This is a genomic window from Microcoleus sp. B3-A4, from assembly GCF_036705385.1.
Classification (GTDB): Bacteria; Cyanobacteriota; Cyanobacteriia; order Cyanobacteriales; family Microcoleaceae; genus Microcoleus.
Window position 1 is genome coordinate 1 of the sequence record NZ_JAUBUI010000036.1, and the last position, 57,671, is coordinate 57,671.

The 57,671-nt window shown below is 46.2% G+C and carries 47 protein-coding genes and 2 tRNA genes (1 of these 49 running past the window's edge); 34 read left to right on the top strand and 15 right to left on the bottom strand.

Going from position 1 to position 57,671, the window contains the following annotated elements:
- The 4 genes from QUB33_RS15875 to QUB33_RS15890 all read left to right on the top strand — a co-directional run.
- A partial coding sequence (locus tag QUB33_RS15875; RefSeq protein WP_333351546.1) for a hypothetical protein occupies positions 1-524 on the top strand: 524 nt, incomplete at its 5' end.
- Positions 525-965: 441 nt separating this feature from the next.
- The gene (locus tag QUB33_RS15880; protein ID WP_333351547.1) at positions 966-1,571 is read left to right on the top strand and encodes a DUF1517 domain-containing protein; all 606 of its coding nucleotides are present in this window, start codon (positions 966-968) and stop codon (positions 1,569-1,571) included.
- 245 nt (positions 1,572-1,816) lie between these two features.
- On the top strand, positions 1,817-2,701 hold the full coding sequence (locus QUB33_RS15885) for a hypothetical protein (RefSeq protein ID WP_333351548.1): 885 nt from the start codon (positions 1,817-1,819) through the stop codon (positions 2,699-2,701).
- Between the two features lie 182 nt (positions 2,702-2,883).
- Entirely contained in the window at positions 2,884-3,903 is a 1,020-nt protein-coding gene (locus QUB33_RS15890; RefSeq protein WP_333351549.1) for an S-layer homology domain-containing protein, read from the top strand.
- 95 nt (positions 3,904-3,998) lie between these two features.
- Here QUB33_RS15890 and QUB33_RS15895 read toward each other — a convergent pair whose 3' ends face one another.
- Positions 3,999-5,582, bottom strand: a complete 1,584-nt coding sequence (locus tag QUB33_RS15895; RefSeq protein ID WP_333351550.1) for a peptidoglycan-binding protein — start codon at positions 5,580-5,582, stop codon at positions 3,999-4,001.
- 134 nt (positions 5,583-5,716) lie between these two features.
- Between QUB33_RS15895 and alr the strand changes: the two genes are divergently transcribed.
- The 4 genes from alr to QUB33_RS15915 all read left to right on the top strand — a co-directional run bounded on the left by alr (position 5,717) and on the right by QUB33_RS15915 (position 9,424).
- Positions 5,717-6,919: an alanine racemase gene (alr, locus tag QUB33_RS15900; RefSeq protein ID WP_333351551.1), complete on the top strand. Its 1,203-nt coding sequence runs from the start codon at positions 5,717-5,719 to the stop codon at positions 6,917-6,919.
- 212 nt (positions 6,920-7,131) lie between these two features.
- The gene (locus QUB33_RS15905) at positions 7,132-8,007 is read left to right on the top strand and encodes a mechanosensitive ion channel family protein (RefSeq protein ID WP_333351552.1); all 876 of its coding nucleotides are present in this window, start codon (positions 7,132-7,134) and stop codon (positions 8,005-8,007) included.
- A gap of 47 nt (positions 8,008-8,054) precedes the next feature.
- Entirely contained in the window at positions 8,055-9,182 is a 1,128-nt protein-coding gene (locus tag QUB33_RS15910; RefSeq protein WP_333351553.1) for a patatin-like phospholipase family protein, read from the top strand.
- A 153-nt stretch (positions 9,183-9,335) separates the two neighbouring features.
- Positions 9,336-9,424 (top strand) — tRNA-Ser (locus QUB33_RS15915).
- A gap of 121 nt (positions 9,425-9,545) precedes the next feature.
- Here QUB33_RS15915 and QUB33_RS15920 read toward each other — a convergent pair.
- Both QUB33_RS15920 and QUB33_RS15925 read right to left on the bottom strand, forming a co-directional pair.
- The gene (locus QUB33_RS15920; RefSeq protein ID WP_333351554.1) at positions 9,546-11,309 is read right to left on the bottom strand and encodes a macro domain-containing protein; all 1,764 of its coding nucleotides are present in this window, start codon (positions 11,307-11,309) and stop codon (positions 9,546-9,548) included.
- Positions 11,310-11,528: 219 nt separating this feature from the next.
- On the bottom strand, positions 11,529-12,467 hold the full coding sequence (locus tag QUB33_RS15925) for a serine hydrolase (protein ID WP_333351555.1): 939 nt from the start codon (positions 12,465-12,467) through the stop codon (positions 11,529-11,531).
- Positions 12,468-12,562: 95 nt separating this feature from the next.
- Between QUB33_RS15925 and QUB33_RS15930 the strand changes: the two genes are divergently transcribed.
- Both QUB33_RS15930 and QUB33_RS15935 read left to right on the top strand, forming a co-directional pair.
- Complete coding sequence (locus tag QUB33_RS15930) at positions 12,563-13,294, top strand: C40 family peptidase (protein ID WP_333351556.1); 732 nt, start codon at positions 12,563-12,565, stop codon at positions 13,292-13,294.
- Between the two features lie 76 nt (positions 13,295-13,370).
- Complete coding sequence (locus QUB33_RS15935) at positions 13,371-14,393, top strand: glycosyltransferase family 2 protein (RefSeq protein WP_445299528.1); 1,023 nt, start codon at positions 13,371-13,373, stop codon at positions 14,391-14,393.
- Between the two features lie 133 nt (positions 14,394-14,526).
- Here the strand turns inward: QUB33_RS15935 and QUB33_RS15940 are convergent, their stop codons facing one another.
- Positions 14,527-15,699, bottom strand: a complete 1,173-nt coding sequence (locus tag QUB33_RS15940) for an IscS subfamily cysteine desulfurase (protein WP_333351557.1) — start codon at positions 15,697-15,699, stop codon at positions 14,527-14,529.
- A gap of 96 nt (positions 15,700-15,795) precedes the next feature.
- Between QUB33_RS15940 and QUB33_RS15945 the strand changes: the two genes are divergently transcribed.
- The 10 genes from QUB33_RS15945 (at position 15,796) to cheB (ending at position 32,219) form a co-directional block, all read left to right on the top strand.
- Positions 15,796-16,464: a hypothetical protein gene (locus tag QUB33_RS15945; protein WP_333351558.1), complete on the top strand. Its 669-nt coding sequence runs from the start codon at positions 15,796-15,798 to the stop codon at positions 16,462-16,464.
- Positions 16,465-16,655: 191 nt separating this feature from the next.
- Positions 16,656-17,978, top strand: coding sequence for a four-carbon acid sugar kinase family protein (locus tag QUB33_RS15950; RefSeq protein ID WP_333351559.1), 1,323 nt, complete (start codon positions 16,656-16,658; stop codon positions 17,976-17,978).
- A gap of 426 nt (positions 17,979-18,404) precedes the next feature.
- Positions 18,405-19,556 carry a circadian clock protein LdpA gene (ldpA, locus tag QUB33_RS15955; protein WP_333351560.1) on the top strand — a complete coding sequence of 384 codons (1,152 nt, stop codon included), beginning with the start codon at positions 18,405-18,407 and terminating at the stop codon, positions 19,554-19,556.
- A gap of 145 nt (positions 19,557-19,701) precedes the next feature.
- Positions 19,702-21,468, top strand: coding sequence for a R3H domain-containing nucleic acid-binding protein (locus QUB33_RS15960; protein WP_333351584.1), 1,767 nt, complete (start codon positions 19,702-19,704; stop codon positions 21,466-21,468).
- A 497-nt stretch (positions 21,469-21,965) separates the two neighbouring features.
- Positions 21,966-23,525 carry a CheR family methyltransferase gene (locus QUB33_RS15965; protein ID WP_333351561.1) on the top strand — a complete coding sequence of 520 codons (1,560 nt, stop codon included), beginning with the start codon at positions 21,966-21,968 and terminating at the stop codon, positions 23,523-23,525.
- 3 nt (positions 23,526-23,528) lie between these two features.
- On the top strand, positions 23,529-24,659 hold the full coding sequence (locus tag QUB33_RS15970) for a chemotaxis protein CheW (RefSeq protein WP_333351562.1): 1,131 nt from the start codon (positions 23,529-23,531) through the stop codon (positions 24,657-24,659).
- Positions 24,660-24,912: 253 nt separating this feature from the next.
- Entirely contained in the window at positions 24,913-26,379 is a 1,467-nt protein-coding gene (locus tag QUB33_RS15975; protein ID WP_333351563.1) for a methyl-accepting chemotaxis protein, read from the top strand.
- Positions 26,380-26,507: 128 nt separating this feature from the next.
- The gene (locus QUB33_RS15980) at positions 26,508-28,220 is read left to right on the top strand and encodes a methyl-accepting chemotaxis protein (protein ID WP_333351564.1); all 1,713 of its coding nucleotides are present in this window, start codon (positions 26,508-26,510) and stop codon (positions 28,218-28,220) included.
- Between the two features lie 167 nt (positions 28,221-28,387).
- Positions 28,388-30,883, top strand: a complete 2,496-nt coding sequence (locus QUB33_RS15985; RefSeq protein ID WP_333351565.1) for a hybrid sensor histidine kinase/response regulator — start codon at positions 28,388-28,390, stop codon at positions 30,881-30,883.
- A 250-nt stretch (positions 30,884-31,133) separates the two neighbouring features.
- Positions 31,134-32,219 carry a chemotaxis-specific protein-glutamate methyltransferase CheB gene (gene cheB, locus QUB33_RS15990; RefSeq protein WP_333351566.1) on the top strand — a complete coding sequence of 362 codons (1,086 nt, stop codon included), beginning with the start codon at positions 31,134-31,136 and terminating at the stop codon, positions 32,217-32,219.
- A gap of 148 nt (positions 32,220-32,367) precedes the next feature.
- Here the strand turns inward: cheB and QUB33_RS15995 are convergent, their stop codons facing one another.
- Entirely contained in the window at positions 32,368-32,754 is a 387-nt protein-coding gene (locus QUB33_RS15995; RefSeq protein WP_006631154.1) for a response regulator, read from the bottom strand.
- 776 nt (positions 32,755-33,530) lie between these two features.
- On the opposite strand from QUB33_RS15995, the gene QUB33_RS16000 reads away from it, so the two are divergent.
- Positions 33,531-36,305 (top strand): GAF domain-containing protein, encoded by a 2,775-nt coding sequence (locus QUB33_RS16000; protein ID WP_333351567.1) that lies wholly within the window; start codon positions 33,531-33,533, stop codon positions 36,303-36,305.
- A 101-nt stretch (positions 36,306-36,406) separates the two neighbouring features.
- Positions 36,407-36,478 (top strand) — tRNA-Gln (locus QUB33_RS16005).
- Positions 36,479-36,747: 269 nt separating this feature from the next.
- Here the strand turns inward: QUB33_RS16005 and QUB33_RS16010 are convergent.
- Positions 36,748-37,923, bottom strand: coding sequence for a serine hydrolase (locus tag QUB33_RS16010; RefSeq protein WP_333351568.1), 1,176 nt, complete (start codon positions 37,921-37,923; stop codon positions 36,748-36,750).
- A gap of 506 nt (positions 37,924-38,429) precedes the next feature.
- Here QUB33_RS16010 and QUB33_RS16015 point away from each other — a divergent pair.
- Positions 38,430-39,536, top strand: a complete 1,107-nt coding sequence (locus tag QUB33_RS16015; RefSeq protein ID WP_333351569.1) for an N-acetylmuramoyl-L-alanine amidase-like domain-containing protein — start codon at positions 38,430-38,432, stop codon at positions 39,534-39,536.
- 141 nt (positions 39,537-39,677) lie between these two features.
- Here the strand turns inward: QUB33_RS16015 and QUB33_RS16020 are convergent, their stop codons facing one another.
- Positions 39,678-41,132: a D-alanyl-D-alanine carboxypeptidase gene (locus QUB33_RS16020; protein WP_445299529.1), complete on the bottom strand. Its 1,455-nt coding sequence runs from the start codon at positions 41,130-41,132 to the stop codon at positions 39,678-39,680.
- 575 nt (positions 41,133-41,707) lie between these two features.
- Positions 41,708-42,043, bottom strand: a complete 336-nt coding sequence (locus QUB33_RS16025) for a ribbon-helix-helix domain-containing protein (RefSeq protein WP_039886507.1) — start codon at positions 42,041-42,043, stop codon at positions 41,708-41,710.
- A 93-nt stretch (positions 42,044-42,136) separates the two neighbouring features.
- Between QUB33_RS16025 and QUB33_RS16030 the strand changes: the two genes are divergently transcribed.
- From QUB33_RS16030 to QUB33_RS16040, 3 genes are all read left to right on the top strand, one after another.
- Entirely contained in the window at positions 42,137-42,391 is a 255-nt protein-coding gene (locus tag QUB33_RS16030) for a hypothetical protein (protein WP_333351570.1), read from the top strand.
- Between the two features lie 219 nt (positions 42,392-42,610).
- Complete coding sequence (locus QUB33_RS16035) at positions 42,611-43,126, top strand: HNH endonuclease (RefSeq protein WP_190660760.1); 516 nt, start codon at positions 42,611-42,613, stop codon at positions 43,124-43,126.
- Positions 43,127-43,394: 268 nt separating this feature from the next.
- Entirely contained in the window at positions 43,395-43,793 is a 399-nt protein-coding gene (locus QUB33_RS16040; protein WP_333351571.1) for an alr0857 family protein, read from the top strand.
- A 169-nt stretch (positions 43,794-43,962) separates the two neighbouring features.
- Here QUB33_RS16040 and QUB33_RS16045 read toward each other — a convergent pair whose 3' ends face one another.
- From QUB33_RS16045 to QUB33_RS16055, 3 genes are all read right to left on the bottom strand, one after another.
- On the bottom strand, positions 43,963-46,083 hold the full coding sequence (locus QUB33_RS16045) for a ShlB/FhaC/HecB family hemolysin secretion/activation protein (RefSeq protein WP_333351572.1): 2,121 nt from the start codon (positions 46,081-46,083) through the stop codon (positions 43,963-43,965).
- A gap of 78 nt (positions 46,084-46,161) precedes the next feature.
- Positions 46,162-46,350, bottom strand: a complete 189-nt coding sequence (locus QUB33_RS16050; RefSeq protein ID WP_333351573.1) for a hypothetical protein — start codon at positions 46,348-46,350, stop codon at positions 46,162-46,164.
- Positions 46,351-46,504: 154 nt separating this feature from the next.
- The gene (locus QUB33_RS16055; RefSeq protein ID WP_333351574.1) at positions 46,505-47,374 is read right to left on the bottom strand and encodes a DUF928 domain-containing protein; all 870 of its coding nucleotides are present in this window, start codon (positions 47,372-47,374) and stop codon (positions 46,505-46,507) included.
- Between the two features lie 423 nt (positions 47,375-47,797).
- Here QUB33_RS16055 and QUB33_RS16060 point away from each other — a divergent pair, with 423 nt between their 5' ends.
- Together QUB33_RS16060 and QUB33_RS16065 are read left to right on the top strand one after the other, a co-directional pair.
- The gene (locus tag QUB33_RS16060) at positions 47,798-49,489 is read left to right on the top strand and encodes a transglutaminase domain-containing protein (protein WP_333351575.1); all 1,692 of its coding nucleotides are present in this window, start codon (positions 47,798-47,800) and stop codon (positions 49,487-49,489) included.
- Between the two features lie 108 nt (positions 49,490-49,597).
- Entirely contained in the window at positions 49,598-49,738 is a 141-nt protein-coding gene (locus tag QUB33_RS16065; protein WP_190660773.1) for a hypothetical protein, read from the top strand.
- Positions 49,739-50,173: 435 nt separating this feature from the next.
- On the opposite strand, the gene QUB33_RS16070 is transcribed toward QUB33_RS16065, so the two are convergent.
- Positions 50,174-51,160: an aldo/keto reductase gene (locus QUB33_RS16070; protein WP_333351576.1), complete on the bottom strand. Its 987-nt coding sequence runs from the start codon at positions 51,158-51,160 to the stop codon at positions 50,174-50,176.
- Positions 51,161-51,303: 143 nt separating this feature from the next.
- Positions 51,304-52,197: an alpha/beta fold hydrolase gene (locus QUB33_RS16075; protein WP_333185461.1), complete on the bottom strand. Its 894-nt coding sequence runs from the start codon at positions 52,195-52,197 to the stop codon at positions 51,304-51,306.
- Between the two features lie 103 nt (positions 52,198-52,300).
- On the opposite strand from QUB33_RS16075, the gene QUB33_RS16080 reads away from it, so the two are divergent.
- Together QUB33_RS16080 and QUB33_RS16085 are read left to right on the top strand one after the other, a co-directional pair.
- Complete coding sequence (locus QUB33_RS16080) at positions 52,301-52,477, top strand: hypothetical protein (protein WP_333351577.1); 177 nt, start codon at positions 52,301-52,303, stop codon at positions 52,475-52,477.
- Positions 52,478-52,894: 417 nt separating this feature from the next.
- Positions 52,895-53,371, top strand: a complete 477-nt coding sequence (locus tag QUB33_RS16085; RefSeq protein WP_333351578.1) for an anti-sigma regulatory factor — start codon at positions 52,895-52,897, stop codon at positions 53,369-53,371.
- 264 nt (positions 53,372-53,635) lie between these two features.
- Here QUB33_RS16085 and QUB33_RS16090 read toward each other — a convergent pair whose 3' ends face one another.
- A complete protein-coding gene (locus QUB33_RS16090) occupies positions 53,636-53,911 on the bottom strand; it encodes a DUF6439 family protein (RefSeq protein WP_006631172.1) in 276 nt (91 codons plus the stop codon).
- Positions 53,912-54,029: 118 nt separating this feature from the next.
- Between QUB33_RS16090 and QUB33_RS16095 the strand changes: the two genes are divergently transcribed.
- The 4 genes from QUB33_RS16095 (at position 54,030) to QUB33_RS16110 (ending at position 57,586) form a co-directional block, all read left to right on the top strand.
- Positions 54,030-54,395: a DUF2203 domain-containing protein gene (locus QUB33_RS16095; protein WP_333314790.1), complete on the top strand. Its 366-nt coding sequence runs from the start codon at positions 54,030-54,032 to the stop codon at positions 54,393-54,395.
- A gap of 351 nt (positions 54,396-54,746) precedes the next feature.
- Entirely contained in the window at positions 54,747-55,781 is a 1,035-nt protein-coding gene (locus QUB33_RS16100; protein WP_333351579.1) for an RRXRR domain-containing protein, read from the top strand.
- Positions 55,782-55,827: 46 nt separating this feature from the next.
- Positions 55,828-57,219, top strand: coding sequence for an asparagine--tRNA ligase (asnS, locus tag QUB33_RS16105; protein WP_333351580.1), 1,392 nt, complete (start codon positions 55,828-55,830; stop codon positions 57,217-57,219).
- A 124-nt stretch (positions 57,220-57,343) separates the two neighbouring features.
- Positions 57,344-57,586 carry a hypothetical protein gene (locus QUB33_RS16110; RefSeq protein ID WP_333351581.1) on the top strand — a complete coding sequence of 81 codons (243 nt, stop codon included), beginning with the start codon at positions 57,344-57,346 and terminating at the stop codon, positions 57,584-57,586.
- A 20-nt stretch (positions 57,587-57,606) separates the two neighbouring features.
- On the opposite strand, the gene QUB33_RS16115 is transcribed toward QUB33_RS16110, so the two are convergent.
- Positions 57,607-57,671: part of a transposase coding region (locus QUB33_RS16115; RefSeq protein WP_333351582.1), annotated on the bottom strand (this coding region is incomplete at its 5' end). Its footprint extends 518 nt past the window's final position; the window shows 65 of its 583 annotated nt.

Sequence of the window (57,671 nt, forward strand, 5' to 3'; positions counted from 1 at the left end):
ATCGCGCCCCTGAACATCCTGTCAATTTAATTCTCATCGAAAGACTCAATCCCATGTCAAACGGTCAGCCGTTTCCATCCTTGTGGTTGGCTTGGGTGGGAAAACGAACTCTACCTTTAGAAATAGTTTGGTTTAAGTATTTACGACGTTTTGGAGTGGATCATTGGTATCGGTTTGCCAAGCAAAGATTACATTGGACATTGCCTAACCTGAGAACTCCCTCTCAATGTGAGCGGTGGAGTGATTTAATGCCCTTGATGAGTTGGCAACTCTGGCTGGCTAGGGATTTAGTTAAAGAAAATCGACTGCCTTGGCAATCTGCTACGATCGATTTAACTCCTGGACGTGTTGCCCAATCAATGTTATCGATTTTAGTTGACATTGGTACTCCGACGAAACTACCTAAACCGAGGGGAAAATCTCCTGGTTGGGAAACAGGAAAGGTACGGATATCGGCACCACGATATCCCACTGTCAAAAAACGAGTCTCTCGACGCAAAAAGTCCTCAAGATTAGTTGTTTAATCTCCTCTATTTGGAATTGTTGAGCAATAACTTGCCCGGTTTTGAAAGGCAGGTACTTTTAGATGCGATCGTTTTTTAGTCTAAACTCCAGTTATTAAAAGTCGCTGCTCTTTGTCAGGACAAGGCTGTGCCGTTTTCCTACTGTAGACCTCTTGCAAAAATCCTTTTCCTCAATTGATGGGACGGGCAAGATGCCCATCCCACAAGAGTTATTTTTTCTTGTGGGATGGGCATCTTGCCCGTCCTAATTATTTTTGCAAGAGGTCTTGTATTTGAGGCGATTGAAAACTGCTATAAAATTAGATGACTCAAAGCGAAACAGTACCGGCAGAGGCGATCGCTAAAAATACTCTTCAGATCAATCTGAGGGTAGACGGCAAGAGTTCAAATCCCCTGCTATGGTGGAAAATATAGCCCTACAGATTACAACTCTAGGTTATTATGAATGCTTGGCGCGATCGATTCAATCAATTTACAGGTAAAACTAGATTGGCAGTTTGCCGGGTGTTCGTTCACCTAACAGGCGAAGAAGTTGCACCGCTGTTAGGAGTTCTCAACCGCACCGCCAGACAAGCAATTGATGCCGATGGCGACATAGCAGTTTTAGGAGAAGGTCTTGTAGAAATTTGCAATCACCTGTTGCAGTACGACAACTACTGGCAAGCAGCAGCCAATGAAGGTGATGTTTTTTGGAATGAAGGCGAAGCCGGCGATTATGTGGATGAACTTTTCACTGATTCAGCCGAGCGCTATCTCAGCGAGCCTCAATACAGTACATCTGTTTACGATCAAAAATCCCCCTTGTCTTTGCCGATAACTAGAAATATTGTAGTGATGCTGACAGTTGCGTATGAAGGCGAAGTTCCTGCCCTAGAAACTGACCTCGCTGACATCAGCACGCTGAAAGTCGGTTTAAAAGCCCTGATTAATTTACATTACCAAGAAAGGCTCCGAGCTGTGCAAGTTCACTTTTCTCCCGCACAGTTGGGAGACGAACTTAGCAACGACCAAGTGTTGGTCAATTTCCCCGAACTTATTCCCATTTAAGGAAGGAAGAAGGAAGAGGGAGAAATTACCAATTAATTACTATTTACCAATTACTACCGCAGATTCCCTGTATATGTAGTACACACAGTTTTCTAGGAAGGAAGGTGCTTTGCTAGCAACAATCTGCAAGTTTTATCCAAAATATTGCAGCGATGCACGCTAGAGATTAACACCACACAATATAGCTGCTACTGTACTTGTTAAAGATGGAATCGGGTCTATTTATTCATTACCAATTACTATTTATGATGCTGCGAAAACTGACAATTTATTTAATGGCATTAACTTTTTTGTGGACGGCAACTGGCTGCGGTTCTCCTCGCACACAAACTTCTACAAATCCTGCTGGAAATCCGAATATTAACACAGTGCGTCCTGCACCAAATAATAATAACTTGCGTGAAGGTCAATATCCTGTACAGCAAGCTACCTACGACGATGCGGATGGCGAATACAGTTTAATGTTGCTGAATACTCCCCCGGGCAGTCCCCCAGTTTACCGCACTACGGATTTGCAAATGGCTCGCTTAACTAATGAAGAAATATCGGCAGGCAAGAAAAGTTATCTAAATGTGGATAACAATCAAGCGGTTTTGCATTTGACAGAAGATTTTAAAATTGAGTACGTTCACAACGTTACCGAAACTGTTCCGAATCCTCAAACAGGTCAGCCCCAAACCGTAGTAGTGAGACAGCAATCAGGCTTCTGGGCGCCGTTTGCGGGGGCTATAGCCGGTCAGGCGATCGGCAGTTTGTTATTTAGACCGCAATATTATATGCCGCCAGTCTATCAACCGGGGATTATGAGAGGATATGGCGGGTATGGTAATACTTACGGCCAAGCTGTTCAGCAGTATCAAACTCGGTATCGAACTCCGCCTCCGGTGGTGAGAAACCGTCAAGTTTTAAGGACAACCGGGCGTTTGCGATCGCCCACCTATAACCAGCCAGTAAGACCCTCAGCACGCCCAAATGGCAATCGATCGACCGGTTCGGGTTACGGTGGCAGCACTTTGAGGCGATCGCCGCAGCAGCGTCAAAATCAATACAAGCGGCAGCCGAGTTTTGGTAGCGGCAGAAATTCTCGTCCACCGAGTCGGACTCGCTCTTTCGGGAGTAGAAGGCGCTGAGTTGAAGATTGCAAAAATCAGCAACTGAGATCGGTAAAAGTGGATTTTATCAATCCTCCCGATGCCACCCAGGCGCAGGTATAGAGAGTGAAAACTTTGGAATAATTGATTTAGCCTTCTCTGTTTCCCCCAGACCCAAAAAATATGTGATTTAATTTCTACATTGATATGTAGGTGACAATATGTCTTCTTCACAACCCCCGTCAGGGGAAAGAAACCCTCTAGGATTGGATGAATTGATTGCTATCTTGGTTGCCTTCGGCACGATGGGAGCAATTTTATTTTGGGTAACAGGTAAAAATCCCGATCGATTGAATGCCAGAAATTGGCAATTTCCAGCCGTTTTTTCTCAACCTGCTGTTACGCCCGCGAGTCCGGGAATATTAACGCCCGAATCGCCAAGTTCTGATGTGCGCTCGCCCGCTAAAACGCTCCTTCCCTCAGAACCGGATGCCGCACCTGTGGGACCTTTAGGGCGGGTTTTACCGCAAAATCCTCCGGTGGGTGTAATCGTTGTTCCTCCCAAGCCAATTGCGCGATCGACCCCCGCTCCAGCAATTACCAAACCGAAAGCTGATAAACCCAAAGTTGGGCCCGTTAGATTCTCCGATGTTCCGGACAAATATTGGGCGCGTCCGTTCATTGTAGCTTTAGTCGATCGGAAAATTTTTGCTGAACCCACCGACAGCAAATTTCACCCCGACGAACCGATGACGCGAGCCGAACTAGCGCGCTTAATTCAGCGAATGTCCGACGACAAAGAGCCGATCCGAAAACCAATTGATTTTAAAGACGTAAAAGACAAGAGCCCTGTCGCTCCTGCGATCGACCACACCGTCAAAACTGGATATCTTAAAGGATACCCAAACAATGAGTTCCGTCCCGAAAAACAGATTCCGCGTGTCGAAGTCATCGCAGCTTTAGCGAGCGGTTTGAGCCTGAAACCATCCACAAAAGCAACCAAAACTTTACAAGTTTATACAGACAGGGCAAAAGTGCCGAAATGGGCAGTTAACAAAGTAGCATCAGCCACAGAAGCTGGCATTGTTGTCAACCACCCGAAGCGCACACTTTTGCAGCCTAATAGAACAGCAACTCGAGCTGAGGTAGCAGCCATGGTTTACCAAGCTATGGCCAAAAAAGGCAAAGTACCTGCTAAGTCTTCAGAGTATGTTGTGAAGCCTTTAAAGTTGCCCAAATAATATTTTAGGGGCGTTGCTCCTAGCCCGCCCCACAATAACATTTAATCGTTATTGTTTGTAGTCAGGACTTAAGCCTTCACTACGAAGCAGCTAAATTAATCTTGAAACACCATAATACTGCCCGAATAGCAAGCTACCCAAACCTGATTAGTTTCCGGATCGTAAGTAATCCCGATCGGGCTTGAATTAACCTTCACTGTTTGCAGCACTTTCATATCGCTTGTCCTAACTTTGCTAACAGTATTCGAGAAATAGTTGACCACATAAAGCAGTTTTCCCTGATCGGAGATTGTCATGCTGCGAGGGGCTTTTCCTGTCGAAACTTTGTCCACCACTTTACCGGTTTTTAGGTCAATTTTTGCCACATTTCCTTCACCATTTAAAGTGGCATAAAGATACTTTCCGTTGGGATCGATCGTCAAATGACGCGGCGCATTGCCAATATTCCTCAGCCATTCTACCGAAAAGTCGATGAGATTCACTTTCGCAATATCGGAAGAACCCATGATGGCAACATAGGCATTTTTTGAGTCGGGAGTAACAACAATACCCCGAGGATATGCACCCAGTTTCACCCGCTCTATTTCGAGATTTTTATTGATATCAACCACGCTCAAATCCCAACTGCACCAATTGCTAGCGAGCGCGAAGCGATTGTCAGGCGAAACAGCATTGAATTTCGGAACTGCACCTACAGGAATTACCTTTTCTATTGTCAAAGTTTGGGTATTGATGCGGTACAGAAAACTTTGGTCGTGTTTTGCCGCTGGAGAACACCTGTCCGTTCCCGGATTTCTAAACCCGGAACCGTACATTTTGTAGTTGGAGACGTAGGCATATTTGCCATCGGTTGAAAAAGCCGCTTCTACGGGAGAGCCTTTATAATTGCCTTTGAATTTAGAAAAGCCGAACTTCGACAAGTTTACTGTATCCGGAATAGTCTTGACTAATTTAAAATTCCTGTCGTAAACTGTGATTGTGTGGCGGTACATCATGTTTTGAGCAAAAAACAAACCCGCTCCCGAATAAACTATTGATTTGGGCGATATGTTACCGTAAATAGTTTTTTCCAAGGTCATTTTTCCTTGAGTATTATCGGGAGGATTTACGAGCTTTGTGGGTGGCAACTCACTTTCTTTATCCTCGGAATTTTCAGTTTTAAAGGGCGGTAAAGAGGGTTCTTGAAATAGAGGTTCTTGGGTCTGAGTCTTAGTTTGATCTTCGTCGAGTTCGTTTGTGTTATCTGTGGCGGTAGGAGAGGGGGAAGATCGATCGACATTTGGCGAGATTTTTTCTGCAGCTTCCATGCTGGCGTCTTCCGGCTTACCTTTCAGTGCTGACAAGGTTTTAGGGCCAACAATTCCGTCAACTTTCAGGTTGTTCTCTGCTTGAAACTTTTTCACAGCAGCCTGGGTGAGAGAACCGTAAAATCCTGTAGCCTTACCGCTAAAATAGCCTGCGTTTTGTAAAGTTTTCTGAAGTTGGGCTACTTCCGGGCCTGAATCACCTTTTTTGATGGCGAGTGCGGGATTAACTAAATTGACAATTGTGAGAGCGATCGTAAAGAAAAGTAAAGGAGTATAGGCTAAATTTCGGTGCATTTTTGAGTGGGTCGATCGAGCTTGACCCGCAGCCGTTTCCCAAGTTTCAGCTAAATGTAGGTAGGCCAGTCCGTCCATAGTTTTTACCGGGTATTTTTGGTGCTATGATACACCAGTTAACTTTGATGAAAGAGAGAATCTTATTATAATCAAACTTAGGGTAAAATCTCCAAGCAGTTTTTAATGGTGCAAGCAAGTAGGAGCGATCGACAATGTGGAGTGGGGAAAAAACAACCGCAGAATCAACGACAAAAGAATCCCGCCCGACGTTGCTGGGGGACGGCGACGGGGGACTTTGCCAGCGGGCTTGGGTAGAAATGGATTTAGCAGCTTTAACTCACAATGTAAAACAGCTTAAAAAGCTCTTATCTCCCCACACAGAACTGATGGCAGTTGTGAAAGCCGATGCTTACGGTCACGGTGCTGTTGCAGTCAGTCAAATAGCATTGCAAGCAGGGGCCAGTTGGCTGGGAGTTGCGACAATTCCCGAAGGAATAGAATTGCGAGAAGCTGGGATAGAAGCGCCGATTTTGCTGTTGGGGGCAACCCATACACCGGAACAGGTAAAGGCGATCGCCCATTGGCACTTGCAGCCCACTATTTGTACTGCCAAACAAGCCCTAATTTTTTCGGAAGTTCTCGCCAATTTGAACCAATCTTTGCCGGTTCACGCTAAGTTAGATACGGGAATGTCTCGCTTGGGTACGCCCTGGCAGGAAGCTACAGAATTTGTGCAATTAGTCAAGCGGTTGCCCAATTTAAAATTAGCCAGTATTTACTCTCACTTGGCGACAGCAGATAGTCCCGACCCCGCAGTTATGAGAGAGCAGCACCAGCGGTTTCAACAGGCGATCGAGCAAATTAAAATAGCAGGAATTAACCCCCCTCGCCTCCACTTGGCAAACTCTGCCGCTGCCCTCGCTGACCCGGCTTTGCACTACGATTTAGTGCGAGTCGGTTTAGCTACCTACGGTCTTTATCCAGCACCTCACTTGCAGTCGATCGCCCATTTGAAGCCCGCAATTCAGGTAAAAGCTAGGGTAACGCAGGTGAAAACAATTGAAGCAGGAACCGGCGTCAGTTACGGCTATCAATTTATAGCTCAGCGCCAGACACAGATTGCTGTAATTGGTATCGGCTATGCAGATGGCATTCCGCGCAATCTTTCTAATAAAATGCAGGTTTTAGTCCGAGGCCAGTTCGTGTGGCAAGTGGGGGCGGTAACGATGGATCAATTAATGCTGGATGTAACTGATATTCCCGATTTAGAAGTCGGCGAAGTGGTGACGCTGTTGGGCAAAGATGGGGAATATCAAATTACTGCCGACGATTGGGCCGCGACTTTAGGAACTATTTCGTGGGAAATTCTCTGCGGTTTTAAACACCGATTGCCCCGCGTAGCAGTACACTACTAGCAGTCGTCCGGCAGGGGTTTAAACCCCTGCCTCATAGCAAAAGTAGGTTAAAACCGACTCAAGATTTTGAGCGAGGAAATTATTTATTTTAGTCCTCTTTGAGAGGACTTTAGCTATGAGACAGGGGTTTTCAACCCCCGTCGGACTCTCGTAATAAGCGATAAGACTGAGACTGCGTTTACCAATGCCCAATGCCCAATGCCCAATTCCCAATGCCCAATTCCCAATTCCCAATTGATATGACAGTTATTCAGACGTTTTTCCCAATAGCTCAAACCTTTTATTCTCAGCTAAAGGCAGAAAGAACACAAGCCTTAGAACTAGCCCAAGAATTCTCGAAAAAATTCGTAGAATTGGGGTTTAAAATTGTACCTCAACTGCTGTGGGCGATCGGCATTTTATTAATTACGCGATTTGCGATCGGCTTTGCGGGCCGCGTGACTCGCCGAGCACTGAGTCGCACCGAACCCACGCTGCGGAAATTCTTAGTTCAAGCTGCTGAAATTACGATTTTGGTAGTGGGAGTAGTCGCCGCTTTGAGTCAGTTGGGAATTCAAACTACCAGTGTGGTTGCGGTGGTGGGTGCAGCGGGTTTGGCGATCGGTTTGGCGTGGCAAAATACTTTATCGCACTTTGCTGCTGGGGTAATGTTGATTAGTTTGCGCCCCTTTGAAGTCGGAGATGGGATCGAAGCTGGGGATGTTAAGGGAGTGGTGGACAGCATCGGGATTTTTTCAACAACCGTGGTGACAGACGATCGGATAAAAATTATTGTCCCGAACAATCAGTTGTTTAACGGTACATTGAAAAATACAACGGCAATGGGAACGAGGCGAGTAGACTTGAAGATTGATATTGGCGATCGGCCAATTCGTCCAACTGTAGCTGAGTTATTAGAAATTGCCCACTCTCACCCGCTGGTGCTGGAGAATCCGCCCCCGACTTGTTTGGTAGCCGAGATTACTCCCGAGACAACTATTTTATCTCTCCGACCTTGGTGCGCGTCGGTGGCCTACGAACAAGTGCGATCGCAAGTTCAACAATACGTCAAAGAGGCAATGGATGCCGACAACAATCAAGAACAATAGATATAAATCTAAAATCTAAAACCCAAAATTGATCGGAGGTATTTCCCATGAGCAAGTGGTATCCGCAGCAAATTTTGCAAGAACCCGGTGTCAGGATCACCGCAACCGAGAAACAAACAATTCTCAGCAAATTTCCGCCTCCCGACGAAAACGGTGAAATCTATGCCGACGGCGTTTTTGAAGGCGGCGGCGTGCGCGGAGTTGCGTTTTTAGGAGCACTCAGATGCTGTAGCGATTTGGGCATCCGCTGGCGAAAATTGGCCGGCACTTCTGCCGGTTCAATTACGGCAGCAGTATTGGCAACCGACTTGTCAATAGATGATTTAGAGGAAATTTTAGGACAGCTCGATTACAGCATATTTTTAACTCAAAAAAACAGTCCTCTAATTTTAAACGGCGACCCCGCCGACGACTTGCAATCTCCTGCTTGGACTCTACTTTTCTTAACAGTTAGCCGTCAGATGGGAGAATATTCGGCGCAACCGTTCCGGCAGTGGCTGGAAACAATGCTCGGTCGAGGTAACTTGCACACTTTTGCCGATGTCAAACAAATCGTAAAAGACCGGGAATTAAAAGTGGTAGTATCCAACCTCACTCGCGGTGAAATGTTGGTGCTGCCCGACGACTTACACCGACGCGACTCGACGGATTCCGCTCCTTTGTACGAGCAGTTGCGACTCAACAGCGCTGAAGATTTTAGCGTTGCTGAAGCCGTTCGGTTGTCGATGAGTATTCCGCTATTTTTTGAACCGGGAAAACTGGGCGATGACTTAATTGTAGATGGCGGAATTTTGAGCAATTTCCCCCTGTGGATTTATGACAAACAATCCGTCGGTTCGACTCCTGCGGCGCCGCGCTGGTTTACCTTTGGGTTTCGATTAGTCGATACCGGAATTGAGACTAAAGCTAAGATTGATACTCCGCTGTCGATGCTGGCGGCGATGTTCAGAACGATGATGAAAGCAAGAGACCGCTATCACCAGCGAGAAATGGATAAGGGCAGGGTGATTAATATTGATGTGACTGAAGCTGGGGTGACAACGACGGACTTTAATCTCGATGGCGATCGCAAGGCTCACCTGTACCGCTTGGGGTATTTGTATACTAAGAGGTTCTTTTTGAGTTCCAATTTTAGTTGGCAAAAGCACTTGAAGGCTAGGGGCTTTGGGGAGTAGGTTTCGAGTCTGGAGTTAGGCCAGAGGCGGATATAGGGTAAAATCTGCCTTTTGCCTGCGGCGGAAAGTATACAGAGTAAGGGATTGAGGAATTTTTCAATTAGGGGTTGGCAAGAAGAGGATGTGTGTGCTATAGTTAGTTACTGTCATCTTGGAGAGGTGGCTGAGTGGTCGAAAGCGGCAGATTGCTAATCTGTTAAGGGTGTTAACATCCTTCGAGGGTTCAAATCCCTCCCTCTCCGTTCTAAGTTGTTCTAAGTAAGCCAACCTAAAAAAATAGAATACCCAGAGCCCCGACTTCTTCAAGAAGTCGGGGCTCTAAAAGCGCGATCGCGTTTTACCTTAGTTTTGTTACTAAAACCATTACAAACCAGAAATTTTCAAGAATTCATTTTGGAAACAACGATGAGTCTCTGAATCGAAACAAACAAAAAGAATAGACCCGATCGCACTAGATCTTGAAAGAAAGCGACTGGTTTCTGCAAAAGCAATTGCTGCTGCACGCTCGGCTGGAAAACCCATTGCTCCCGTTCCAATAGCTGGAAAAGCAATAGTCCGCAGTGAATGCTGTAAAGCTAATTCCAAACAACGGCGGTAACATTGTGCTAAGACCTGTTCCTCTCCATGAGAGCCACCGCGCCAAGGTGGACAAACTGCATGAATGACCCACGGTGTGGGCAAATTATAGCCAGGAGTAATTTTGGCATCGCCTTCCTCACAACTACCTAAACGGTGACATTCTGCCAGCAGTTCTGGTCCTGCAGCTTGGTGAATTGCGCTGGATATGGCACCAGAGTTGGATAGGTCGCGATCGCAGGAATTAACGATCGCATCAACTCCTAAATCTTCAGTAATATTCCCCAAGACAGGGCCTTTGCGATAGCCGTATAAAAGGTTGACATGACCGCTACTGCGAGTCCTACTACGAGTGTAGCTTTGCTGAGTGGACATTTTACGATATCTGTTATAATCTCGCTCCTGAAGTTGTACTTCTAAGTCGGCGATTGCCTCCGCTTCTGGCGCACTCATGGGAAGATCGGGATTATTGAGCAACTGCTGTTTTGTCTGCTGCAATAGTTGGCTGGCGCGATCGTAATCTCCTCCATCTACCAGTCTGACGGCTTCTTGTTTGGCGCGTCCTGTCATCATTAAAATCGCTTGCTGTCGTACCTCAGAGTTGAAGGGCAATTCCTCTAATTGTGCAGCACTGACGACGGGTAAGCGCAAGGAAACGCGGATTTTTTGCTCCTGTGGTTGTTCGGGGTCGTTCCAATTGAGGCGAAAATAACATAAATCTACTTCCTCTGTCATCGCTGGCACTTTCAGCCGCACGACTACATCAAGTGGATTACTAATTACTAAATTAGGTAAGCGAAACCGACCATTTGGGGTGACATCTAGCTGATTGAGTACCTCAACCAATTCTACTCCAGCTTGTGGCTCAATTCCCAAGGTGACATTTGTGCCAACTGTCGCCATTAAGCCCAGTAATTCTTGTTGAAAGATACTTGGCAATTGTTCGGGAGATTGAATGTAATAATAATTGCCATCCCCACTCCGCGCCATTGCTTCTAGCAAGTCTTCGTTGTAATCCTGACCAATTCCCATTGTGGTAGTGCTGACACCTCGTTTGGTTAAACCTTTCACATCGGAGGCAATTACATCGGGATTTGTTTCACCGATATTGGCTAGTCCATCTGATAAAAGAATGACTCGATTTAAGTGTTCGGGATTGAGGTGTTGGCTAACTTGAATTCCTCCTTGTTCCCATCCGGCGTGCAGTGCCGTACTGTTTCTGGGATAAATTTTTTGAATTTGCTGCAAAAGGTGGGATTTATGAGTAGCAAGGGTGCTAGGGACTAGGGTTTCTATCTCGTCATCGTAAATCGTGATACTAACGCGATCGCTTGGTAACAACTGTTCGATTGCGTAACTAGCTGCTTGCCGTGCGTATTCAATTTTTTGTCCGCGCATAGAACCAGAGCGATCGATTACTAAACCTAAATTAAGCTGCGGTCGCTCAATTGTTTTTTCCGGTGCTGGGGGCGTAATTCTGACTAAAACATCTAGAGTCGTTGAGCGTTCGGAACAAACGGCAGCACGTAGGGGAATAAGCTGTATGTCCATATTTGACCTCTTTTAGAGCTCGACTATTTAAATGATACAGTAGAGTTGAGGTGAATAGAGTAGGCTTTAATCCCAAGCACTTACGCAATTGTTTTACAAACTGCTGCCACTGTACTCCATAAACCTGCACCTTGCTGTATCTTTAAGCTCCTAATTGGGACCTGGCATAAGAGCCGGCTCCACAAAAATTTTAAGTTTTGTCAATTTACAAGTTAAAGTTTAATTAAGAGCTTTCATCGCTTCGACAACTTGCCGCGAGATAAAAGGTAAAATTTCTTCATTCTTGCTATTCTCTTTCCCTTCTGTAAATACAACCAACAAATACGGCCGCAAACCCGATATTTCAATATAAGCAGCATCGTGACGAACTTGACTTGTCAGTCCCGCTTTTGACCACAATTTTGCTGATTCAGGCAATCCCCCGCCTAAAAAACCCGTTACTTGATTTTCGGGATCTGCCTCTAATTCTGCTGGGTCTAAACTCCGTTTCATTAAACCCATCATTTCTTGCGATGCTTGGGCAGAAACAGCTACGCCGCCGATTATACTGTGCAGCAAACGCGCCGCTGCATTTGTGGTCAGCATATTTCTATTTTCCATTAATTCTCCCAGAAATGCTCGCTCGCGACCGTAGGGGCCGTCACACCAGGTTTTTTGATTGGCGTTAATATTTTGTAATTCCGGCCAATCCAATGATTGAAAGTAACGGTTGACGATGTTTCGCTGCTGTTTCCAAGTTTCAAAGGGGGCGGGTGATAATTCTGGGCCGCTGGTGGTGCCGGTGAGCGCGTCTACTACTAAACTGGTGGCGTCGTTGCTGGAATCAACTATCATATCTCGGACGGCGCGTTCTAATTCTGGCGATGTTTTAATCATGCCTTTTTGCGCCCATTCCCAGATGGCAACGAGGTAGAATAATTTAACGATGCTGGCGGGATAAATTCGTTCGGAAGCTCTAGCGCTAAAACCTCGCGGTTGATATTTCCAAAATTCTTCTGGACTCAGGGCGCCGCCTGTATTGACTCGTACCGGCGGATCGTAGACTATCCAGGTAATGGCTGTACGATCGCCACTTAATCCTGTAAATTCTGACAATGTGGAGTCTATAATGCTACTGCCGAGGTTTTCTAATTGTTCGTCTTTGTGAAAAAATGTCATGGTTAATGGCTGACGGTTAACGGTTAACGGCTAGCAGCTAATGGCAATCTATCGTTAAATGCGAACAATTAACAGCAAACAATGAGCAATTAGCAATGGCCAATTATCAATTATCTGATGTTGTGGAGTACCGAACCCGATCGCACATAAATATTTACGATTCCCCAAAGTGCGATCGATTGGCAACTCAAGCAGCGCTGGGGCGACATTTGCGAGTAGTTGACCCCCCCCAGCTTATGAAGGGGGAGAAAAATGGCATAGACTCAGTTGTTGAGGGGGATACAACGGCTGTGATGGTGCGGCTGTGCGAAGATGATTATCCGGGATGGCTGGATATTCGAGATGTTGAGTTGCTCGACCCGACAGAAACAGTGTATCATCCTCTCGTGCTTTCTGAGGCGGAAATCAAGGAAAAATTACCAATAGTAATTACTTTCGCTCGTGAGGCTATGAACCAATCCAATTATTATCTTTGGGGCGGTACAGTCGGGCCGAATTATGATTGTTCTGGCTTGATGCAAGCGGCGTTTGTGGCTGCAGGTATCTGGTTGCCCAGGGATGCTTATCAGCAGGAAGCTTTTACTAAACCTGTTAGTATCAGTGCTTTAGAACCGGGGGATTTAGTATTTTTTGGTACGCCAGAAAAAGCAACTCATGTAGGATTGTATCTCGGAGATAATCGCTACATTCACAGTTCGGGAAAAGCACAAGGTCGCAACGGTATCGGTATCGATGTTTTGTCGGACGATGGCGATCTAGTCAGTCAAGCTTATTACCAGCAATTGCGGGGATATGGTAAAGTTGTGGCAAGTTATCAGCCTAATTAGTTGTTGACGGTTGACTGTTGACGGTTGACTGTTAACTAATGACTAATGACTGATGACCAATGACTAATGATTACTGATGTTATCTAACAAAGAAATGGACGCTGCATTATTTTTGGAAAAATTGGCTGCACAGCAGGCTGGCGCTGAGGTTGTTCTCGACGTTTCAGTGGTGGTGCCGGTGTATAATGAGGTGGAAAGTTTGCCTCATTTGATTGAGGCGATCGCCTCTTCTATCCAACCATCTGGACTCAGCTATCAAATTATTTGTGTAGATGACGGTTCTAAGGACGGTTCTGCTGAACTTCTCCAGCAGTTAGCCAGCAGTCGCGATGACCTTTGTGCTGTAATTTTGCGCCGCAATTACGGGCAAACTGCTGCCATGTCCGCAGGTTTCGATCGCGCTCGCGGCCGTGCTATTGTTACCCTTGACGGCGATTTGCAAAATGACCCGGCTGATATTCCGCTGTTGTTGGCAAAATTAGATGAAGGCTACGATTTAGTTAGCGGCTGGCGGAAAAATAGGCAGGATAATACAATTAGTAGGTTGATTCCTTCTAAAATTGCGAACTGGTTAATTGGTCGCGTTACAGGCGTAACTCTGCACGACTACGGCTGTTCTTTGAAAGCTTATAAATCCGAGTTGGTAGCAGACTTGAATCTCTACGGCGAATTGCACCGCTTTTTGCCTGCTTTGGCGTTTATTGAAGGGGCGAGAATTGCAGAACTGCCTGTGCGACACCACGCCCGCCGTTTCGGTCAAAGTAAGTACGGAATTTGGCGGACTTTTCGCGTGTTGATGGATTTGTTAACTATTTCTTTTATGAAAAAGTTCCTGACTCGACCGATGCACGTTTTTGGGCTTTTGGGACTGAGTTCTATGACCTTGGGAACGGTTTTAGGGATTTATTTGACAGTTTTAAAATTGGGTTTTGGCCAAATTATTGGGAACCGTCCTTTGCTGATTTTGGCTGTGGTTTTGCTGTTGACTGGCGTGCAGTTATTTTGTTTTGGTTTGCTGGCGGAAGTGATGATGCGGACTTATCACGAGTCGCAGGGAAAACCGATTTATCGGGTGCGCGAGGTGTTTGGTTCTAAATAAGGGGTTGATTCCAATTAGACTAGGTGATAAAAAGAGGAAAAGTTTTGAGTTATAAGTTAAATAATTTAAAACTCAAAACTCAAAACTACTTCCTAACCTTCAATTCTCTTATCTAAAATCTCAAATCTCAAGTCTAAAATTGATTGACTTTTTGAGCTTGTCGGAGAGATGTAATAGTTGCGATCGCGTGTTCGGCGACTGCATCTATTTCTGCTTCGGTGTTGAACCGGCCAATACCAAACCGAATTGAAGCATAAGCTAATTTGTCGGATCGCCCGATCGCTGCTAAAACATGAGATGGAGATATTTTCGCCGAAGTGCAAGCAGAACCCGAAGAAACTGCCGCCGCCGGTTGCAAACCCAACATCAACGCTTGACCGTCAACGCCGCCTACACTAATATTGAGATTCCCCGGCAATCTCTTCGTAGCGTGACCGTTGAGAAAAACATCGCCCAATTCACTCAATTTTTCCCACAAACGCTGCCGCAAATTAACCACTCGTTCTGTTTCCGACGGCATTTCTGCAATTGCCAATTCTACTGCTTTGGCAAACCCAACTATTTGCGGTGGGTAGAGAGTGCCCGATCGCATTCCCCGTTCGTGGCCTCCTCCGTGCATTTGCGGCGCTAGCTGCACTCTCGGTTTGTTGCGGCGCACGTAGAGAGCACCGATCCCTTTTGGCCCGTAGATTTTGTGGGCTGTCAAGGACATTAGATCGATATTCATCTCCTCAACGTCGAGGGGAATTTTGCCGATCGCCTGTGCCGCATCTGTGTGAAAAAGAATGTCATTTCCGCGACAAATTGCAGCAATTTCTGCGATCGGCTGGATGACGCCAATTTCGTTGTTAGCCGTCATCACTGAAACTAAAATTGTCTCGGCCCGAATCGCTTTGATCAAATCGCCTATATCAATCAGCCCGTCGCTTTTCACCGGTAAAACAGTAATGTCAAACCCCAATTTTTGCAAATAGGTACAGGGGTCAAGAATTGCATTGTGTTCGGTTTTTACTGTGATAATGTGCTTTCCTTTACTGAAATAAGCTTCAGCGATGCCTTTAATCGCTAAGTTATTTGCTTCGCTGGCGCCGCTGGTAAAAACAATTTCTTCTGGGGAGGCGTTGATCGCTTCTGCTATGATTTGTCGTGACTGTTTTACTGCTGCTTCTGCTTCCCAGCCGTAGACGTGATTGATACTGGCTGCGTTGCCGAATTGTTCGGTGAAATACGGCAGCATCGCCTTAAGTACCCGTGGATCTATGGGGGTTGTGGCGTGGTTGTCGAGGTATATAGGACGTTCGGACATAGTGCAGTTTAGGGTGAAAAAAGTGTTAGGTTTATTGTAGACGAGCCCCTTGTTCTACTACAAAACTTTATAATTAACAAATATTTGTAAAGATTTATGCGAGCTGACATTCAGGGATTAGAAATTACTCTCGGTGAGCTCAAGCACCTCACCGGCGCGGCGCCCGATCGCGTATACCGGCCGGCGACAGCGACTAAGTTTGCCCGCGAAGCTTTGAAAACAGTCGGTTTAATTGTTTTGGTTCTCATCAGTTGTTGGCTGCTGGTTGCGATATTTCCTAGAGCTTATTTGTTGTGGTTCGCCCTTCACTTCGCTGCGATAGTTGGTTTAATCTTTGAGGATGCCTGGAAAATTCGGTGCAGCCAGCAAAACCAACATTTAATCAATCTTTTTGATGATGTCGATCGCTATAATGGTATAATCAAAGCGATAGAAATTAATGACAAGATAGAAGAGGCTGGCAATGCGGAAGTCAAAATCGGCGATCGCGCAAAAGTTATTCAAGCTTTGCAGCTAATCAGAGACGATTTAGTTCGAGCTTTGAAAACTGAAAGAATTCTTAGGGAAAACAAAAAATTTGTCGCTACTAACTCCGAATTATTTGCCAATAACTTAAAAAATTTGAATGCCCTGCAAATTAGCGATCGAGCCAGCGAACAAGGCCGGTTGCTCAACGAAGCTTTGCAGGTAGCCGTGGGAGTTCAAGCAGAAATGAAAAAGTTGCAAGATCGAAACGCTACTAATTTTAAAAATGGCAAAACTTAGTAACGTACACGGCTGCGTGCGCCTCTTCCCCAGTAGCAATATGCAGCTTGCTGAACCGATATAACTCAAACACATTCTCCAAATTATAAGTTATGAGAATTGTGAAAAACTATCATAACTATTGTAAATTTTTTCCTGTTACGTAACAGGTAAGGATATCTTGGAAAGGTGACGTTAACAACCAGGTCAGTATGTCTTCTGTTAAACCCAAGATTATAGTTCTCGACGACGATCCGACTGGTTCTCAAACCGTGCACAGTTGCTTGCTGCTGACACGTTGGGACGAAGACACCCTGCGTTTGGGGCTGCGCGACAAGTGCCCGATTTTCTTCATACTGACAAATACTCGATCGCTAACTCCCGAAAAAGCAGCCTCCGTCACCCGCGAAGTGTGCCAAAATCTAAAAAGGGCGATCGCCGCCGAAAAAATCGAAGACTTCCTAATAGTTAGCCGTTCCGATTCTACCCTGCGCGGCCACTATCCCATCGAAACCGACGTGATCGCCGAAGAACTTGGCCCCTTCGACGCTCATTTTCTGATTCCCGCCTTTTTTGAGGGAGGCAGAATTACCCGCCACAGCGTGCACTACCTAATAGTTAACAGTGTCCCGACACCAGTACACGAAACTGAATTTGCCAAAGATTCAGTCTTCGGGTACAGTCACAGTTACCTGCCAGACTATGTAGAAGAAAAAACCAAAGGTCGCATCCCCGCTGATGCAGTCGATCGCATTTTACTCGGAGACATTCGCTACGGAAGTTTAGATCGACTGATGGACATGACAGACAACCAATGTGCAGTTGTTGACGGCCAAAGCCAAGGCGATTTAGACACATTTGCCAAACACATTCTCAATGCAGTCCGTCAAGGCAAAAAGTTTTTATTCCGCAGTGCAGCGAGTATTTTAACATCCTTAGCTGACCTCGGCCCACAGCCAGTAGCAGCCGACGAAATGGCAAAATATGTGAGGGATGGCAAACCGGGTGCAGTAATAGTTGGTTCCCACGTTAAGAAAACTACGGAACAATTGGAGCGCTTGTTAAAAGAACCCAATATAGTTAGCATTGAAATAGATGTATCTCACTTGCTAGAAGATTCACCCGAGTATCGCACCCAACTGCTCGATGAAATTCTCCAAAAAGTCCGCAATTCTCATGCCGATGGCAAAACGCCTGTAATTTATACCAGCCGCAAGGAACTCGAATTTGACAATGCAGAAATTAGATTAAAATTTGGAGAGGCGGTTTCTGCTTTATTGATGGATATCGTGCGGGGACTGCCTGCAGATATCGGATTTTTGATTAGCAAGGGTGGCATTACTTCTAATGATGTTTTGAGTACAGGTTTGTCGCTAAAAAGTGTCAGGCAAATCGGTCAAATTATTGCCGGTTGTTCGGTGGTGAAAACCGATGCCGATCATCCTCTGTTTCCCAATTTGCCAGTGGTTTTGTTTCCGGGAAATGTGGGGGATAGCCATGCTTTGGCTACGGTTTACAAGCGGCTGAGCAAGTAGTATAGCTCGACCAATCGCCGATTAACCCAGATGAATTTAGCTTCGAGTCAGGGAGGAGAATGTTCATCTGCGGTTGGTCGATGGGTTTCAATACTCGATCGAACTTTATAGCTAGTGCCACTGCACGGTCACTTCAAAAAAAATCTCTAGTTTACTTTTATCTTGCCAAATCGACCCAAGTATGATAGGATAGAGAGTCTGTCTGTAACTAAAGCCGATCGGCAAAGTTGAAAATCGCCTCACCGTTAGGCACTCTCAAAAAAATTAGATTTCTCAAAAATAGTTACCTCCGAACTCTACATATAGGGCCAACAGCACCAGAGCTACTGCTATCAGTAGCGTTTCCAGCTCGTAGCAGCCTAAATTTTAAAATAAAGTAGAAATTTCCACATAGTAATTTTCAGCTCAAAGGATTAGCATATAAGGGTGACAGAATATTATCATCCCCTAAACTCATTAAAAGATGGCCATTGGTTCAAGCTGATCTGTGGGGCGAGCTTTCAACACCTGCCTGCTGTACGGAATCTCACCTTGGCTTACACCTTAGCAGGCGCTGACTGTATCGATGTCGCGGCCGATCCCGCCGCCGTCGCCGCAGCGAAAGAAGCCCTACAAGTGGCCAGCGAATTACAGGCAAGAACTCAAAACCGCAGGTTTGGCGGCAAAGGGTTGCCGTTGCTGATGGTGAGTTTAAATGATGGGGAAGACCCGCATTTTCGCAAAGCCGAATTCAACCCAGCCGATTGTCCGGCGGACTGCTGGCGGCCGTGCGAAAAAATATGTCCAGCCGAAGCAATAGTTTTTCAGAGTGCTGGCAGTGGTTTTTCCGGGGTGATAGACCAGCAATGCTATGGCTGCGGTCGCTGTCTGCCGATTTGTCCGAGCCAACTAATTTATACTCGTTCTTACGTGTCTGCTCCCGCCGCGATCGCACCTTTAATCTTGCAATCCGGTGCCGACGCCCTAGAAATCCACACGCAAGTAGGCAGAGAGGCAGATTTTGCGCGACTTTGGTCGAGTATAGCTCCCTGGGTCGGTCAACTCAAGGTAATAGCAATTAGTTGCCCCGATGGAGACGGTTTGATTGATTATTTGCGGACACTGTATCAAATAATTTCCCCCCTTCCTTGTCCCCTAATTTGGCAAACCGACGGTAGGCCAATGAGCGGAGATATCGGAACAGGAACTACCAGAGCCGCGGTCAAACTCGGTCAAAAAGTTTTGGCTGCCCAGTTGCCGGGATACGTGCAACTTGCAGGCGGCACTAATGCTCACACTGTCAGCAAGCTGAGAGCCGACGGGCTGATGAAGGAGGGCGGGAAAAATTTGTCAGTTCCCCCTGTCCCATACATTGCAGGTGTAGCTTACGGCAGCTATGCCAGGGTTTTGCTATCGCCAATTTTAGAACAGTTAGAAACAATGCAGACCGATCGAGCCTATGCCGTTCCGGTGGCAGTCGCGCGGCCAGGAGCCGGAGTTCAAACATCTCGGCTACCTCAGCTCGAAGCCGTCCCAGAACTTCTCTCGGAGGCCGTGAGTTTAGCTTGTTCTCTAGTTTCCCAGCTCAAAGAAATTTAGTCATTGGGAATTGGGAATTGGGAATTGGGCATTGGGCATTGGGCATTGGGCATTGGTAGTAATGACTAATGGCTAATGACTAATTACTAATTACTAATTACTAATGACTAAAAAGTTGAAAACGTCACCGAACACATCGAGGCGAATGCAGATTACAGACGACCTCAACAGATTATTAGACATCGTGCCAGATGAGATCCGGCAGCCCTTAGAGCAGCACCCGCAGCGCAACAATCTCATTGAGATTGTCATGGATTTGGGCCGCCGACCAGAAGCTCGTTTTCCATCCTTGGCCGAACCTCTTTCCCAAACGCCGGTTTCCAAGGCACACCTCAACTATTGCATCGAACGAGTCGGCCACTTCGGTGGCGACAACCGAGCCGGTATCGAGCAAACCCTGCACCGAATTAGCGCCATACGCAACCGCAGTGGCGAGATTATCGGCTTGACTTTGAGGGTGGGCCGCGCTGTGTTCGGGACGATCGGCATTATCCGCGATTTAGTGGAAACCGGTCAGTCAATTTTGATGCTCGGCCGCCCCGGGGTTGGCAAAACCACGGCCCTGCGCGAAATTGCCCGCGTGCTCGCCGATGACTTGGAAAAACGGGTGGTAATCATCGACACCTCCAACGAAATTGCCGGAGATGGAGATATTCCCCACCCAGCGATCGGCAGAGCTCGCAGAATGCAAGTTTCCCGTCCCGAACTCCAGCACCAAGTCATGATCGAAGCAGTGGAAAACCATATGCCGCAAGTGATCGTGATTGACGAAATCGGCACGGAACTTGAAGCTTTGGCTGCTCGGACGATCGCCGAAAGGGGCGTGCAGTTGGTCGGTACCGCCCACGGGAACCGGATCGAAAACTTGATGAAAAACCCGACTCTGGCAGATTTAATTGGGGGCATCCAAGCGGTGACGCTGGGAGATGACGAAGCAAGACGGCGCGGTTCTCAAAAGACGGTTTTGGAGCGCAAAGCACCGCCAACTTTTGAAATTGCCATCGAAATGCTCGAACGCGAGCGCTGGGTAATCCACGAGCGAGTTGCAGATGCGATCGACACTTTGCTACGGGGACGCGAACCGCACCAGCAAATCAGAAGCGTCAGCGACACTGGAGAAATAATTATCGAGCGCGAGTCAGCCGCTCCCCCCGCCCGGTTTCCGGGGATGGCAGCTTCCAGCGGCCCGGCTGCTGTATCGGCAATTCGGCCCGTCACACCGATCTCAGGGTGGCGGAGTGCCGGCAAAATGGTGCCGATGCCCGCTCCCAGCGAGAACTTGGCTGCTAAAAGCGCGCCGGTTTCTGAGACTCGGTATTTCGAGCAACTGCTCGAAGAATCCCTGTCCGTCGAACCGGTACCCAAGGCCGGACGCTATTCCCATAATGTCGGCCCTAACGGCGAAGATTTGCCCCTCCACGTTTATCCTTACGGCATACCTCGCCACCAGCTCGAACAGGTGATTTCGACCCTGAACCTGCCGGTACTGCTGACGAAGGATATTGAGAGCGCTGACGTGGTTGTGGCTTTGCGATCGAACGTTCGGAACCAGTCGAAATTGAGGCACTTGGCCAAAACTCGCCAAGTTCCCGTGCACACAATTAAGGCCGCCACTATTCCCCACGTAGCCAGAGCTTTGCGGCGCCTGTTGGACATGGATGACCCGGGCACCCCGGAAGTGGCAGACCTCGCCTTATTCGCCCGCAGCGGTTCTTCTGACGAGCTCGAAGCTTTGGAAGAAACGCGCTTAGCAGTCGAGCAAATTGTCATTCCGAAGGGACAGCCGGTGGAACTCCTGCCCCGTTCTCCCAACGTCCGCAAAATGCAGCACGAACTTGTGGAACACTATCACCTAAAATCCCACAGTTTTGGGGAAGAACCCAATCGCCGCTTGCGGATATATCCAGCTTAAAGTTGGAGAGTAGTGCCTTTGAAGGCAGAAGGTAGAAGGCAGAAGGGATAATTTTTTCCTGGCTTGTGTCTTTTACCTTTTGCCTTTTTCTTTTAAGTAGCTGGCAACTTTCTGATATGATGTTTTGTAACACTGTTCTTGTTAATGCGATCGGCTAAATTCCCGATTTCTAATTCCCAATTCCCCAATTTCCAATTACCCATTCTTCGACTACACGAGCTTAGAAGTTAGCCAATTCTCAATAGTTCAGCTACGCACTTCCCTTCGGCTCCCTTCGGCTTTGGGAACTGACGAGCCGCGGGCTATCGGTTATCCTCAGCACAAACTCAGCACAAGCTCAGTAAAAGTTGCCACTTCCCAAATTATTAAATGAATCTACCTGAGTTGACATGAATGATTCCATACTTCAGCTATTTATTAACTTAATTACTACTGAGATTGGTGTGCGAATTAGGTTCCAAGAGCGAGATGTTTTGTCTCATAAAATTCTGACTAGAATGAGAGAAAAAAACATCGCAGAACCAGAAAAATATTATAAACTATTAACCGCTAGAAGTTTTGACAGTAAAAATGAATGGGCAGAATTAATATTGCTATTAACAACAAGTGAAAGTTATTTTATGCGAGATAAAGGACAGTTCGATCTGTTAAAAAAAGTAATTTTCCCTGAATTGATAGAGCAGAAAAGAAACTTCCACAAGACCTTCGGAATGCAGCCGACACTGCGAATCTGGAGTGCAGGCTGCTCCACCGGTGAAGAACCTTATTCTTTAGCTATTGTTTTAAAACAGTTGATTCCCGATTGGCAACAATGGAAAATATTAATTTTAGGTACAGATATTAATGAAAAAGTAATTAATAAAGCGCCCCAGGGAGTTTACAGTCATTGGTCGTTTCGCCTGGTTGAACCGCAGATACAAAAGCAGTATTTTCATCAGAGGCAAAATGATTGGCAAATTAATCAAGAATTGCGCCAAAGTGTAACCTTTAGCTGTGTAAATTTAATCACAGATGAGTTTCCTAATATTTACCAAAATATTTATAACATAGACTTAATTTTGTGTAGAAACGTTTTTGTGTATTTTGAACATAAGTATATTTCACTGGTACTGAAAAAATTTTCCAAGACCCTGAGGCCTGGAGGATATTTAATGACCGGTCACGCTGAAGTTTACGGTCAAATTATGAACGAGTTTCAACCCAAGATTTTTCCGGAGTCGGTGGTTTATCAGCGTCGGGATGCAGTACCGGAGGAAGGCTGTCAAATAGAGTCTAGGGTTGTGACGGTAGGGGAAGCCAACTCGGCATTTCGGGAATTCCCGAAACCAGATACTGTGGGGGATGATAGTGGTGAGTTGCTAACAGGAAAAACGAGGCTACCTAGTGTTACTAACAGCAATTTTCCAGAGATGCCGCCCGTATTAACAATAAGTAATCCGCTGGGGAAGATGCTGCGCTCTCGCTATCTGGAGGATGGCTTGGGGAACAAAGCCGTGTCAGTTACACAAAAAATAATAGCAGAAAATACTCAAAATAAAACGCCTCAAATGCTAATTTTAGAGGCTAAACAATTATTTAAAAATCAAGCTTATGCTGAGGCAATCAACAAGGCACAAGAGTCAATAGACTTGCAGGGGCATAATTTTGATGCTTATTTTTTAATCGCTCAAGTTCAGGCAAATGCCGGCAATTATTCTCAGGCAATAGAATACTGTAATCGAGCTAGAAAAGTAGATCCGGCTTCAGTATTTACTGATTATTTACAAGCTCAAATTGCTGAAGAACAGGGGCAACTGGAAACAGCAAAAATTTTATTAAAAAGGACTATTTATATGTGTCCATCTTTTGTTTCAGCTTATATAGAACTAGGGAATATATACAATAAAGAAGGTCAAGTAAAAAGAGCGATTAAAATGTACAATTCATCTTGTGAAATCCTGAAAGCACTACCGCAACACACTCCCATAGATTCACAGGGTAAAATGACAGCTAATCAAGTGCTGGTGGAGGTTCAAAAAAAATTGTTAAGATTATACAGTAAAGAAACTGTACACTAAAATATGGACACTAAACCGTATCTTATCTTTGAACAGAACGGTTTTCTCTGCGGTATAGAAGCCTGTTATGTTCTGGAAATTTTCTTTCTGCCGGAGTTGACAGCAATTGCAGAAGCACCTCAAGATATTGTTGGGGCGATCGACCTTCGGGGCGAAATTCTGCCCGTGATGGATCTGAATCTGCGTTTTGGATACGCTTGGCAGGAGTATGCTTTGACAGATAGTACGATCGTCATCGAATGGCAAGAATCTAAAGTCGGTATAATTGTCAATCAAGTTCGCGAAGTTAAGGAACTCTCAGAAGATGCCATCACTTCGCAGTTATCTTACGGGCGAGACAATTCAGAAGCCTCTCATCATTTTGTAGCTGGATTTGCCCGCTGCGAAGCCGATATTATCATGCTGCTGAATCTCGATCGCTTAATTCGATATTCTCCCCAAAAGTCAGAGAAAAGCTGGCCTGTTTCTCCAAGCAATGCAGGTAATCAACAAATAGCAGGTGAGTCAGATACGGAAAGTTTACAGTGGCAAATAAATGCAAAATTGTTAGCCAAAAATCCTCAAGGTTTGAGCAATCGTCACGTTTTTCGCCCGCAGGCTACCCCGGAAGAAAAAGCAATTTTTCAATCGCGGGCTAATAATTTGAGGCTGCGAGGCGAGAGGGAAAATGATGCTGCAATTAATATGTCTCTGGCGGTGTTTGTTTTGAATGGTGAATACTTTGGTATTCCTTTGGATGTAGTGCGCGAATTTACTGATATTAACCAAGTAACTCCGGTTCCTTGCACTCCCGATCGCATAGTGGGAAATATGAATTTACGGGGAGAAATTTTGACGCTAATTGATATTCGCAGTGTTTTAAATATGTCTTTAAATATGTTGGAGACGGCAAATTATCTGTCTAAGGCGATCGTTGTTGAAGTGGCGGATTTGGTCGCTGGTATAGTTGTTGACGAAATATTAGATATTATATACTTAAATGTGTCGGAAATGGCTGCTGTTCCGGCAGCACTGCATTCTGCTAACCGCGAATATCTACGGGGGACAGCTATTTACGGAGAAAAAATGATGGCTATTCTGAACTTGCAAAAACTGCTCACAAAAGGAGGAGTAGTTGTTGATGAAGAGGTTTGAATCAAGAACAAGACTTACGCAAAGCATATGTGTGATGAGTCAAGTGAAGCATCTGCCTTGATACTTCATTTCCTTCGCAATCCCGATCCAACGCAGAGATCGGGACTGGTAACCAGCGGGACTCAGCCTGAGAGGATTATCTTGAAATGCGTCCAAAACTAAAGAAGTTAGTTATAGCAAATCTGCTTTTCAAGCGCTATTTGACAAAGGAACCTAATTCGTGTACGCACTTGCTTAAATCAAGGAGAAAAATATGTTTGCTAAAATAAACCGCTTAAACATTAGAAACAAAATGCTGTTCGGATATCTAGCACCAGCCGCTATATACTTAGGGTTCCCCGTATTAGTTATTGCTACTACAAATCAGGTGTTTAAAAATTTACAAGAAACGGAAAGGGTACAGCAGGTAGTCGAGGAAATAAGTAATATATCGCTAGGTGCGGAGCAAATGGTACGGGGGCTGCGCGGCTATTTAATTAATAATAAAAATCAGCAGTTTTTAAAGGATTTTCAAGCAGGGGCAGAGTTGGCTCGCCAGTCAGCGAATAATATAGAGCATACCGTTAAAGATCCAGAACAGAGAACCCGTTTGCAAAGGATGCGAGAGCTACTCAATCAATATTATGATGCTTGTAATGAAGACATTGTTCGCTTATTGCAGCAAAATCAGACAGCGAAAGCTACCGCTGTATTTAATACAGGGAAGTACACAAATTTTCTGAATGATTTTTTAAAAGTGAACGGGGAATTTCGGCAAACAGAATTAAGTATCTTTAAGCAAAAAACGAAAATGACGAAGGAAGCTTTAAGCTTTTTGGTATCGACGCTGCTGGTTGGTTCGGTGCTGCTAGTGCTGTTTGGTGCGGGTATAGCTTGGCTGATTTCTTCAGGAATTGCCCAAACTATCGATCGGGCAATTAGCTCGATCGCCTCTTCTTCCACTGAGATTGCAGCCACCGTGGAACAACAGGAACGTATGGCAAGTCAGCAAGCAGCTTCAGTAAATCAAACTACTACTACAATGGACGAATTGGGAGCCTCTTCCAGGGCGACATCACAGCAGATCGAAACAGCAGTGGCTCAAGCAATGCAAGCCTTGAATTTAGCTGGAGGTGGCACAAAAGCTGTAGAACAAACTTTAGAAGCAATGGCAACTTTGAAAACTAAAGTTCAGGATATCCAAGGACAAATTATAGAGTTGAGCGAACAAACAGATCACATTGGTAATATCTCAACTGTAGTTAGCGATTTGGCGAACCAGACTAATATGTTAGCACTCAATGCTGCTGTTGAAGCGGTCCGGGCCGGGGAACACGGCAAGGGGTTTGGTGTGGTAGCGTCAGAAATTCGCAAACTTGCAGATCGCAGTAAAAAATCAGGAACACAAATTAATCTATTAGTTGCGGATATTCAAAGGGCAATTAACTCAACGGTAATGGCGACAGACGAAGGGACTAAAACTGTGGAATCGGGCGTGAATATTGCCTCAGAAACTGCAGCAGCATTTGCAGGAGTTGCCAATGCCATTAACAATGTGGTTTTGAGTTCTCAGCAAATTTCGCTCAATGCCCAACAGCAATCGATCGCGATCGAACAGGTAGTGCAAGCTATGAACTCCCTCAATCAAGCCGCAGCCCAAACCGCTTGCGGTATCAGTCAAACTAAAGTCGGCACTCAAAAATTGAATGAAGCTGCTTTAGATTTAAAAGCAGTTGTTTAGAATACTTATCACTTATCATTTATTAAATCTTAATTATGAAAATAAAAGTGAGAAATTGGTCTTTAAGAATAAAAGCTATTGTTTTTGCGCTCTGCCTCAGTACAATCCCACTTCTATTGACAGGAGCGATGACTTATTTATTGGCCAGCGAGTACCTCACTAAGTACGTAATTAAGTACCAAGAATCACGGGCTATCTCTACAGGAAATGAAGTGAGCCACTTTAATTTTGAACGCTACCTAGACATTAAGGAACTAGCTAATTTAGCTATACTGAACGACCCCCGAGTCAGCAAAACAACATCAACCAGTCAAAAACAAGCTCTGTTAGATAAATATGTAAAAGAATCGGAAGGCTACGACAGTATTGCAGTCGCAGACCTCCAGGGGAATACTATTTTGCAATCGAGCGGAGAACCAATTACAGATCTCGGCAAGCGCGAGTATTTTCAGGAAGTAATTAAAACTAATCGTCCTACGCTTGTGCAGCCAAGAAAGTCATTTATAAATGGCAAATACGCTTTTTTTGCTGCGGCGCCGATTGTCGATATCAATACAGGAAAAACTATCGCTGTCATCAGAACTCGCACCCCTATAGCTTATTTAGAGCAGGGTTTTCAGAAAAACCAAGATAAATTAACCAGAGACTCGGAGGAATTAAAACAAGAGGAATACCATTTGATAGATGGCAATGGCAAGTTTTTCTCAGCAACAGAAATTCAGCAGGTGAGTAGAGATGCACGGTCAGACTTTACTATTTTTGCCAAAATGCAAGCCAACAGAAAGATTCACAGTGCCATAGATATCGATCGCATTGATGGAGCTAAGCAACTCATTACTTACGCTCCTATTGAAACATTAAAAGATATGCCAGAATTGGGTTGGAGCGTGATTATTGCTAACGATACAAAAAATCTATTTGCTCCGCAAAAAGAGTTGCTGTCGGCTCTGATTGCAGGAGTTGGAATGACGGCTGCTATTGTTAGCGCGACCGCAATTTTTTTGGCTAGTCGAACTACTCGCTCGATCGATGAAATTGTGCGGGCAATCGCCTCTTCTTCCTCGCAAATTGCTGTCACCGTCGAACAGCAACAACGCATCGCCACCCAACAACTATATGCTGCCGAGCGAACTGCTACTAAAATGGACGAATTGGGCGAATCAAGCAAAGCTTGTGCCGAGCAAGCCGAAGCGGCCGCTTTCGGGGCCGGACAGGCCCTTAAACTCACAGCAGGAGGCAGTCAAGCAGTAGACAATACCTTGAAAGAAATGGCAACTTTGACAGAAAATGTAGGAGCAATTCAAAAGCAAATTTTGCGTTTGAGCGAGCAAACCGATCGCATTGGCAATATCTCTAGTTTAGTCAGCGATTTAGCAAACCAAACAAATATGCTCGCCGTCAACGCTGCTGTCGAAGCAGTTAGAGCCGGTGAAAGTGGCAAAGGATTTGCTGTTGTGGCCAGCGAAATTGGCAAATTAGCCGATCGAAGCAAGGAATCAGCGAGCAAGATTAATGCTTTAGTTGCAGACATCCAGAAATCGATTCGTTCGACAGCAACGGTGACGGATAACGGGACAAAAACTGTGGAAAATGGAGTGAAAATTGCCCGAAAAACCGCCGACGCTTTTGCTGGCGTGGCAGAGGCGATCGATCGCATTGTTTTGAACAGCAAACAAATTTCTTTTACTGCAAGAAACCAGGCGACCGCCATTGAGGATGTAGTTGAAGCAGTCAACTCTCTTAACTTAGCCACTCAGGAAACAGCATCCGGCATTTCTCAAGTCAAACTCGGCATTGCTCAACTCCACCACGCAGCCCAAGATTTAAAATCAGTAGTTTAGTTAGATGTTGAAGGAATAAGTCCTATGGAAGTCGGAAGAAGGAAGCGGGGGAGAGTGGGAAAAGTGCCCAATTCCCAATTTCCAATTCTTTTCGGCGAACATACTTTTAGGCCCAATTTCCAATTCCCACTTCCCAATTCCCACTTCCCAATTCCCCAAAGATATATATGATTGAAGATGAAGAACTCCGAGATGTATTTAAAATTGCTAGTGAAGAACACTTGCAGATACTAGACGACGGATTGCTGTACTTGGAACAACATCCGGGCGACTTAGCTAAGTTAAAACAATTATTGCGGGAAACCCATTCTATTAAAGGTGATGCGGGGATGCTGGGAGTAAAAAATGTAGCATCCTTAGCTCATCAAATGGAGCATCTTTTGGAAGCAATCCAGCGGGGAGAAACTCAACTGAATTCGGATCTTAGCGATCGACTTTCGCAAGGTTTAGACGCCATGCGGAAACTCGTTAACGAAGCCGTTACGGGCGAAGATTCCGGCGTTAATACATTTTACATCCTCGCTAGCATGATGGGTGCTTCTAGTCAGCCACAGCCACAGGCTGCAGCCTCAATAGTAGCTCCCTCATCTTCACAAGTACCAGAAAAACCGTTGGTAGAACCGCAATTTACTGAGCCTCCTACCCAAGAACTAGAAACAAATGTTGAAACTTCTGAAGTCCTTAACTTAGAGACAAATTCCTCTTTTTTACCCCTACAATCCCAGCCCGAATTTCTACTGCAATCTCAAAACTTGACGGCACCTTCTGGGCCAGCCACTGCGTCGGCTTCGCAGTCGGCAGTTACTGCATCCTCAACCTCATCTTACCGGATTGAAACCATTCGCGTTGCTACTCAAAATTTAGACGATTTAATGACTCAAGCAGGGGAACTTACTGTCACAAAAACTCGGCTAGGACACCGAGTTGCAGAGATCGAACAAATTACAAGTTTGTGGGAAGAGTGGAGCAGAGAATATTTTGTAACGAGCTTGACTGTCGATCGGATGCCAATAGATGACAACGGTATTAAAGCTAACGCTAAATTTAGCCAATTGCAGGATTACTATCAACGTACAGAAGAACGTTTAGAACGTCTCGGAACTTTAGTCAACCGCTTGAGAAATCGAGTTTATGAAGATACGGCCAGACTCGAATTAATCGCTGAGGCATTAGAATCAGGAATTCGCACTCTGAGACTGCTGCCTTTGTCTACTATTTTTAATTTATTTCCTCGAACTGTTCGAGACTTAGCGAAACGGGAAGGTAAAGAAGTTGCATTAGTGATGGAAGGAGGCGAAACTACAGCAGATAAACGCATTTTAGAGGAAATGAAAGATCCTTTAATGCACATGATTAGAAATGCGATTGACCACGGTATTGAAACTGTTGAAGAGCGGGCAAAAATAGGTAAACATCCCGTGGCTACTCTCCGAATTAAAGGCTATAATATTGCTAGCAATATTATTATTGAAGTTGCTGATGATGGTCGAGGACTAAATCTAGAAAGCATTAAACAAACGGCTGTGAAACGTAATATTTGTACGCGGGAACAACTGGCAGAAATGACCGAGACACAAGTACAATCTTTAATTTTTAGTCCTGGTTTTTCGACCAAAAAATTTGTTACCGAAGTATCGGGGCGCGGGGTAGGTTTAGATGTAGTTCGCACTAATGTTGAGGCCCTAAAAGGTAGTATTCAAGTAGAGTCTTTACCTGGAAAAGGATGCACCTTGAGGCTGCAAATAAGCACGTCTTTAGCTACAGCAAATGTATTAATTGTAGTAGTTGAAGACATTCCTTATGCTCTGCCAGTCGAGTTTGTAGAGACGGCAAAACAGGTGTCTCCGTCTGAGATATTTTCTATTGAAGGTAAAGAAACTATACTTTCAAACGGTCAGCCTCTGTCAGTTGCTCATCTAAGAGATTTACTAGAATTAAACCCAAGACAAGGTTGGCAAAAAAATCGATATTTTAGACAGGAAACCGGGAGCGAAGTTCTGAGAAACAATTCCCCAGACTTCCTCAATTCAACTTATTCAAAAATGCCTTGTATTGTTTTGAAAGTTGGGGAGGAAAGATTGGGATTATTGGTAGATGCTTTGATAGACGAACAGGATGTGGTGATGAAACCTCAAAGTCAGTTGCTGAAACGGGTGCGAAATGTTTCGGGTGCCACAATTCTGGGTACTGGGGAAGTTTGTATGGTACTCAATCCCCACGATTTGATAAAATCTGTACGCCAGCAAGTTTCGTCCCGCGGGGTTTCTGGTGCGCGATCGCAACTTGAGACTGCCACCAGAAAACAAGTTATACTATTAGCAGAAGACTCCATCGCCACTCGCACTCAAGAAAAGCGCATCCTGGAAGGTGCGGGTTACGAAGTTGTGACAGCGGTAGACGGATTGGATGCTTTCCATAAATTAAAAACTCGCCATTTTGATGCTGTGATTTCTGACGTACAAATGCCAAATTTAGACGGTTTGGCCCTGACTGTTAAGATTCGGGAGCAAAAACAATACAGTGAGTTACCGATAATTTTAGTAACATCTTTGGCGTCGGATGAAGATAGAAAAAGAGGAGCTGATGCGGGAGCAAATGCTTATATTCCTAAAGGGACTTTCAATCAAGATGTGCTCATAGAGACACTAAACAGGTTAGTTTAGTAATTACTCCTTAGTTATTAGCCATTTCTTATTTACTATTAATTAGCGAAACCCAATGCCCAGTGCCCAGTGCACAATTACCATTGCATCGATTCCCAAGGCCCCATACTTCGACTACGCGGTTCCTGAGCGAGTCGTGCTTAGCTTAGTCGCTCGCGAAGGCGAAGGGAAGTAAGTCGAAGGGCTGTACAAGTCACCCATTCCCAATTGCCCGTTCTCAATTGCTCATTCCCAATTTCCCCCCAAACTGATGTTATCGCCCATTAAAGTATTGTTAGTTGAAGATTCTCCAGTAGTTACAATCGTCCTCAAACGAATTTTTGATTCCTCCCCCGAAATCAAAGTTGTAGGAACCGCTTGCAACGGGTTAGAAGCACTAGAATTAATCCCGAAACTTCACCCCGAAGTAATCTGTACGGATTTGAACATGGCACCAATGGACGGATTAGAATTTACGAAAGAAGTAATGAAGAAATATCCGCTACCAATTTTAGTAATTAGTGCTTCAGTACAAGCGAATGATACCCAGAATGTATTTCAAGTGTTAAAGGCTGGTGCATTGGATGTTTTCCCGAAACCGATTGGTGGCATGGTATCAGATTACGAGCGGCTAGCAAATCAATTAATAGCTAAAATTAAAATAGTCTCAGGAGTTAAAGTATTTACACGGCATCAAAAAACGATACAAACAGAAGATAATAACCCACTGGTAAAAATTAACCAAACCCCAGTTGCTAATTACAAGTTTTCCCACGAAAATCTTAAATATCAAACTATTAAAGTATTGGCTATAGGAGCTTCTACAGGGGGACCGCAAGCACTACACGCCATTATTTCTAAACTTCCGGCTAGTTTTCCCGTGCCTGTAATTTGTGTCCAGCACATCAGTGAAGGTTTTTTGCAAGGATTAGTTGATTGGCTGGGTAATGAATCAAAACTGCCAGTTAAGATAGCTTCTTTTGGGGAATTGCCACAAGCAGGGACTGTTTATTTCCCGCCCGAAAAACGTCATTTAGAATTGGACTCTCAAGGGCGATTTGTTTATTCAGAAGCTGCTCCTGTCATGGGACACTGCCCTTCTGTAACGGTGACATTTAAGTCGGTAGCTAATTTTTATAGTCGGGCAGCAGCGGGGGTTTTGCTGACAGGAATGGGTAGAGATGGTGCTGACGGAATGTTGGCTATCGCTAAACAGGGCGGTTTGACAATCGCCCAAGACGAAGCTAGCTGCATTGTCTTCGGAATGCCCAAGGAGGCGATCGCCCTCGGTGCCGCCCAATATGTTCTACCTGTCAGTGCGATCGCTCCCTTACTCCTGGCTAAATTAAAAATTTAGGACTTACCCCGCAAAGAGTGCACAATACCCCGCGCCGGAACTGGTTAAAAAAATCGGGGATAAGAAAGCGCGATCGCAACTTTTTAGTTCATTAATTACTCAAATTACTTCATAATTACTCAAAACTGAATTTTTTTTCTAAGTCCGATTATTTGATTTTGATAAACTTACCAATTACCTCGCGCAACTTCTCAGCATCAAACGGCTTAGTTAAATACTCTGTTGCTCCCGCCAAACGCCCCTGTACCTTATCAAAAGCTCCATCTCGCGCGGTCAGCATTACGATCGGCAAATTCTGAAACTGAGGCAAGCTCCGCACCGTGCGGCAGAGTTCCAATCCGTCAATACCAGGCATCGAAACATCGAGCAACAAAACCGAAATTTGTTCGTGATAAATCGTTGACAAAGCATCCACTGCATTGTCGGTTACGAGAACTCGAAACTCTTTGCTTAAGGCCTGTTTAACAAGTCCTTGCATCACGACGCTATCATCAACTGCCAAAATAGTTGGTACTTGACTGCTACTTGCAGACATATTCTTCTCCCTGTTTATTTATAGTTCTTGAAAATACAAAGCATACTTCCCCCCGTCATTTTTTGAGAGTTGCCTCTGTGCAATAGTTGCCAACCCCGTTGGAACATTAGTAGAAAGTTTAGTCCTGTTTTTTTACATCAAACTCGAAAAAAGGGATTGGGAGAGTTGTCGCTCAGCGATTACAACAGTTGCAAAATGTGCATCTGGGCCCAGAAACCCTAGAAGGTCGAGTTGGAGTAACTATTGTTACAAAGTTTAACATCTTACCAATCTTTTGTAATTCATCTCCTAACTGTAGTTGAACGACCGTCTAAGGCACAGCTCGCTAAAGAACACTGGTATTGTGGCACACACCCCTGATTTAAATCTACCAGCAAGCCAGCTACCCAGGATTAGACAAGTTTGTTAAAATACAATTAAACTGATTAAAAAATTCTAGGTAAGCAATCGCGTTATATTTTGGAAAGCTGCTTCCTCTCAACAGAGGCTCTTAGATTTAGAGAGCCGGAGGTATTCAAAAGCATAGTCAACGGGAAGTATAATTTATATAGTCTTAAGATTTGGGGTACTCTAACTCCCATAACTCAAAAGTTTCCAGATCGGTCAAGAGGTTAGTCTGAATTCGGCGCAAGCAACCTGCGCCGAACTTGCGCCCAGAGTCTCACAGCACAGAATTCATAGCTTGTTTTTCAAGGGAAGTATTGAGAAGGGCGGTTGCCAGCAACTAAACGGGCAGTTACACATGATAAAAGCACCCTTACCTGTTGGTAAAAAAAGTGTTCAAGCTCCATAACATTGACTTGTATCAGCTTCTCGGCTCTGATCCAGAGGTTTGCTTGGACAATTTGGTCGGTTTGGCAGCTCAGATTAGCCGAACTCCTATTGCTTTCTTGAGCTTGATTGACGGTAACCGCCAGTGGTTAAAGTCGCAGCTAGGTATCGATCGAGCTTTAGCCTACCTTTATCTGAATTTTTGCGCTCGCGCGCTCGACCGAACTCCCAAAGAGTTTGCCGTCGGCTCAAACTCAAACTCCGAATTTGACGGGGCAACTCCCCTGCAAAAACCGCCAGTTGCTCCCCTATCTGCGATCGAAGCCCCTGCAAATTCCTTCAAGGAACCGCCTGTGGTCATTGTCCGAGACGCTTCCACAGACGTGGGATTTGCCGAGCATCCGCTGACGGTTTCCTACCCCTTCGTGAAATTTTACGCCGGAATCCCAGTCGTCACCTCAGATGGGCAGATGCTGGGAGTGCTATCGGTCATGGACTCAGTACCGAGAGACTTGACAAAAGAAACGATAGCGGGTATTCAAGCTTTGAGTCGGCAAGTTGCGAGTTTGGTGGATCTGCGCTGGCAATTACTCAAAGCCCAGAAACACTTGCCAGAAGTAGAAGATATCACCTCTGACCGCCAGCTAATCTCGGAGTTAGTTCGTGGCTCGAACCGATCCAGCTTGTGTGGCGAACACACGCCACAGAGCGGCACGAGAAGATACCCCTCAAAGAAGCTCCCGAGACTCGGGGGAAGCGGTAAATCTCAATATTTCTGGGAAACTTCAGCCGGCACCGGGCCCTCTCCCGATACCAAACAAACCCGAGAAATCGTTGCCGGAGCCCGGGACACCTCTGAGCGCCAACCAACGGCCGCGTCGCTAGAAGAGCGAGCTCGCTTGGGATCTCTGCAAGCTAAAGTCGGTGCAGCCCTCGGACAAGGCGGGAAAATATCGCCCATCCTCAACCGCTGCACCGAGGCAATGGTAGATTACCTCGACGCCAAAGAGGCGAGTATCTGGACGTTCAACCCGCAGACAGAGCAGTTAGAATTGCAGGCGGATTCAGGACTCACCACCGAAGGGTGGGAACGGGAAATAAAAGATTGGGTGCGAGCAGAACCGGGAAAACTCGAAACGGCTCCTGTATGCCTACTGTCGAACCCATCTCTGCGCGCCATTGCCTATCCGCTGATAGTGGAGGAGCGCCTGGTGGGAGTGCTGGCTCTGTGCAGTAGCGCTTCGGCAAGCGAGGGAGCGCTAGAAGTTCTGGGCTGCATGGCTAATGCCATCGCCGTGGCGATCGATCGCATCACGGCCCGAGAAGAATTGTTGAGCCGGCGGGAAGGCCTGCTCTTCGGCCTCGCCAGCCAGATGCGGAATTCCCTCGACCTCGACAAAATTTTAGATACGGCTGTCAACGAAATTCGCAGTTTGTTGCAGGTTGACCAGTGCTACTTTTTGTGGTACTCCATCTCGCAAGACGGGCAGCAAAGCTTTGCAATCACCCACGAGGCGGCAAATCCCGAACTGAAAGAGCGGCTTACAGAATATCCGATCGAACAAGTAACGCTGCTGGCCGAGAAAATTTGCCACCGCCAAACGCTCCGGATCGGGGACGCGGCAACAGCACTTTGCATAGAACCGCCCACGCGAGATTTTTTGAGCAGTCTCGGGATTTTTTCTAACCTGCTGCTGCCGCTCAAGACTCGCTCCGGTCAAATGGGTGCTGTAGTTTGCAACCATTACAGCAGCCACCGTTCCTGGACGACGAGCGAAGTGGAATTGCTGCAAGCGGTGGTGGATCAACTGGCGATCGCGATCGACCAAGCCGAACTCTACGCCCAAACCCGGGCGGCAGCCTTAGCCGCTCAAACTCAAGCCCGCCAACTGACGGAAACTTTGCAGCAGTTGCAGCAGAAAGAAGCTCAGCTCATCCAAAACGAAAAAATGTCCTCTCTCGGTCTAATGGTCGCCGGCGTCGCCCACGAAATTAACAATCCGGTTAATTTTATTTACGGCAACTTGACTTATTGCAAGCAGTACATGAAAAATTTGCTGGATTTACTGCACTTGTATCAAAAGCACTACCCGGAGCCTTGCCCCGAAATTCTCGACAAAAGCGAAGAAATCGATGTTGATTTCCTAGTGCCGGATTTGCTGAAAATTCTGTCTTCAATAGAGATGGGAACCGAACGCATCCGCCAAATTGTCCTGTCTCTGCGGAACTTTGCGCGGCACGACGAAGCAGATATGAAGCTGGTGGACATTCACGAAGGGATTGACAGCACGCTGCTGATTTTGCAGAGCCGCTTGAAGTCAAACGGACTCGTACCGGGAATTGAGGTAATTAAAGACTACGGCAACTTGCCGAAGGTAGAGTGCTATCCCGGGCAGCTCAACCAAGTATTTATGAATATTTTGGCGAATGCGATCGACTCTTTGGAAAATCAGCCCCCACCCAAGACGATCAAAATCTCGACGGTGGTGGTGGACCCAGACTCGGAGGCTGGTGAGTCAGGAAAGTCGAGCGGTCAAGTTGTGGTGATTCGGATTCAAGACAGCGGGCCGGGATTGGCAGAAAAAGCTAAATGCCACTTGTTTGACCCTTTCTTTACCACTAAACCTGTGGGCAAGGGTACGGGACTCGGCTTGTCTATCAGCTACCAGATTGTGGTGGAAAAACACGGAGGAAGCTTGAACTGTATCTCGAAACCGGGACAGGGAGCGGATTTCATGATTGAAATCCCCGTAGCTCGCCCCCCTGCGCTCAAAGAATAAACCTGCGGGCGATCGGTTCTAAAAACATTTTTTAAATTTTATTGTCAAAATGCTTGACAGATTGCGGTGTTTGAATGTTAAGATAGTGAAGGTTAAGACGTTGGGGCGTCGCCAAGTGGTAAGGCAGCGGGTTTTGGTCCCGCCATTCAGAGGTTCGAATCCTTTCGCCCCAGTTAAATTGTGTTAGGTCACTCAATTATTTAACTGATAGTTTAGAGTCACCGGTCGTCGGACGAGAGAAAAACGACTGCCTGATTACAAACCTAATTAGGGCTTGCTCACAGGATATAAGAAACCGGGTTTCTTGCTGCGGATTTGACCTAAAAGCGTAGATTTGCGATCGAGAAATCGGTTTCTTTGGTCGCCAGTGCGGATTTTTGGCCCAAACACGTTGTTTTGCGTAAGTCCTCATACAAAAAGAGTGAACCCGCCCTACTCGCTCTCACTGCAAACTGCTGGGCCCGCGAGCATTTAGCCTATCGAAAACGTATCGGGAAATTGCCGGAAATGCTGTTTCGTCCTTGGCATAAGCCGGATCGTCTGCGAAAACAACTAAGATGTAAATCGCGCGATCGTCTAAAGTTCTGACAAATGCCGCTTCGCTGCGGGATTTGGAAGTATAGCCCACTTTGGAACCAAAATAAATATTAGTTGGTAAAGATTCGCCGAGAAATCCTTGTATCGAATTGCTGGGGTCACTTTTCCATGCCTTGGGGTCTAAGTCTCTAGTCAGCAAGTAAGCCATTTTGCGGCTGGCGACGCTGGAAACCGCTTGCCTAGTATAGATTTCATATATTAATCTGGCGGCTTGGTCGGTAGTTACTTGATTGCGAATCGGCTGGGAAGCATCGCCTCGCAATTGCAAGTCGCGACCGATTGGACCTTCTTGCCTCAAATAGTATATGGGATAATTTTTGGTGCTTATACGAATATCATTGTATCCTGCTGACTGGAAAAATGTGTTAACTTGAGTGCGCTTTTTCAGCCAGGTTTGCAATTCTTCTCCTGCGAGCCTACCCCCGGATTTTGTATCTGTAATTTTGTCTAAAATTTTGCTGGCCGCATCGTTGTTAGAGACGCGAATCATTTGTTCTAGGTCGTTCGTAAAGGCAGATTCTCTTTGCGTAATGAGGCCTTTTTCTAGGGCTGAGTAAAAGGCTGCCATCCAAAATAACTTGGCAACGCTAGCGGGAAATCGGAGAGTTTGATTTTGATATCCGGCAAAGGTGTGAGCTTTGGCATTGCTGACATCAAATAAGGTAATTGATAGCGGTTCTGCGGGTAGTCCTTTGCTGGTCGCAATTTTCACAGCTTCATCAACAATCCCTTGCAATTCTTGAGAGTAAACTGGACTGGGAGGTGTTTTGATGTTGTAGCTAAAGGTAGGCTCGCTTTGACGATCGGCTAAATTTTCCGATGGTTCAATTGTCGGAGGCGAGAGTGTTTCTTGAGGCGAGATGGGCTGTTGAGTCAAGATGACTGGCGGTTCTGGGGAACGGCGAATTCTGAACGGTATTGTGACAATCCAACCGATGGCGATCGCTCCGGCGATTAAACACAAAATGTTACGGTATTTTAGCCGAGAAAATTTCGTCCTCACTCGGCGACGAGATGGCACTGGGCCTTCGCTGCTTTGGCGTCGGTTTCCGACTGGGCGCTGGCTGCTTTGGCGTCGGGATTGGATTAGATCTGTTGCATGAATCTTTGCTCGCTCGGTCAACTGCAGATACAAGGCAGATGAACGCAGATTAACCCAGAGAATTTCAAGAATTGAGACCGACTTTTGCAAAAGGTCTATGGGGCGTTGGGTCTGGATTGGGCGACGAGATGGGACTCGGCGCTCGGTGCTTTGGCGTCGGGACCGGACTGGACGCTCGCTGCTTTGGCGTCGGGACTCGATTGGGCGTTGGGGCCCGATGGGGCGGCGTCGGCGTTCTACTTGCATTACAGTTTTGTGCTATCAAACTCGCACGATCAGTTTATAATAGGGCGGCATCTAAATGACAAGTGTATCGATCTAGTCCGCTGTTGCCAAGTTTATCTGTCTACTAGGCTGATTGAGACTTCTAGTAATTGTAAAATTTTCAGGATAGCACTGAGTTGAAGCAAAATCCTTTGAAAAACATGAGAAATTTTTGGAGTCTGGCTGTTTTGGGATTTGCGATCGCCTGGGTAAATAATTTTTTGATCCCTGATGTTTGGGCATTTCAGTCTCAACCTGCTGCAGAATATGTTGTCTCGCGACAAACAGAAGGACAGGGCGCGGATGTAGTGCCAGAGTTGACAGGAGAAAGGGAAAATGGGGAAGTAACAAACAAGCAAACTGTTTCCAGTTTCCCAAGTATATTTTGGGACTTCAACAATTTACCTGAAATTTCCTATTCCCAATTGCTGGAGGTGCTGGCAAGACGACCTGACTCCAATAATCCGGAGAGAGAAACCGCTGCACAACCAGAAGAGATAGCACGTTTTGAAAAGGTTGTACAGTATGCTAAACGACAAAATTTGCACGATCGCACGATCGGAGAAATCGTCCAGGCGATCGCCGATAATTTCCGAGGAAAGCCCTACGCCGCTGGTTTGCTGGACGAATCAGGTGAAGAAAAGTTGATCGTAACTTTGAATAAGTTTGATTGCGTTTTGTTTGTTGAAACCGTTTTAGCGCTCGCCAGGGGCATAGCAGTACAAGATTACGACTATCAAAATTTTGTCAATCGCATAGAAGAACAGCGGTATTTAAACGGTAAAATCAACGGTTATTGCAGTAGATTGCATTATTTTTCCGAATGGATTAACGACAATGAAAAACGGCACACAGTGGAAAATATCACCGCTGAATTAGGTGGAGTTCCCATGAATAAGACACTAAATTTCATGAGTCAGCACCGCAGCAGTTACCCGCAAATGGTCAAAGACGAAGCAACTTATCAGTGCATAGTCAGCCAAGAAGCAGACTTAGCCAAAACTACTGTTAATTACATCCCGACAAATCAGATAAAAAGTGTTTATTCTCAGTTAAAGCCAGGGGATATTGTAGCGGTAGCCACGGATGTTAAAGGATTGGATGTCACCCACACGGGTTTAGTTTACCGCAATGCTGACGGCAATATTGGTTTAATCCACGCTTCGCCTGCGGGGGAGGTGACAGTTGCTTACGACTTGCACAGATATATTAGGAGAGTCGAAAGTGCGATCGGCATTGTGGTAGCTAGGGCGAAAACCCCTAATTAAATTGGTTTGTACTCCTAGGGTGTATCAGCTTGCATTATTTTAGCTCAAAATTTAAAATTTCTGTGCTGACACACCCTACAAACTCTCTTGTGGGGTGGGTACGCGAGGCGCCTGGAATATAAAATTTAAATGCACAACAGCTTATTGAACAATTTCGCTGCGAGATACCTTACTACTTCTAGCAGGATTTGGCGTTAATTGGGGTGGCGAAACTTGAACACTTCCCCACTCATTCAAAAAGCTTTTCAGCAAAACCTCTTGCTGAGTGCGAAATGTCTCGACATTGGCCCCGCGATTCATAATCACAAACCACACTGTTTCTTGTTTTTGAGTTGGTAGCGCTCCGCCCAAAGCGCTAACATTATCCAACGTGCCAGATTTGACTACTGCTAATTTGGGAAGCGCCCGTTCTGCCAGTATTCCTTGATCTTTCCCAACAACAGTTAAGACATCAGCAACTGTCATGCTGTAAGGTTGAAGATAGCGTTCTAAAGCTATAAATAACGCGCAAGCAGCCCGGGGAGAAATGAGATTTTCTTCGCTCAATCCCGAACCGTTCACGAGTTGAATTTCTGCGGGCGGAACTCCGGTTGCTGCTGCTGCTTTTTGGGCGACTGTTTTGGGGCCTCCGACAGTATCAGCTAGCATATCTGCCATGAGATTGTTGCTGTACTGATTCATTTTTTTGATCAGTTCGGTAAGGGGCAAAGAATAATGTTTGACTAAAGGCTGCACATCGTTGGGAGATGCTGACAAAACTTGTACAGTACCCTCAATGGCTATTTGGGGTTTCGGCGTATTTGGAGGCAGGGTTTGATACTGGGCGGCGGCTTCGCTCGGCCAGATTTGACTGTTCAATCCTTGTTTGAGCAATTCTCCCGATTTGAGGGGATCGAGTTCAAAATTCATGTAAAACTTATCGACAATTATCAAATTGCCACTGACTCGCTCGATCCCTTTTTGATTTAAGGCGTTACCGAGGGCGATCGCCTCTTCCCAAACAAACAACGGATCGGCGTTTCCCTGTACAATTAAATCGCCTTTTAATACGCCGTTTTCAATTTTTCCAGTTGTACCAATTAAGGTGATAAATTCATGTTCCGGCCCGAATTTTTGCAGTGCTACCAGAGATGTTGCTACTTTGGTAATAGAAGCGGCCGACAGAGGAACGGTACCTTGATGATTGGCTAGCAAAGTATTGCCTGATTGCATCCAGACGCCTTGGTTTTCTTTGGCCAAACCTTGGGCTGCCAACCCGTTAAGATATTGCTGGATTTTGGTATTTGTGGGGGTTTCGGGATTGGTAGCAGAGACTATTAAGGGCTGAGGCTGACTTGGTTTAACTGGCGGCGGGGAAGATTCCGCTACAGGAGAGGGAGATGCAAGTTGAGGTGATTCAGTTACAGGAGAGGGAGATGCAAGTTGAGGTGATTCAGTAGCTGCACATCCGCCAATAATTGTGAGAAGGGCGATCGAACTCGCAGCAGTCAAGTAGCGGTTTTTCAGCATTACTTTAATTTTTTTCATCAAATGTACGATCGTCTGTTCGGCACGCCCGATGGAAATTTTAGCACTAGCCCGCGCGTTTTGGAGCATCCGGAGCTGCGTTACCAGAATTGCGAACCGCTAACAGTAGCTATCTTCTTCTCCATCTTTCTTCGCGCTTTACCCTAGGGGAACGGCTTCGCCGAATGCGTCTTCGTGGTTCGTTAAATAGATATCGTTTAAATACTGCGGGATTTTATACCAATAGCCCGGACAGTTTTTAGTTCGTAATCTGAAACCTTCGATTTTTCGTTGGTAGCTCACATCTGGCATCATTCTCAAGAACAGGCAAGATGCCTGTTCCACAACAAGTGCAATTTCTAGTGGGGTGGGCAGGAAAGCCCGCCCATAAAAAGCTTATTGAAAATGGTGCAAGATGTCAGTTGGTAGTTCGATTGCCACATTGCCTTGAAACCCTTATTCTACGGTTGGCAATCAAAAAATGTTTGAAGTATTGTTATACCAGTTCCCAAAAGCAATGCAACTTTAGGCAAGCTCCCAACCCTTATCTTATAAGTCATTTCCCAATCTAAAATCTAAAATCTAAAATCTAAAATAGTATGATCTTCAGCGCCTGGGGCCTTCACCCCAGGCCGATCGCTCTCACAAATTTTCGATAAACTGGTTTATCCAGCCATACTCCCTATACTCAGCGGCACCATTTCGCCGTGCATCGTCAGACCTAATAACATCGGCCCGCCCGGTCGAATCAACTCTCCTGTAAGCGCGCAGCGTTCCTCCTGCTGTGCTGTGGCATTAATGCTGGCTCGAATATCCGATCGAGAAAACATCTGCCGATACTCTCCAGACTTCTGCTGCACGTAATTCCAGAGCAAATCTCGAATCAAAGCTTGATAGCCTTGATTGCCCGCGAGCTCTTTAAGTCTCTCTTTGAGCTCTCTTTCGAGTCGAATACTGGTGACTTCCATTTCGGTGGTTGAGGTTCTAGGTAGGGTATGCATAATTTTTTCTCCGTGACGGGTGGACATATGTGTAATATCAGTGTAGTATGTTTACAGCTAGATTGAAAGCCTCTTAACCACCTTCTGCCTACAGTGAAATTTCTCCCCACCTACTCCACCTATCAACTGAAGTGCGATCGCCCCACGGGTCGCTCCGAGTCGTTACGGCACGTCTTTAGCACGGGTTGGGCGACTGTCGCAGCGACCTCGTGGGCGGGCTTGGGCCTAAATAAACACGGTTATAGTGGATTAGGAGAAATTGCAGAAATTAATGACAACGAGGTAGACCAGCACGGTCGGCAAGTGGCACAGCCATATCGAGATACGCGAAGCGGGAGGTACAGCTAAACGACTGTACCAAGACAGGATGAAAATTTGCCTTTAGCAGTTTTTCTAGCCCCCGCTTCTAAGTAAGAGAAGCGGGGGCATTTGATTGGATATTTGAGAAATTCGATCCGCTTGGGGAACTGGCAAAAAACCAGATGTAGCCAATGCTGACGAAGCACCCAAAATTCAAAATTCACAATCTAAAATCTAAAATCCAAAATTGACGAGGAGGAGCAAGCCGTGACCGTAGTAACTGATGTATTGAGGCAATCTGTGGTGGTGTTTTCTCAGAATTACCTACCGATGAGCCGTGTCAACATCAAACGGGCGATCGTACTGTTGGTAACAGGCAAGGCTGAACCTCTGGATTTTAGCATTGGCAACGGCTGGCTGGTGCGATCGCCCAGCACCAGCATCCACGTACCCGAACAAATCCGCTTGACTTTTGGTAACAGGGAACGCCTGTGGAAAGTGCCCCCGGTCAATCGCCGGGAAGTTCTGCGCCGCGACGCTCATTCTTGCCAATACTGCGGTAGCAACCGACATTTGACGCTGGATCACGTGATGCCTCGATCGAAGGGCGGCCCGCATACTTGGGACAATGTGGTGACTGCTTGCGAACGGTGCAATTCTCGTAAGGGCGATCGAACTCCCATAGAAGCTGGAATGTCTCTGCGAACTAAGCCGAAAGCCCCCATACACCCCACTGTTGCTTTTGCCGAACTGTTTTGGCACGAATATCAAATAGGGGAATAGAGCATGGGGAATAGGGCATGGGGCATGGGGCATGGGCCAAACAGGTAATTGGTAATTGGTAATAGCTAATAGTTAATAGCTAATTAAGTCCTGTAATTGAAAAGGATTTTAGGTCGGAATAGCAAAGTTTTCATTCCGACCTATCCAATGCCCAATGCCCAATGCCCAATTCCCAATGCCCAATGCCCAATGCCCAATTCCCGATGCCCAATTCCTAATTCCCGATTTTCACTTTTAAACTTTCAATTCCAAATTTAAGGCTGTCAATATGCTGAAGTTGACTTACACTGAAACGGGCTTTAACCTGGAGCGTTTGGCTCAATCTCCCGAACAGTTAGTGGCGCTGCGAGTTGTGCTGGCTATGCGAGTTGGTCAAAGCATCAGCGTCGAACCGAGCACTGCGGCATTTTTGCTGCCCGCGAATTTGGAGGCGCTGTCTCTGTTGGAATCTGAGGCCCGCCGAAACGACAACGATGCGATCGCCCTTTGTGTTGCTGATGCTGACTTTGTAGAAGTGACTCTGCGCGGTACGTGGATTTCTGGCGCGTCTGAGGGGGCTGACGGCGTGTTTGCGACTGTGTTGGGCGATCGGGTGGAGTTCTTGCTGCTGAAACTCTGGCTCGAAACTCAGGCTGCTGCGGAGGTTGTTGGGGAAGTCGGCGATTAATATTTGATGTTGAACAAGGAAGAGGGAAGAGGGAAGAAGCAAGAAGGAAATATTTTCTTCCTCTGCCACTCCCCCACTTTCTCCCTCTTTCTCACTCGCCCACTCTTCCCATCTCCCCTCTGCCATAACAGACAATTTATATGCCTACCAGATGTGCTGAGCGCTCATTTTAGGGCGTATAAATTATGTTGAAGTAAATGCCCTTATCTTGCAGATTATCGCCTTTATCGCTAATTATCACCAAAGGAAGAGCGTAATCTATTCGCAGGTTCACCCGCTGTATCGGTTCCCAGATTACCCCCAAACCCACACCGGCTAAAAATGTCTGATTGGTTAATTTATTAGGATTGTTCGCAGCGTTCCACACCGTACCCGCATCCAAAAATGGAGCTAATTGAAGTTTGGGATTTCCCGAAGCATCGCGCTGCAAAGTAATCCGATCTTCGAGCGAAACTCTGAAGCCGTTATCGCCGGAACGGACATTTTGGCGGTAGCCGCGCAAAGATTGCCCGCCGCCAATTACAAATTGCTGCGAAGGCAACAAACTATTAGCTGACAATTGCAAGTCTGCCTGCAAAATTAATAAATGTTTGTCATTCAATCGCTGTACTCGCTGCACTTGACCCAGCCAACTAAAAAATTGTCCGTCTGGATCTGAACCTTCGTTTTGAGTAGCATCAAACAAGCTAGTGCCGATCGTAAATTGCGATCGCACGGCCCAAGCACCCTGCGGGTCGCGCCGAATGTAGTCCTGTCCCAGCTTAATTGCGCTCGTAGTGGTGACACCATTGGAGTCCGGGCCGATGCCAAAAGGAACAGGTTCGCCGGCGAGAAAAGTTCTACCTGTTTGATAAGTAAAACCGGCAGACAAGGCAAATTCTTCGATCGGCGTTCTCCGCAGCGGCTGGCGGTAACTAACTTCAAATAAATGCGATTTTCCCGAAATGTCAGCACGGTTAAAAGGTGGTTGTACGATACTGTTGCGATTCGGTGCCGCCCTCAATTGCAAAGTGCCGTTCATCGCATTTAGCGGCACGCGATAGCTGAAATCAAACACGTCTGAATCGCCGAGCGATCTATAATACGCCCCTGCCAGTTCGTCGCCATTTCCTGTTATATTGCGGTGCCGCAAACTAACTCCCAATCTTTCGGAACCGACACTGGGAGGAGAGTAATTGTCAATGCTGAAACTAGGTTGAAAGGGATTAGCTTCCGAGACTCGGACGATCAGAATGCTCTCGCCTTCATTATCCCCAGCCCGGAGACTGGCTTCTACATTGTCAAATAAAGGATCGACTCGCAGCAGCCGGAGTTGGTCTTCTAATGAAGCTGTGCTTAAAGGCATTCCGGCACCGAGTCGAATCCGGCTGCGGATGTAACTTGGATTCAATCTTTTAGTTCCTTCTACCTCAATTCGGGCTAGCTTGCCTTCAATCACTTGAATTTGGACTACCCCTGCGGTGATAGTTTGGGGCGGCAAGACTGCTCTCGAAGTGATGTAGCCACGATTGAGATAAATTTCGGTAATTTTGTCGGCGATTTGTTTGAGCTGTTCTAGGGTGGTAGAACGGCCTTCTAACGGGTTGACTAAGGCATTAATTTCGTCTTGGCTTAAAATTGTGCTGCCAACTACTTGAATTTTCTGCACCTCAATTGGTGTATTCGGCAGCGGTGGGGGAACTGGCGACGGGGACGGCGGCGCTACTGTGGGTGGTACTTGGGGAGGTTCTGGGGAAGGCTGCGGGGCCGGTTGCAGAAATCGATCGCGATTTGGATCGGGCTCCGTCGGCGGCGATGGCAGGTTTAGATCCCGCGGGGGTAGGTTCTGGGCTAAAACATGATTGCAATCTAGCTGGTTCTGACATTGGGGATCGTTGTCAACCAGATTTGTTTGTTCGGGCAAGATGCCCGCACCACAAGCAGTTCCATCGATTGTGGAACAGGCCTCTGGGCTGTTCTCGGCGGGGTTCGATTGTGTTTCTGGTTCAGGGTTGGTGTCGATCGAATCGGGAAACTGATTTAAGTTGGTTGCTGTTTCATCCTGCTTGATTTCCAGTTTTTGCAGTGCTAATACTTGATTGCCCCTATCTGCTGAGTTGTCAGCGGCGATGGGCAACTGAGAAATATCCTTTGTTTGGGATATAGCTTTATTGGCATAAAAGCAAGCCATCGGGAACCCAGTTAGAAGTGAAATTCCCAACCGAAATAGTGCAATATTTGCATTGGGGCGCATAATTAATAATTTCTCTAAAATAAGTTTGTCGGCTGCTTGACTATGCCAGTTTATCATTTAGTATTAGGCGAAATTTGACCATCAAAATCTCCACAGTCCGCCTTTCAAGATGGCAGAAGTCCGAACAGCCGATCGCTACACAAATTTTAATTTATTTAGGACGATCGACCAAACAACCCGCAACAGCCAAAAATCATCTGTGGCGCTGCCAAATACCGCCATCGAAACCGAGTTTTTCGTACTTGCTGCACCAGTCATACCATTTGAGATTTGAGATTTGGCAATGACTCGCCCAAAAACGGGTACCGTATCCCGAACGCTCATCAGTGTAGATCCTAAAATTTTAGACTCCTGTTCCTGCTCCCATATTCAATGCAGCAAGTAAATCTAAAATCTAAAATCTAAAATCGACTGACTGATGGCTATCACCGTTTGGGGCTTGCCTACCGTTGCATTCTTTTTAGAAACAGGTGCTGAATTATTTTCTTGTGATAGGCGTTAACTCACTTGCGACTAAGGGTTCTTGGGCTATTTTGCCGAGTTCGACTGAGTTCAACAGTGCTGACCACTTGATCGCTAAACTGGGATCGCTGGGAGACTCGATACGCAATTGAGCTAGAGTTGCCAGGTACTCGTACCAGAGACGCTGTTGGGCGAAGATGCTGAGCTTGGTGCGATCGTCGGGCGATCGTTCCAACTCTGTTTTCACGGTTGGGGCGAGTGCGGTGCGGTTGATCCACCCGGAAACGAGAACATCATCTGTTGTATTTTTTGGGTTGCATTTGATAGTAAAGTACCATTGATAGTTTTTGCCAACTTCCAGGGCTGGCGAGTTGTCGTCGGAGCCGAGGCTGACGCTAACGATACCTGCACGGCTAGTTACCATGCGAAAACTTTTTTTGTATACTGTTTTGTCTCTTTGGTCTGCTAACTCAAACTGAACTGTTTTGTCGAGGGGTACGGGAAGGTAGTAGAAAAATGTTGGCTTTGCTGATATGGTTTGCCCCATAGTTGATTGGGGAATCAATGCAGTTAAGGCAGTTGTGGCCGTGGGGCATTCTAAGCCGCGGGTTCCTCCCCCTTCACGCCTTCCCGGTACTCCGTCCTCCGGCGGTTGAAAGCTATTCCACGTGGAACCCGTTGGCTGAATGTTTGGTCTGCTTCCGCTGGATTCAGGGGGTTGAACTGTTTGCCAGTTGAGGGGTAGCTGCGGCCGTGACGGGCGCTGGACAATGTTTGCGCGGCTGTTGAGAGCCTCTGCTGGTATTAAAAAACTACCGGCGGCAACTGCCTCTAAAGACAGAATTAAGGAAAGAGCACCGATATTTAGAGCAGACTTCAAAGCCATGACGAACCTGCCTTTTGATGAACCTAGGAACTTTATCGCACGGTTTTATTCTATCCAAGGTTTTGACGGATATAGTAATCCGTTGTACTTAAATTTATATCTTCAGGCAGATACGATTATTTGGGTCGCTCTGATCAACATATAATTCTGTGTTGCGTTTGTCAGTGGTAGCTTAGTAGTTATACTTACTTTCATTCACGACAGCAGGTTGGGTTGAGCTTGTTAAACCCAACTTTGACAAAGACTAATATTCGGGTTCTTTTAACTCTAGCAAGAGGCTACAACGGGTCTTTTCGTAAAAACACCCGGTTGATGCGTCAATCCTGAATATCAGGAAACTCGGCAATTTTGCTGGGGAACCTCAAGCGATCGGCTACAAGTTACATATCAGGTTTTCTGTACAATACCGGCAAGAAATTTAGCATGAATCTCGATTCACCTGTTCTCTCGGACAAACAGCCACCTGGGCTGCGGATGGTAAGACCCATCGGAGTCTTGGCACTGCACGGCATTGCTTTTTTAGGAAATAGGTTGTTCGCTGTCGATCGCGCCGAAGGGCTGCTATTGGAGATCGATAGAGAAAGTGACAACACTACTGTTTTGAATCCTTATCAAACGGATAAGTTTGCGGGCGCAACGGGGCTGGCTATTTCGGAAGATACTCTCTGGTTTGCGCGGGATGAGGATATTTGTTGCTGTCGGGGCGCAATTCAGGACGGGGCGATCGCTGAACTCAAGCCGGAACATTTTGTTTCGCTTTCTTATCCTGCTGACGGGATTGCTGTTTGGAAATCTACGCTTTATGTCACTTGCCAGAGATTGGGTTCTATTCTGGTTTTTGACCTGAAAACGGGTCGGGAAATTACTCGGTTTTACGCTCCCGGTATTGGGGTAGAAAATATCACTGTCCGGGATGAGGAACTTTGGGTTTGCGACAAGACGGAGCAAACTGTTTACTGTTTGGAACGGGGAACTGGGGAGATTAAATTTAGTGTTTTGACTCCCTTTGAGTTGCCTTCTGGTTTGGCTTTTCATAAAGATTCCGAGACTGGAGAGGAGGTTCTGTACGTGGCTTATGCCGGGGATGAACTTTACATCCGGGACGACCCGAATTCGGAAGATCCTTTTCAGTTGACGAAGCGCGATCGCACTTTTATTCAGCCTTTGTCTTTTTACTACAATGAAGCTGACCGCTACGCTCTGTCAAACGGTTTTTTGATGGAAATGTCTTATGTGGAGGAACTGTCTCCTCTCGATGAGGTAGAAATCGAAAATTTGGAGTGGCGGATTGCTTTGCCTTCGGAAACTCACCGGCAAAAGGTAAGGAGTGTTACGCCTATCGGAATGCCTTTTACTGAGGAAATTCAGGAAGGGGAACGGGTGGCGGTGTTTAAGTTCGATCGGCTGCACCCCGGGGAACGCCGAATTTTTGGCTGGAAGGCTTTGTTAGAAGTTCGATCGATTAAGTATCAGTTGTCGCCTCGGGATGTCGAAAAGGCTCCGAAGCTGTCGCCGGAGTTTGCAGCTAAGTATTTGGTTGATAATGACAATTTGGCGATGGATACGGAGATTGTGCGATCGGCTGCTGTGGCTGCCATTGGCTCAGAAACTAATATTCTCCGGCAATTGCTGAGCATTCGTAATTTTGTTTACGATCAACTTTCTTACGGGATTAGGCCTCACATTGACACTCCCGATATTGTGCTGCGCCGCGGCATCGGTTCTTGTGGCGAGTACGTGGGCTTGTTGTTGGCTTTGGCTAGGTTAAACGGGATTGCTTGCCGCACGATCGGGCGCTACAAGTGTCCGGCTTTTGCTGACAGAAAAGGTGTGTCTCTGGAGCCGGATTTCAATCACGTTTGGCTGGAATTTTACATTCCGGGTTTTGGCTGGGTGCCGATGGAATCTAATCCTGATGATATTCAAGACAGAGGCCCTTATCCTTTGCGATTTTTTATGGGCTTGGCTTGGTATCACGTAGAAATTGGCAAGGGAATTCGGTTCCAACGTCTCACGAGCGGCGGTCTTCCTTTGAACAAGGAGGATGTTTCCGTGGGAACTCTGGCAATTAATCATGTGAGGTTTACAATTTTGGAAGATTTGCCAGCAGTTTGAATCGAGTGTTAACAATTAACAGTTAGCCGTCAACATTCAACTGTTAATTGTTAACATTTTTCATCTAAAATCGAAAGTAGAAAATGTAAAATCAGAGGAAGAGAGGTTGTGGAATTTTCGATTGCTAATATTCTAGTTTTAGTGGCCTTTGTACTGCTGGTGACGGTGACTGGCGGGGTCGCTTATTTGACTTCTGTTGAGTGGCGCGATCGCAGGCGGTTAGATAAGGCTAAACGGAAAAAAAAGTAGCTTTTTGCTGTTGACAAAGTGCATTTTTTATGATAAAGAACAACGCGATCCAACCAGGTCGCGTTGTTTTGTGATTTTAAATATAGCAGAAGCAAGAAGGAAGACGGAAGACGGAATACAGAAGACGGAAGAAGCAACAATCACAATGGCTTGAGCAATTTAAAATCTTCTAATCGGCTTGGCGGTTGCTATATTTTCACGGCAGGTAAAAGCAAGTTCGCTAACATAAATATTATAGGTTTGTAGTGAGGACTTGAGTTCTAGTAGTTTTATGAGGAGTCAAGTTCTCACTACCAAACAATTTGATTGCAGCCGTTCGTTAGCGAAGCCCTCGAAGAGGATCGCACATAAGATAATTCACCGGCAGGACGCCCGCGCCACAACAAATACACCACAACGAACACACAGGAAAAAAGGGATTTTGGAGTTGGTATTTTAAGTCCACTGTCTGAAAAATGTATTTTCTTGCCAAGCGGCGGCGGTGCGTTTTTCAAGTGCTGCCATTTCTGTTTCGTTCAGCGGTTTGAATGCTTGGGCGACTTTGAAGTTTTCTTCTAATTGCTTTACTGAGTCGGCGGCGATGACGCAGCAGTGCACGCCGGGAAGTGAAAGCGTGTAGCCCATTGCTTGGTGCATTCCATCTAAAACACCGTTCTGAAATAATTTGCCGTAAGCTGGTATTTTCATGGCTATGACGCCGATGTTTTTTGCTTTGGCTACTGGTAAAGCGCTGGTAACAAAGGAGCGCGGGTGATGTTTTTCGGCGGCGTTGAGAGAGATTAATGTTGTGTCGAAAGGATAGCGCTCCAAGCCTGCCACAATGATAGCAGGTTCGTGGTGTCCGGTGATGCCGGAAAAACGAATTATTTTTTGCTGTTTGGCTTCTTCGATCGCCTTTATTGCTCCTTTGGCACTGAAAATTTGGTCTAATTCGGCTTGGAATGAGACGTGGTGGAGTTGCCACAAGTCGATCCGATCGGTTTTCAATCTTTTGAGCGATCGCTCTAAGTCTCTCCACGCGCCATCTCTGTCTCTGGCGGAGGTTTTTGTAGCTAGGAATAGGCGCGATCGATATGGTGGCAAAATTTTGCCTAAGTTTTCTTCGCTGGGCCCGTACTCGGCCGCCGTGTCAAAATAGCGAATGCCTAGTTCGATCGCGCGTTCAATTTGCACCGCCGCTTCTGCTTCTCTTCCCGGCTGCGACAGCGGTGTTTGTCCTGCCCCCCCCAAACCGAAAATCGGCACTTTCACCCCGGTGTTGCCTAACACTCGTTCTGGCATTTTTACTGTGGCGGCCGCCTTGTTATTGGGTGCGGCTGCGATTTCCCGATCCTGCTGTTCGATCGCCTTAGCACCTGCAATGCTGCTGGCAACAGCTATACTGCTCAATATAAAATTGCGGCGAGTCTTTTTGCGGGTCATTGTTTCCGTCTCCTCAGAATATGTGAGAGAAATTAACCGCGTTTGTGTTGGCACAATACATAAATTTTTACTGCAAATCGGATAATTTTCCCCCTCTCCGAGGGAGGAGATGGCTGGGGGAAAATGATCTATGTGCCGATCGACTATTGGTCAATTATCCATGCGCGAATCAGTTCGTTTATCTGTTCTGGTACTTCGTCGTGGGGACAGTGACCAGCTTTGATAAAGTGTTCTGTTAACTGCGGATAGTGTTTGCGAAATTTGGCGCTTCTTTCTGTGGAGTTCATCCACGGATCGCCTTCTCCCCACAGCATTAGCAACGGGCAGGTTAATTGACTAAGTAATACGTCAATTTTTTCGCCTTGGGGTGTTCGGAATACGGAGGCGAATACTTTGGGGGCACCGGGGTCGCAGGAGGGAAGGTATATTTCTTCTACTAATTGGTCTGTGACGGCGCTTTGGTCGAGATAAACTTTTTCTAGGGTTTTCCGAATTGTCGATCGCTGGCGCACGTACTGGAACAGCAGAAAACTTGCCCAATCTTGCTGAAATAAAGTTTTAGCTACTGCAGATATGGCTTTTTGCAAGGGCGGGGCTTCGGGTGCGGGCTGCGGTTCGCTGAAGGGGCCGGCGCTGTTGATTAATATGAGTCCGGCTGCTGATTCGGGGCGCTGGGCTGCTACGCACAAGGCGGCGTAGCCTCCGAGGGAGTTGCCGGCTAGTACGGCGGGTCTGCCGATGATGTTGGTGATAAAGTCGTGGAGTTGGTCGCGCCAGAGGTCGCCGCTGTACTGTAATTCGGGTTTTGCCGATCGCCCGAATCCAATCAAGTCGATCGCCCACACTTCAAAGTCTTTGCTCAGCCCGCTGATATTTTTGCGCCAGTGGTCTGTGGAGGCTCCAAAACCGTGAATTAACAGCAGGGGAGGGCGTTCTGGATGCCGATCGCTGGATCGAACGTAGTATACTGAATGCCCCCGCCACTGCCAGTAAGTGCCGGCTATGGGGGCTGTGGTGATGGCTGGGGTTGTTTGCATGATGTAAAGAAATAATTATTTACTTTAACTATTGTATCGCGACGCTCAGATTTATAAAGTTTGGCATCCGCGCTGGGCTTCCGCTAGCAAAGGATTCGTGAATGTGAGCGAGTTGGGATCTGGCGATCTTCCGCACTCAGGATTAATAAGTTTTGTAACGAATATTGATTTTGTGAGGGGCGCAGCAATGGGAGGTGTTTGGCCCGATCGCATTTGGGAAAATAAATCGGGTTTTGGCTGCAACATACCTAGGTATGATGATTGTGCTGTGTGGCGGTAAGAGATAGCTCTGCGGCGATGGGTGCAAAGCTTGGCGGCGAGGGTCGAACCTGATTGGTGAGCGTTAAGGGATCGACTTTTTTATAGTTATTTCCGAGCTTTTCCAGGTGGGGATCGTTTGTTCAAGAGGTGTTGACGGCTTGGGGGATACAGCGAACCTAAGCGTTGCGAGTTGGCAAAAGCTGAAATCAAAAATTTCGTGGCTGGGAGAAGTTATAAGTAAAATTACTGATGGTTCTCTGCAGAAGTTTCTCAGAATCGCTGAATATTTTGTGACGTTCTTTGCTGTTCTTAATTGCTTTGATACTCTAATATAGAAGGAGAGCTGCGCCGCTCAATTAATTAGCATTTTGAATACTAGGGAGCCAACTATGCAGGGTGTGAACTTTATCCACCTGAAAGTTAGGGAGTTTTCTGAGTGATTGCTATTTCACCCCGTCCCGTCGGACGCAATTGGATTACGATTAGCTTCGCTTCTACTCTATACCTTTGTCCTATTTTGGATCTGCTCCTAGCAGAGGTGCCAGATTGCTGGCAAGCGGAATTGCGGTTGGGGCTTCAAGAAGCTTTGGTAAATGCTGCTAAGCATGGAAACAAATTAGACCCCGGTAAAACTGTTGGAGTCCGTTTTTCGATCGTCCAAAACCAATATTGGTGGGTGATATCGGATGAAGGTTCTGGCTTTAAAACCCCTTGCAGTTGTAACCTTTATACCGATGATTGCGACAGTCTCCTAGCAGATAACTCTGGACTACCTCATGTGGAACAGGAATGTGGTAGGGGGTTGTTTATTCTTTACCAAATATTCGATCGGGTAGAGTGGAATGCTCAAGGTACAGAGTTACGGCTGTGCAAAGAACTTTCCAGTCGCTACCGGCTGCCTCGCTTGCGCTAGAACTGCTATTTAGCAGCAGTTTTCACCTCAGCTAAACTGGGAAAATTTTTCGTTCTCGGGCTGAAGTTTGCAGTGAGAATTTGAACGTTCTGGCTATTGATAGCTGATCATAATGCAAAATGTGAGTTTTGAGTTAAAAAAGTATAAATTTTTTGAACTCACAATCGCGCTGCTCGATCGAGCGGCGCGATTGTCTAAGTTTTAAGCGACTACTCAAGCCAAAACTCAAAAGCGCCAAGCGTTACGAAGAACGAAACAATCTAATTATTTGCCGTGGGTGGGACAGGGAGGAGCAGATATCGATCGATCCAGCCATCCTGCTGCTTGATTTAAGCGCGGGAGAGCTTCTTCAGGCTGTTTTTTGAGCAAAAAGACCAAAGCGGCCGCAGCTTGCTCGCAGGCCCGCGCGGAACGGTTTGCTTTGAGGCGGTGCCAATCTTTTTCGTGGATGGCGAGGCGCGCGGCTAGAGCTTGGGCTAGTTCTACCGTGCTCAGCTCGTTGAGGTTGACAGTTTGGGTTGTTTGTGTAGTTTCAAGCATAGGTGGCAATTATAGGAATTTGGCTGCCGTTTCTGAATTTAAAAAATATACTGCATATAATAACAACTTAATTGGAAATCGGTTTTTTTTATTATTATTGTCAGGTTTGCAGATCGAAATGCCTCAACAGCCGTCAGAGTTAAATCCGGAAGAGCAAGAAAGCGAGTTTGTTCAAGCGCTCGCAGCAGTGGAGCGATCGCTCGCGGCAGTCAAAGAACGGTACACTCAAATTCAGGTCGATCGACAGCGCCAAGTCGAACTCGGCCATCGGCGCGAAGAAATCCGCCAGTCGGGACGCCGAAATCCATTGCCGCAACTCAAAAAAGAATTGCGGGAAATTGAGCAAGAATTGGAAACTATCGAGTTGAATTTAGAAAGCAGCCTATTTTCTTGGGGAAGCATAAAACAACCTTTTTGGCAAGCAGTTCGCTTTGGGGGACTCGGCATTTTGATCGGTTGGATTTTGAAATCCTATGCAGGTTGAACTATGTTGAGATTTATGATTTTTTTAATGAACCGCAGAAATTCACAGGCGGGACGCCTGTTCCACAGAGGACGCTGAGTCAGAGAAAAGAGAGAAATATGGTGCAAAATATTAAATAAACAGGAGTGGATGTCACTAACCCCACCCTAAAAGGGATGGGGCTTGAAAGAGGGAGCAACACCCGCTTCTTAATTCAAGACTAAAACAGTGTCTAGCCTGCGTCTTCAAGACAAACTGAGCCATCTGGGAGTGGTATCCCAACTGACGTTAAGAATACCTCCCTAGTTTTTAACCGCTCGGATGTGCCAGTGGCGAAGGGAAATACAAACCTAGAAATAGGACTTACCGTAAATGTTTGTTCCAGTCTTAGATAGCGAAAACAGACCCTTAATGCCCACAACTCCAAGCAGGGCAAAGCGTTGGATTAAGTCGGGCAAGGCGACACCATTTTGGAAAAAAGGAGTGTTTTGCGTTCGACTCAACATAGAACCATCCAACACGCACCGCCAACCAATTGCAGTTGGTATCGATCCCGGATCGAAGCGAGAAGCGTTTACGGTTAAATCCAAAGCGCATACTTATCTCAACATTCAAACCCATGCTGTTGATTGGGTGAAAGACCATGTTGAGATAAGGCGAAATATGCGGCGCGCCAGGCGTTTTCGCAACACGCCATGCCGCAAAAACCGAGCCAACCGACTGGTCAACAAATATCGACTGCCTCCATCAACTAAGGCGAGGTGGCAGTGGAAATTAAGGATAGCTAAATGGCTGACTTTGATGTTGCCAATATCAACTTTCGTTGTAGAAGATATCAAAGCCCGAACCTGGAAAAACGCACGCAAGTGGAATGTATCGTTTAGTCCGCTAGGAGTAGGCAAGCAATGGTTCTATGCAGAGGTTGAGAAAATCGCTCGTGTTGAAACTAAGACGGGCAATGATACTTATGAATTACGTCAATTGAGTGAACTCCTCAAGTCAAAGCAGAAGCTATCAAACAAATTTGAGGCACACTGCGTTGATTCTTGGGTGCTAGCTAACTGGTGCGTTGGGGGGCATTTTAAACCCGATAACACTGCATTGATAGAAGTAATTCCTCTTGAGTTTCATCGACGCCAGTTACACCGATTGCAACACGCTCCGGGTCACATCCGTTCGAGGTATGGCGGCACTTTGAGTGCGGGATTCAAACGCGGTTCAATCGTCAAACACCGAAAGTATGGGTTTTGCTGCGTAGGTGGCTGGCAAGAGTCGCCTACGAAGAAAGACCCAACTCGGAAAACAATTAGTTTGCACAGCTTAGGTACTGGCAAACGGTTGTGTCAAAATGCGTTGTCTGCAGATTGTAAGTTTTTGTCTTACAACTCGTGGCGCATTGCAAATTAATTGTAAAGCCGTCCTAGAAGGACGGGGTTTCACACCCATTTTTCTAATGACAAATCAACGAATAGCAGCAATTTTGCGCGCAGGTGAACCCGACGAAACTGTAACTGTTCAAGGCTGGGTTCGCACTAAGCGCGAATTGAAAGAATTTGCCTTTGTCGAAGTCAACGACGGTTCGGCGATGGCTAACTTACAAGTAGTCATAAATTCCGATTTGCCTGACTTTGAAAATGTACTGAAACAACTGAATACAGGTGCATCTCTAGAAGTGTCGGGAGTGCTGGTAGCATCTCCAGCAAAAGGACAGCGAATTGAGTTGAAAGCCTCACAAGTGCAAGTTTACGGTGATGCAGACCCGCAAACTTATCCGCTGCAAAAAAAGCGCCACTCCTTTGAATTTTTACGGACAATCGCGCATTTGCGGCCGCGCACAAACACCCACGGTGCGGTCTTTAGAGTCCGCAATGCTTGTTCGGCGGCGGTACACCAATTTTTTCAAGAACGCGGTTTTTTGTGGGTTCACACTCCGATTATTGCTGCTAGCGACTGCGAAGGTGCGGGGGAAATGTTTGCCGTTACCAACTTTGATTTAAAGAATGTGCCGCGCACTGATTCGCAAGAGGTTGATTATGCTAAAGACTTTTTTGGAAAGCGCGCCTATTTAACAGTTAGCGGCCAGTTGGAAGCGGAAGTTATGGCGCTAGCTTTCGGAAATGTTTACACTTTTGGGCCGACTTTCCGAGCGGAAAATTCTAATACTTCGCGACATTTGGCTGAGTTTTGGATGATTGAACCGGAAATGGCTTTCTGCGATCTGCAGGGAAATATGGATCTGGCTGAGGCGTTTTTAAAGTACATTTTTAAATACGTTTTGGAGCAGTGTCCGGAAGATATGGAGTTTTTCAACGAGCGCATTGACAAAACGGTTTTGGCTACTGCCGAAAATATCATTAACAATCAGTTCGAGCGGATTACTTATACGGAGGCGATCGCACTTTTGGAAAAAGCCGACAAAAAATTTGATTTTCCGGTAAGTTGGGGTTTAGATTTGCAGTCGGAACACGAGCGTTATTTGGCTGAGGACTTGTTTAAAAAACCGACGATTGTCAGCGATTATCCCGTCGGGATTAAAGCATTTTATATGCGTTTAAATGAGGACGAGAAAACGGTGCGAGCAATGGATGTTTTGGCTCCTAATATTGGGGAAATAATCGGCGGTTCGCAGCGGGAAGAAAGGCTGGATGTGTTGGAGCGGCGCATGGAAGCGCAGGGTATGAATAAGGAGGAATTGTGGTGGTATTTGGATTTGCGCCGCTACGGTACTGTGCCTCACGCTGGGTTTGGTTTGGGATTTGAACGGTTGGTGCAGTTTATGACGGGAATGGGGAATATTCGGGATGTGATTCCATTTCCGAGAGCGCCTTTGAGCATTGATTTTTAGTTGAGGATTGTTTGTAGTGAGGACTAAAGTCAGAGCGAGTTTTAGGAGGACTTTAATCATCACTACAAACACCTTCTTTTCCCATATAAAACATAAAATATAAAATATAAAATGGTATGAGCTAATGGTACTTCAAATCCGATCGAGTTCCAAAGCACCAACTGTCACCTGGGAAGCCTTACCAGCCGATTTTGTATTACCGGACGATCCTGTAGAAAATATTCAACAACCGCCCCTTGCTGCCGCTCTTACCGATGCTCTGGGAGCCGCTGGACGCATTCAATCGATCGCCCTTATTGGTTCCAATTTTGGACTGGTAGCGACAGTAAATAAGCAGATTGTAGTCAAAGCACCGGGGCTCTCCTGAACTTATGGTTATAAGTTTATCTAATCAGACCAGCAAGCTAATACGCGATTCCTAAAATTATTAAAATTAGAAAAACCATACCCTT

Excerpts from the sequence above, each read along its gene's own strand:
- QUB33_RS15880 (WP_333351547.1), top strand. The coding sequence starts at position 966 with ATGAATGCTTGGCGCGATCGATTCAATCAATTTACAGGTAAAACTAGA.
- QUB33_RS15885 (WP_333351548.1), top strand. The coding sequence starts at position 1,817 with ATGATGCTGCGAAAACTGACAATTTATTTAATGGCATTAACTTTTTTG.
- QUB33_RS15890 (WP_333351549.1), top strand. The coding sequence starts at position 2,884 with ATGTCTTCTTCACAACCCCCGTCAGGGGAAAGAAACCCTCTAGGATTG.
- QUB33_RS15895 (WP_333351550.1), bottom strand. The coding sequence starts at position 5,582 with ATGGACGGACTGGCCTACCTACATTTAGCTGAAACTTGGGAAACGGCT.
- alr (WP_333351551.1), top strand. The coding sequence starts at position 5,717 with ATGTGGAGTGGGGAAAAAACAACCGCAGAATCAACGACAAAAGAATCC.
- QUB33_RS15905 (WP_333351552.1), top strand. The coding sequence starts at position 7,132 with ATGCCCAATTCCCAATTCCCAATTGATATGACAGTTATTCAGACGTTT.
- QUB33_RS15910 (WP_333351553.1), top strand. The coding sequence starts at position 8,055 with ATGAGCAAGTGGTATCCGCAGCAAATTTTGCAAGAACCCGGTGTCAGG.
- QUB33_RS15920 (WP_333351554.1), bottom strand. The coding sequence starts at position 11,309 with ATGGACATACAGCTTATTCCCCTACGTGCTGCCGTTTGTTCCGAACGC.
- QUB33_RS15925 (WP_333351555.1), bottom strand. The coding sequence starts at position 12,467 with ATGACATTTTTTCACAAAGACGAACAATTAGAAAACCTCGGCAGTAGC.
- QUB33_RS15930 (WP_333351556.1), top strand. The coding sequence starts at position 12,563 with ATGGCCAATTATCAATTATCTGATGTTGTGGAGTACCGAACCCGATCG.
- QUB33_RS15935 (WP_445299528.1), top strand. The coding sequence starts at position 13,371 with ATGTTATCTAACAAAGAAATGGACGCTGCATTATTTTTGGAAAAATTG.
- QUB33_RS15940 (WP_333351557.1), bottom strand. The coding sequence starts at position 15,699 with ATGTCCGAACGTCCTATATACCTCGACAACCACGCCACAACCCCCATA.
- QUB33_RS15945 (WP_333351558.1), top strand. The coding sequence starts at position 15,796 with ATGCGAGCTGACATTCAGGGATTAGAAATTACTCTCGGTGAGCTCAAG.
- QUB33_RS15950 (WP_333351559.1), top strand. The coding sequence starts at position 16,656 with ATGTCTTCTGTTAAACCCAAGATTATAGTTCTCGACGACGATCCGACT.
- QUB33_RS15960 (WP_333351584.1), top strand. The coding sequence starts at position 19,702 with ATGCAGATTACAGACGACCTCAACAGATTATTAGACATCGTGCCAGAT.
- QUB33_RS15965 (WP_333351561.1), top strand. The coding sequence starts at position 21,966 with ATGAGAGAAAAAAACATCGCAGAACCAGAAAAATATTATAAACTATTA.
- QUB33_RS15970 (WP_333351562.1), top strand. The coding sequence starts at position 23,529 with ATGGACACTAAACCGTATCTTATCTTTGAACAGAACGGTTTTCTCTGC.
- QUB33_RS15975 (WP_333351563.1), top strand. The coding sequence starts at position 24,913 with ATGTTTGCTAAAATAAACCGCTTAAACATTAGAAACAAAATGCTGTTC.
- QUB33_RS15980 (WP_333351564.1), top strand. The coding sequence starts at position 26,508 with ATGACTTATTTATTGGCCAGCGAGTACCTCACTAAGTACGTAATTAAG.
- QUB33_RS15985 (WP_333351565.1), top strand. The coding sequence starts at position 28,388 with ATGATTGAAGATGAAGAACTCCGAGATGTATTTAAAATTGCTAGTGAA.
- cheB (WP_333351566.1), top strand. The coding sequence starts at position 31,134 with ATGTTATCGCCCATTAAAGTATTGTTAGTTGAAGATTCTCCAGTAGTT.
- QUB33_RS15995 (WP_006631154.1), bottom strand. The coding sequence starts at position 32,754 with ATGTCTGCAAGTAGCAGTCAAGTACCAACTATTTTGGCAGTTGATGAT.
- QUB33_RS16015 (WP_333351569.1), top strand. The coding sequence starts at position 38,430 with ATGAGAAATTTTTGGAGTCTGGCTGTTTTGGGATTTGCGATCGCCTGG.
- QUB33_RS16020 (WP_445299529.1), bottom strand. The coding sequence starts at position 41,132 with ATGCTCCAAAACGCGCGGGCTAGTGCTAAAATTTCCATCGGGCGTGCC.
- QUB33_RS16025 (WP_039886507.1), bottom strand. The coding sequence starts at position 42,043 with ATGCATACCCTACCTAGAACCTCAACCACCGAAATGGAAGTCACCAGT.
- QUB33_RS16040 (WP_333351571.1), top strand. The coding sequence starts at position 43,395 with ATGCTGAAGTTGACTTACACTGAAACGGGCTTTAACCTGGAGCGTTTG.
- QUB33_RS16045 (WP_333351572.1), bottom strand. The coding sequence starts at position 46,083 with ATGATAAACTGGCATAGTCAAGCAGCCGACAAACTTATTTTAGAGAAA.
- QUB33_RS16050 (WP_333351573.1), bottom strand. The coding sequence starts at position 46,350 with ATGAGCGTTCGGGATACGGTACCCGTTTTTGGGCGAGTCATTGCCAAA.
- QUB33_RS16055 (WP_333351574.1), bottom strand. The coding sequence starts at position 47,374 with ATGGCTTTGAAGTCTGCTCTAAATATCGGTGCTCTTTCCTTAATTCTG.
- QUB33_RS16060 (WP_333351575.1), top strand. The coding sequence starts at position 47,798 with ATGAATCTCGATTCACCTGTTCTCTCGGACAAACAGCCACCTGGGCTG.
- QUB33_RS16070 (WP_333351576.1), bottom strand. The coding sequence starts at position 51,160 with ATGACCCGCAAAAAGACTCGCCGCAATTTTATATTGAGCAGTATAGCT.
- QUB33_RS16075 (WP_333185461.1), bottom strand. The coding sequence starts at position 52,197 with ATGCAAACAACCCCAGCCATCACCACAGCCCCCATAGCCGGCACTTAC.
- QUB33_RS16090 (WP_006631172.1), bottom strand. The coding sequence starts at position 53,911 with ATGCTTGAAACTACACAAACAACCCAAACTGTCAACCTCAACGAGCTG.
- QUB33_RS16095 (WP_333314790.1), top strand. The coding sequence starts at position 54,030 with ATGCCTCAACAGCCGTCAGAGTTAAATCCGGAAGAGCAAGAAAGCGAG.
- QUB33_RS16100 (WP_333351579.1), top strand. The coding sequence starts at position 54,747 with ATGTTTGTTCCAGTCTTAGATAGCGAAAACAGACCCTTAATGCCCACA.
- asnS (WP_333351580.1), top strand. The coding sequence starts at position 55,828 with ATGACAAATCAACGAATAGCAGCAATTTTGCGCGCAGGTGAACCCGAC.
- QUB33_RS16110 (WP_333351581.1), top strand. The coding sequence starts at position 57,344 with ATGGTACTTCAAATCCGATCGAGTTCCAAAGCACCAACTGTCACCTGG.